This window comes from Mesorhizobium sp. LCM 4577, from assembly GCF_001854795.2.
Lineage (GTDB): Bacteria > Pseudomonadota > Alphaproteobacteria > Rhizobiales > Rhizobiaceae > Mesorhizobium > Mesorhizobium plurifarium.
The window spans coordinates 169,304-225,390 of the sequence record NZ_MDDU01000055.1 but is presented as its reverse complement, the minus strand read 5'-3'; the positions used below and the strand labels follow the sequence as shown (position 1 = coordinate 225,390).

Genomic DNA, 56,087 nt, shown 5'->3' with positions numbered 1-56,087 from the left:
CGGCCGGCATCGCGGTCCGGCGCCTCAGGACGAAGGCGGCGCGCTCCGCGTTCGGCCGGGCATCGCTGGCCGCTTACGAAGCTAACATCCCGGCATTGAAGACCGAAGTCGAAGCAGCATCCCTGGTATTGAACACGCCGGTCGGCCGGTTGATCGCGCGCGGCGCGGAGAAGGCGCTGCTGCTCGACGAGGTCGAGGCGCTGCTGAGTTCGGGCGCGCTCGTGATCGATGCATGCCGCAATGTCGTGCGCGAAGCCGATGCGGTCGTTTCGCTGGCGACAAGGCCGGTGCTGTTCGCGCTGGCGCGCGCGCTTGCCGAGGCATGGCCGACGGACGCCTCGCGCGAGGAGCTGCTGAAGCGCGCCTTCCGGGCCAGGCATGCCGATGAATCGCACCGCGCGCGGCTGAGGGTCGAGATGGGACGGCTGCGCGCCGAGCTCGCCGGACTGGCCGAGATCAACGCCACGGCCGCCGGGTTCGAGCTCGCGCCGCTGAAAGCCGCCGAGGTCGTCGTGCTGGCGCCGCCGGTCGAAGAGGAGCACGGCGCGGTGCTGGCTTTCCTGACCGATGGCGAGGCCTGGTCGAGCTCGGCGCTGGCGATCGCGCTTGGCGCCAGCGCGCGCACCGTGCAAAGGGCGCTGGAGGAGCTGTCGGCACGGAACAAGGTTCAGGCGGTCGGCCGGGGTCGGGCACGCCGCTGGATGATGCCGCCGGTGACCGGATTCCCGACTGTGTTGTTACTCCCGGGTCCGCTGCCGACCGACTAGTCTGCGGCCATTGTTCGAATGGAGATCGAAAATGAAACGAGCCGCTGCCGAGATCCTGCGTGAATACGGACCATTCCCCGGCGTCGAGCGCGTCAACGGCGTCACCTATGACGGTAAAAATGTCTGGTTCGCCAGTGGCGACAAGCTGAACGCGCTCGATCCCGAAAGCGGCATGATCGTGCGTACAATCGATGTCGCATCGCATGCCGGGACTGCCTTCGACGGTGAGTATCTCTACCAGATTGCCGAGGATCGCATCCACAAGGTCGACCCGAAGATCGGCAAAGTCGTCGCGACCATTCCTGCCCCCGGCAATGGGGGTGACTCAGGAATGGCCTGGGCCGAGGGTTCGCTCTGGGTCGGCGAATACCGGGCGCATAAGATCCATCAGATCGATCCCGAAACGGGCAAGGTGATCCGTACGATCGAATCGAAGCGCGTCGTCACCGGCGTCACCTGGGTCGATGGCGAGCTCTGGCATGCCACCTGGGAGGGCGAGGAGGGCGATCTGGTGCGCGTCGATCCCGACACAGGCGACGTGCTGCAGGAAGTGGCGATGCCCTCCGGCGTGTCGGGGCTGGAATCCGACGGTGGCGGCTGCTTCTTCTGCGGTGGCGGCAGCAGCGGCAAGATCAAGGCCGCGCGGCGTCCCGAACATAGCGGCGGCAAGTAGCGGATTGGTGGAAGGGGCGACCCGGTTAGACCGCCTCGCGCGCCGGCCGCGTCATGGGCTTGTTGGAAGCCTTGGCGGCGTTCGGCCCGTCGACATGTGCCCATGCCGGCCGCTTGAACAGGAAGGTGCCGAAGCCGATGCGCTTGACGATAAAATAGAGCACCACCGGGCTGATGACCGAGACGAGCAGCACCGCGAGGCTCAGCAGACCGGTGTCGGTCAGCAGGCCGCTTGCCAGCATGACACCGCGGAAGATCGACATCGGTATGGTGAAGGCGACATAGACGACCAGCGAATGCTCGCCGAGCCAGCGCAGCCATTCCATGGAAGTGAATTTCGACAGGAAACCGCCGGCAACGCAAAGCGCCACCGCGCCGGCGACGGCCAGCGCCAGATGCAGCGGTGGCCATGCCGCCAGGCCCATCTGCATGCCGACCGGCTGCACGACGTAGCCCGGCGAATAGACGAGCAGRCCGTTGACAAGCGCCCAGGCGAGCAGGCCGGCAACGGCGATTGCCGGACGAGCCTGCGTCCATTCGACCAGCCGGAAGATCAGCGGCGCCAGCAAGAAACCGAGATAGAAGAACACGAAATAAGCCGCGAACTGCTCGAGGGCGTAGCTGTCGGGCTTCGGCGCCCACATCTGCAGCGCGGCGGCAGCCAAGATGACGATCCAATGCGGCACTTTGAATTCGCGCAGCACGCGGATGACGACCCCGAAAACCGCCAGCATGTAGATGAACCACAACACGCCGTAGGGCTGGACGACGGCCATCGCGAGATCGTGCAGCATGCCGGCGGGGTCACGGCTGAAGATGCCGATCTTCAGCCCGATCGAGATGATAGCCCAAAGCACGTAGAAATAGAGATAGTGGACGACGCGCCGGTCGACATAGCGCCGCCACGGCCGGTCGATCACCTGCGACAGGAACAGGCCCGAGATCAGGAAGAATTCCGGCATGCGGAACGGCGTGGCGAAGCCGATGACATAATGCAGGAAGCCGACGCCGCCGGTGTATTCGCCGGTGTTGTAAGCCGAATACATCATCACCACCAGGATGATGGAAAGGCCCTTTGCCGTATCCACCCACGGCATGCGGTTCGGGTTGCTCATGCTCGATCTCGAGGAATTTCAACTGCCGCGATTGTAGCGGACCAGCGGATGCCTCGCAGCAACAAGCTTACGATATCGTAAACGGAAACCTTGTTAGGGGCCGGCGTTAACCATCGCCGGGCGCCGGAGGCAGGGCGGCGACACGCGCCTCGTGCATCGCCACCGCGACGACCGCGCCCGACAGGAAGGTCAGCGCCGCGATTGCCCCGATCGCCGCGGCGAAGCCGAAGAAATCGGCTATCAGGCCGGCGGACAGGGCGCCGATCGCATAGCCGAGATCGCGCCAGAAGCGGTAGACGCTGAGCGAGCGCGCCCGCCAGGAGGGGTGCGAGGCGTCCGATACCGCGGCGATCAGACTCGGATAGACCATTGCCGTGCCGAGGCCGAGCAAAAGGCTGGCCAGCAGCCACCAGCCGAAATCGCGCGTCATGGCGGTGGTAAGAAGTCCTGCCGCCTGCACCCACATGCCGGCGACGATCAGGCCCTTGCGGCCCCAGCGGTCGCTCAACGGCCCGGTCGCCACTTGGAAGATGCCCCATACCGCCGGATAGGCCGCCTTGAGGATGCCGATGCGTTCGACACCGAGCCCATTGGCGGCGAAGAAGAGGGGAAACAGGCCCCAACTCATGCCATCGTTCAGGTTGTTGACCAGGCCGGCCTGCGAGGCGGCGAACAGGTTGCGGTCCCCGAACGAGGTCAGCATGAAGATCTCGCGGAAGCCGAGCGGCGATGCTTGTTTTGGATGGTCCGCCAGCTCCAGCCGCACATGCTCGCGCGTGTCGCGCACGAGCAGGATCGACAGAGCGGCGCCGAGGACCGCGTAGCCGACGCCGAGATAGATCGGCACCGGGCGCAGACCGTATCGGCTGGCGAGGTAGCCGGTGAGGAATGCGGTGACGCCGACGGCGAGATAGCCGGCGAACTCGTTGAGGCCGACCGCGAGCCCGCGCGACTTCGGCCCGACCAGGTCGACCTTCATGATCACCGTCATCGACCAGGCGAACCCCTGGTTGATGCCGAGCAGCGCGTTGGCGGCGACGATCCAGCCCCAGCTCGGCGCCCAAATGATCATGAACGGCACCGGCAGGCCGAACAGCCAGCCGAGGATCAGCACGCGCTTGCGGCCCCATGTGTCGGCAAGCTGGCCGGACACGAGGTTGGCGCAAGCCTTGACCACGCCGAAGCTGACGATGAAGGAGACGACCAGCGTGGTCGAAGCGACGCCGAACTCCTCCGCGCCGATCAGAGGCACGACGGTCCGTTCGATGCCGACCATGCCGCCGACGAAGGCGTTGATCAGCACCAGAAGCGAAAACTGCTTCCAGTTGGCCTTGAGGCCGAGCGCGACGGCGGACGCCGCTGCGCTCAAGACTTTGCCCCGGCGTTCGCGGCCCGGTTCCGGGCGGCGTCCGGCGGCGGGGGAGGGATGTCGGCGGTCATAGCGGCGACGAACTCGCTCTCGTCCTCGATGCGGAACGCCTTGTTGAAGCGGCGCTCGAAGCCGATGGTCGATGTCGGCTTGCCGCTCAGCGATCGCCCGCAGACCGAGCCCGAATAGGCGCCCGGCAGCACCTCGATATGGCCGGGCAGTTCCTTCAGACGGCGCACGCTGGCGAATAGTGCGCGAGCCCCATCCTCGGCGCTCGAAGCAAGCTCGGTGCGGCCGAGGTCGCCGACCATCAGCGTGTGACCGGTGAGCACGAACCAGGGCTCCAGCGACCGCGTGCGGTCGGTGACCAGAAGACTCAAATGCTCCGGCGTATGGCCCGGCGTGTGCAGGACGGTCGCCGTGACATTGCCGAGCTCCAGCACCTCGCCGTCCTTCACGCGCCTGAACGGAAAGTTCGTTTCGGCGCCCTCGAACAGCACGTATTCGGCCCCGGTTGCCTCCGCGAGCTTCCGTCCGGCCGAGATGTGGTCGGCATGGATATGCGTGTCGACGACATAGAGGATGCGCATGCCGGTTGCGCGCGCCGTCTCGACATACGGCGCGATGTCGCCGACCGGATCGACGACCGCCGCTGAAGCCTTGCCGCCGCAGCCGAACAGATAGGAGGCTGCGACAGGATCGGTGTGCAGGAACTGCCTGAGAATCATCGCTTTTCCTCCGAACGGGCGGCTGCGCCCAGCGAGCCGCGCGGCTTGACAGCTAAGGCCTAAACCGTCATTCAATTACTCTATTGAATGACGGTGCTTTACTGGAAGAGCGATGTCAATCCGCAATCCGAAACAGGCGCTCTACGAGCAGTTCGCGATCGTCGCCAAGGCGCTCGGCCATCCGCTGCGCCTGGAGATGATCGAGCATCTGGCGCAGGGCGCGCGCAGCGTCGAGGCGCTCGCGGCGAAGCTCGGCCAGCCGGTCGCCAACGTCTCGCAGCACCTGCAGGCGCTGCGCCGCGCCGGCATCGTCTCGGCCGAGCGCGACGGCAAGTTCGTGCATTATTCGCTCGCCGATGCGAGCGTGCTGTCGGCCTTCGCCGCTGTGCGCGGCGTTGCTGAACGACGCCTTGCCGAGGTCGATCGCATCGTGCGCGGCTATTTCGACGCGCGCGACGACATGCGCCCGGTCACGCGCGATGAGCTGCAGGCGCTGATGCGCGATGGGTTGGTGACGCTGATCGACGTCCGCCCGACGGACGAGTTCGCGCTCGGCCATGTGCCCGGCGCGATCAATGTTCCGTTGAGCGAAATCAAGGCGTGGTCCAGCAGGGCCGGCGCGGGCAGGGAAGTCGTCGCCTATTGCCGCGGCCCCTGGTGCGTGATGTCCTTCGAGGCTGTCGCCGCGCTGCGCTCTCTGGGGCATCTCGCGCGCCGCCTTGAGGACGGCATGCCGGAATGGAGAGCCGCCGGCCTGCCGGTGGAAGTGGCTGCCTGACTACGGGATATGATGCCGAGCGCCAGCAGCGAACTGCTTCCAGTTGGCCTTGAGGCCGAGCGCGACGGCGGTGGCATTCACGCGGGAAAACCGGCTTTTCTGAAGCCTGACGTGAAAAGCTCGTGAGCGACCGGGTCGGCGAACGGCAGACCTGAGATCAGCCGAACAGTTACATCGTGTTTCCTCGTCAGCGCTGCCTCGACTTCAGCACGCGCCTTCTCCATCTCGCCCATATGCGCGTAAGTCGCCGCGAGGAAGGCATGAGTGAAGAAATGATCCCCGGCCTTCTGATACGAGCCGACGGCTTCCGAGTACCTTCCAAGCAGGAAGAGCGAGCTGCCCTTCACCTCCCAGAACCATATCGGAGGTAACGGGTCGCGCAGCAGCGCGCATTCCAGCACGTTGAGCGCCGTCTCGGCCCGTCCGCCATAATTGAGCCAGCTTGCGTAATCTCCTGCGATATTCACGTCCAGCGGGTTCAGCGAGCGTGCTCGCTCGAAATGCATTCCGGCATCGCTATGCTGACGCATATGCGTAAGCACCAGCCCCATGCTCTGGTGACAGACGCCGTCGCTCCTATCGAGAGCGAGCGCTGCTCGTGCCGAGTCCCAGGCCTTCTGCAGCGTGCGGGGATCGTTGTCGTACCAAAACCTGCCAACGAGGGCCTGTGCGAGGAAGGCATGGCCCTGAGCGAATGTCGAATCGAGCTCGACACACCGAACGAACAGGGGCTCGGACTTGTCCAGTTCATAGCGATGGAAATGCGCGCGCCCCTGCAGGTAAAAGTCATATGCATCCCAATCGGCGGGAGGCTTGCGCTTGGAGCGGCTTGCCGAGTCGGCCTCCGTTTGGCCTTCGACCATTGAGGCGATAAGCGCGGCAACTTCGTCTTGCAAGGCGAAGATGTCGTTGAGGGCCCGGTCGTACCGTTGGGCCCACAGGTGGGTGCCGGTGGCGGCGTCAATCAATTGTGTGGTGATGCGAATGCGATCGCCGAGCTTTCGTATGCTGCCTTCGACGAGGTAGCGGACTCCGAGCTTGCGATGAACTTCGGAGATATCCAATGCCGGATGGCGAAACTGAAAAGATGAGTTGCGCGCGATGACGAGCAGGGAGCGAAACCTGGCCAGCTCCGTGATTATGTCCTCGGTTATGCCGTCGCTGAGATATTGCTGGTCCTGATCGCCGCCCAGATTGGCAAAAGGCAGCACTGCGATCGATGGCTTGCCGGACGGTGGTACCGGTCTGGAGGGTGCGCTCGCCGCCGGCTCGACAGTCCCGGTGAAGCGGTAGCCGACGCGCGGCACGGTGGCGATCCACTCACCGCCGTTGTCAGCCGGACCGAGAGCCTTTCTTAGTGTCGCGATCTGGACGGTAAGGTTGCCTTCCTCAACGGCGATGCCCGGCCAGGCAGCGTCCATCAGCTCGGCCTTGGTCAGGATCTCGCCGGGCCGTGCCGTAAGCGCGGCAAGCAGCGTCAGTCCACGATGCCCGACAGCGATCGGGACCTCCTTGTTAAGGAGCGTCCCGGTATCGGGGTCGAGCACGAACGGACCAAAAGCGATGCGAGTCCCTTGCATGTACGCATAGTAGACGCTGGGAAAGTTTTCGGAAAAGGGGTTTGAGAACTGCAACGCCTCAGCCCAGGCTTTGTCCGGCGATGGCTGCGCTCGCTTGGCCATAGCGTGCGCCGTCTCGAGGACGGCAATGGAAAGCCGCCGGCCTGCCGGTGGAGATGGCCGATCGAGAGTGACGTCAGCGCTCCGGCAATCCTGCCAGCTTCAAGGCTTCGGCCACCTGGTCCGCCCATTCCGGTGTGCTTCGAAGAATAGGCAGAGATCGGTATCGTTCGATCGTGAAGCCCGGCTGGGCCGTAAGCAGTTTTTGCGCAGCCCAGCGGGCAGTCTCGATGTCGCCGATCATCGCCGACCATGCGGCGAGGTATCGATAGGACATGATGATGTCGGGATGGGCGGCAATGACCTCACGGGCAATCGCAACAGCTTGGGAAAGGGAACCTGTCTTGGCCATGGCGGTGGCCATTCCCAGTCTCATGTTGAATGCGAAGGGATCCATCGGGCTCAGCGCCATCGCCCGCTGGAACCGCTCCGGCGCGCGGGCAGCCTCGCCCGTGTAGGTCGCGATCCAGCCCTGGCGCGCCCAGGCCCATGCATTGTTCGGATCGAGCGCTAGCGCCCTTTCGATGAAGGTGGCGGCGCGCTCCTGGTCGCCGCACATGCTCAATGCCGAACCGGCGGCGGCCAAAGCGGTGGGATCGTCGCCGATCGAGCCCGCGGTCTCGACCGCCGCGCGCGCCTTTTCCAGCTCGCTTTCCGGCTGCTCGGCCCACAGATACGCTGCGTTCGAGGCGTGGCACCATGCCAAGAGCGCATGGGCACGGCCATAGGCAGGGTCGACCGCGGTCGCTTTCTTGAGCAACTCTATCGCCTGGTCGTTGGTGTCCTTGCGGCGGCCCCAAATGTTCGGATAGGCGCGCATGACGAGGTCGTAGGCTCGTAGGCTGGTCGGCGGCTTGCGCTTGGCCAACTCGATCTCGGCGCCTCGGATGGCCGGATGGATGGCGCCGGCCACTTGCGCCGCGATCCTGTCCTGAAACTCGAAAATGTCCTCGATCGCGCCCTCGTAGCGCTCGGACCATAACTGCGCCCGCGTCTCGGCATCGACCAGTTGTACTGAAATGCGAAGTCGGTCACCGCCTCGCCGTACCGTGCCTTCGACGACGTAGTTCACGCCGAGTTCCTTGCCGACCTGGCGCACGTCGACGAAACGTCCCTTGTAGGTGAAGGCGGATTGGCGCGCGATGACGAAGAAGTCGCGGACGCGCGAAAGCGCGGCCGTTGTCTCCTCGACGACGCCGTCGGCAAAATACTCATCGTCCGCCCCGCCAAGATTGTCGAAGGGCATCACCGCCACCGAGGGCTGGTCATGTGGCCTTGCCGGGACGGAGACAGGCTGCGGCGGCAGGACGGTGTCGTGGGCCGGCTTTACCTGGTGATGCCGTTCCCGCGACTGCAGCGAAGCCGCCAGCGCGTTCGTCTGGGCCTCCGGCTCGACGTCCAGAAGCTTCCTCAGCAGCGCGCGGCAGGATTCCAACTGGCGCAAGGCCGCATTTTCGTGGCCCCGGGCGACGTGGACCCGCATCAGCGCCCGATGCGCTGCCTCCGCGGTCGGGTCCGCGGCGAGCAGCCTTTCCGCGAGCCGTTCGCAGGCCGCTGCATCCGCGGTTCCGGCTTCGGGCAGCGCGAGGCTCAGGCGCTCCACCAGTTGCAGCGCCTTCTGCCGGTATCCCACCTGATACGGGCCGAACCACTCATCCAGGCCGTCGGGAATGGCTTCGCCCGCGAGCACGTCGCCACGGTAGAGCTCGGCGGCGAAGGCGAGGTCCGCCGTCCCGCTCTCGGCGAGCTTTCGCTCGAAGAGCCAGATATCCGCCTCGTCCGGGCCGGCGGTCAGCGCGACCGTTTCCTGGTCCCCCTCGAGGGAAATGGCCGCACTGCCGTCGGCGGGAAACCGCCGCCTGATGTCGGCCAGTGCCTGACGCAGGCTGTTGCGCGACTGCGCCTCGCCTCGTCCTGGCCAAAATCCTTCAGAAAGCCGCTCGCGACGGTGGCCGCGGGAACCCGCCAGGACCAGGGCGGCGAAAAGCAGCGCGGACTTGCGCATTGCGAAGCGAACGGGCTGGCCGTCTGCGGAAGACACTTCGAGACCGCCAAGCAACCGGATGCGCACGACGCCCCTCCGAATTTCGAACGCGCCGACAGAATAGCATCTTCGCCGGTCGATTTAACGCGGATTTCACGGCGGCCCCGCGGCATTTCCTCGGCGATTAACGCCTGCCTGAACACCAGCAAATCGCCCCCGTGGCAACCTTCGGCCCTCCAACCTGGAACGGGAGAGCAACAATGGCCCACACGGAAGCTCACGCGAAGATCCGCGCATCGAAACACCGGCTGCTTGGGGCAGTGGCAGCAGTGGTCCATGCCTTCACAGCCTGGCGAAAGGCCGTTGCAGGACGCAGGGCGCTGGCGGACCTTACGCCCTATGAGTTGAAGGACATCGGCTGTGCCGATGTTCCAAGGCCCACATTCTCCGTCAGGGTCGGCCTGATCACGGATTTGATGTCGATGAGATAAGGCGGCGGACCCAGAGACAAAAGAGTTGGGATCGGCTTTGCCAATCTTCGGAGGCGCGCAGGCGGCATCGAACTCGAACGTGCCACGGCACCGACAAGCTGATATATTCCTCGATGCCTTCATTAATCGGGCGGAGGGTCACGATGTCTGCGCGTTTTTATTCGCTCCTGCTGGCGTTTCTCCTGGCTGCACCCGGCGCCTTCTCCGAGACGCTGAAGCTTCCAGACAATCTGACCGGATTCAGTTCCCCATCCGGGGAGAGCTTTCTTGTCGAGAGCGCGGCGAAAGAGGCCTATTTCCCTCTCGCGAGCAACTTTCTCACGCAAAAGACGCAGGCCTATTGCGGCGTGGCAAGCATCGTCATGGTGCTGAACGCGCTCAATGTTCCTGCGCCTTCGGTGCCTGAATACGAACCCTACAAGACGTTCACGCAGGACAATGTTCTGAACGAGCGCACCGAAGCCATTCTTCCTCGCCAGGTTCTGGACAAGCAGGGAATGACGCTCGACCAGATCGGGGCCATTCTTTCCACGCAGCCGATCAAGGCCGAGGTCCGCCATGCGTCGGACGCCAGCCTTGAGCAGTTCCGGACCCAGGCCAGTTCGTTCCTCGCCAAACCCGGACATTTCGTCATCGTCAACTATCTGCGCAAGGCGATAGGCCAGGAGAAGGGCGGGCACATATCGCCGCTGGCGGCTTACGACGAGAAAGCGGACAGGTTCCTGATCCTCGATGTCGCCCGCTACAAATATCCGCCGGTCTGGGTGACAACGGCCGACCTGTTCGGAGCGATGAACACGGTCGACGGCGACAATGAGAACAAAACCCGCGGATATGTGCTGATATCGTCGCCCTTGGGAGAGTAGTTCGGCTGAACTTCAGGCGGAGAACGCCCATGAGGATACGCTTGCAGAAGTCGGCGGCACCTCGCGGCCCCTCGTCCGCAGCAGTCGCTGCGCCAGAACGCGACGGGTCTATTGCGAAACTACGCAAAGCGCATATCATTCGGCATAGTTGGGTGGACGGTATTCGGCGGTCGAACGGCAATAGGCCATAGACGCGCGGTATTGCGCTAAGCGGACTCGATCAGACTCTTATTGAGCCGCGCCCCAGGGATCAGGCGATGCAGCAGGGGGCTATGAGTGTTGCGGCCACAGTGCTGGGCCAACGTGAGCTGACCGACGGCGATATTGCCCGGGAGCAGACCGTCCTCTTCCGCCTCACCGACCGACTGTATCGAGCCAAGGCCATTGCGGAGGTCTACGACGCGGCCTTGGATGCTATTTGTGACGCGCTTGGTTCGTTACGGGCCTCGATCCTGAGATTTGACAGCCAGGGCGTCATGAGCTTCGTGGCGTGGCGCTCACTGTCTGAAGAATACCGCAAGGCGGTTAACGGCCATTCGCCGTGGACGCGCGGTGAGCACAATGCCGAGCCGATCTATGTCGAGGACATCCGTTGCAGCGGTGAATCTCCGCAACTCATCGAGACGGTCCTTGGCGAAGGCATCGAAGCGCTGGCTTTTATCCCGCTTGTCAGCTCCCGCGAGCTCGCCGGCAAGTTCATGGTCTACTATCCAGTACCCCATCACTTCACTGATCGTGAACGTGAACTGGCGTTGACCATCGCCCGCCAGCTCGGATTTGCGATCGAGCGGAACCGGGCGGAAACGACAGCAGCGCGCCTGAGCGCACTTGTCGAATCCTCGGATGATGCGATTAGCGCGACCGATCTGGAAGGGATCATCACAGACTGGAACAGCGGAGCCGAACGCCTTTACGGCTACAGCCGACGGGAGATTATCGGGCGCCCGGTGATCTCGCTGATCCCGCTCGACCGGCAACACGAGGAGCGGCAGATTCTGTCCCRCATTCGCAATGGTGAGCATGTTGAGCACTTCGAGACCGCACGCCTGCGCAAGGACGGCAGTTTGGTACCAATCTCTTTGACGGTTTCCCCTATCGCGGATGCATCGGGCAAAATTGTCGGCTCCTCCAGAATTGCCCGCGGAATATTCGAGCGGCTGCGCGCGCAAGAGCAGCGGGAGCTGCTGCTTCGCGAGATGGACCACCGCGTGAAGAACCTCTTCGCCATAGCAAGCACCATTGTCAATTTGAGCGCGTCAGCCGCCGAAACGCCGGCCGCGCTCGCCTCCATCGTTTCTGACCGCCTCGGCGCGCTGGCGCGGGCGCATGCGCTGACGATGCTTCCCTCTACTGGCCACCCCCTCCAGGTCGCGACGGGCCTGCATGCCTTGATCGCCGCAATCCTCGCGCCGTACCGCCATGGGGCTGACGGGCATCCCCGCGTCGTCATCAATGGCATCGATATGCCGGTGCCCTCGGCAACGATCACGCCGCTTTCGCTCCTGCTGAACGAATTCGCCACCAACGCTGCCAAATACGGTAGCCTCTCGGCGGCTGCTGGATCGGTGGAAATTGCTTGCTCCATTCGGGATGACGATGTCCTTATCCGGTGGCGAGAGATCGGCGGACCGCCGCCGGACGGAACCATAAATGAGGGTTTCGGCACCCGCTTGGTCCGCGCCGTGGCAAGTCAGCTCGGCCGCCTCGACCGAACGTGGGATTCCGCCGGCGTGGTCTCGAGTTGGCGATTGATGGTCAAAGATTTTCCGCCTGACTCGCCTGGCCGCACGTTGCCCGCAATAAAGTGCGACCGACTTCAAGAAAGGGCAGCACACCCTATCGTTCATCGCTAACAGTTCCAATTGCAAGCGGCTGAGCCCGTCATCGTCGCGAAGGGCCCGTAGGAACCCTCGTAGCCAACAAACGTTCTTCTACATGCCTAAAACGGCCGTAAGGAGGATGCGAAAATGAAATTCAAGCTACTTGCACTGAACGCGATAGCCTTCACAATGCTGACTGGGGCAGCGATGGCGGGCTCGACAACAGGTACCTCTGCGCTCGACGATCCGGCCAAGATGACGCCGTTTTTCACCGACGCCGGCATGAAAACTCTTAGAAGTGAGGCCGACTTTAAAACGGCGTGGATGGCGATGAAACCAGACGAGCGCACCGCGGTATTGAAAGACTGCGGCGATACGACTCTCAACAAATCGCATGCTGAATTTTGCGCCATGGCAAAGAAGATGGGCGGCTAATTAGCCCGCATCACATCGGGTGTGCGTCAATTGCCTGGCCAAGGATAGCGCAGACATTTGTTGCTCGGGAATTGGGCCTCGCACAGGAGCGAGGCCCGACAGGTTCCGATTGTCGACTTGCACGCTTGATCACGCGTGACGCCTGCCTTACCGGCTAAGCTCGCCTGCACCTCGGCAGTGCTGTGCTGTTTTAGATGGAGACCGCCTGTCCACAGGAGGTAGCAGCCGGGTTAGCGCAAGCCTTTAGCAGCGTCCTCGATCAGCTTGGCAAGCAAATTGCGAAACCTTTCGCCAGACCTGTCCCCTATATTTCCTACATTCTCAGCCACCATGCCAGGTGAAGAAACCGACACCTCGCCGCTAAGCTGGACGTTGACCGTGAACGTCCTTTTGGCGGGCTTTTCCAATTCCGGCCTTAGGAAGAGCCGAAACCGGACAGATGGCGCCAGCAGTTGGTCTTGGTCATGCGGTGCGGCGTCTATGTCGATATTCATCTCGCCTGCCACTTCTGCCTTGGCCGCTTCCAACGAAGTAACAACGACGTCGTCCAGCCAAGCCTTGGCCTGTTTGCCGAAATCCGCAATCGGGGCATCTGCATCCTCTTCTTGCTGGCGAGGAGCTTTCTTGCCGCGCTCAACGGCTTCTTTGAAATTCGCCACCTGATCGCCTCCGACCTATCACGCCATCAAGCTGGTCCTCACATCAGCCACAGCTCTGCCATCAATAAACGCCTGCGATCGCAGTGCGTTGCAATGCGATCGACAACGAGCGCTTAGCCGGGCGTTGATCGGGATCGTCGAGCCTACGCGAGCCTGCAGAGCAACGACCGTTCCTTGGGGGGATACTGCTCAAAGGCAGGTGTGCAGGCCCGCCATGTCGCAGGCGAGCCGTGGTAACCAGGCTGCCGTAAATCTCAGTCCTTGGCGCGCTCGACGTACGAACCGTCGGCGGTCATCACCACGATGCGCGTGCCGGCGGAGATGTGCGGCGGCACGGCGGTGCGCACGCCGTTGGAGAGCACGGCGGGCTTGTAGGAGGAAGATGCCGTCTGGCCCTTGGTGACCGGCTCGGTCTCGACCACCTCGAAGGTGGCGCGCTGCGGCAGCGTCAACGAGATCGGCACGCCGTTGAACTGCGCGAGCTGCACGGCCATGCCTTCCTGCAGATAGGGCGCCATGTCGCCGACCACGCTTTCGGAAGCCACGACCTGGTCGTAGCTTTCCGGGTTCATGAAGTGAAAACCTTCGCCGTCGGAATAAAGGAAGGTGTGCTCGCGCTCCTCGACATAGGCGCGCTCGACCATTTCGGTGGTGCGGTAGCGCTCCGACACCTTCACCCCGTCGCCGATGCGGCGCATGTCGAGCTGGGTCACCGGAGTGCCCTTGCCAGGGTGGATGTTTTCGGCAAAGAGGATGACATAAAGCTTGCCGTCCTTATCGACGACGTTGCCTTTGCGTAAGGAACTGGCGATGACCTTGACCACGATATTGGATCCCGTTCGAGTTTTTCGGCCTGCGAGCGTCGATTTCCGCGAAGCGGCGACGGCGGCCATCGCGTGCGCCGTAGCGCATCTTGCGCCGAACCGCCAGCCTTCCCAGCGATTTTCCTGCCCATGACCGCCGCTTCGCCCTGGTGGACGCCTGATATACATGCCGACCGCCGGCCCCGGCTGATGGCGCGCAACGCCACTGCCGCCGCGCTTCGCGGCTGGTTCGCTGAGCGCGATTTCGTCGAGGTGACGACCTCGGCGCTGCAGGTCTCGCCGGGCAACGAGGCGCATCTCGCCGCCTTTGCCACCGAGGCGATCGGACCCGACGCGTCGCGTCGGCCGCTCTATCTCCACACCTCGCCTGAATTCGCCTGCAAGAAGTTGCTTGCCGCCGGCGAGGAGCGCATCTTCAGCCTCGGCCCGGTCTGGCGCAACCGCGAGCGCGGGCCGCTGCATCACCCTGAGTTCACCATGCTCGAATGGTATCGCGTCGGCGAAACTTACGAGCGCTTGATGGACGACTGCGCCGAGTTTCTGGCGCTCGCCGCGGAAAAGGCCGGCGCCAAAAGCTTCCGTTTTCGCGGCCGCGAGGCCGATCCGTTTGCTGAGCCGGAGCGGCTGAGCGTGGCGGAGGCTTTTACGCGCCATGCCGGCATCGACCTGCTCGCGACCGTTTCAGTCGACGGCGGCACCGACCGCGACGCGCTTCACGCCGCGCTGGTCGCAGCCGGCCTGCGCACCGCGCCCGACGACAATTGGGCCGACCTGTTCAGCCGGGTGATGGTGGAAAAGGTCGAGCCGCAACTGGGGCAGGGCCGGGCCACCATCCTCTACGGCTATCCGATCTCCGAGGCGGCGCTCGCCCGCCCGAGCGCCGAGGACCCGCGCGTCGCCGAGCGTTTCGAGCTCTATTGCTGCGGCGTCGAGCTCGCCAATGCCTTCGGCGAGCTCACCGACGCCGCCGAGCAGCGCCGCCGCTTTGCCGCCGAGATGGACGAGAAAGAGCGCGTCTATGGCGAGCGCTATCCGCTGGACGAGGATTTTCTCGCGGCTTTGGCCCTCATGCCGCAGGCAAGCGGCTCGGCGCTGGGCTTCGATCGGCTGGTGATGCTGGCGACGGGGGCAACGAGGATCGATGACGTAATCTGGGCGCCGGTGGCCGAGTAGCGCTYCCTTCTTGCCGCTGCGGCAAAGCATCCGCCACGAACCACGGCGATTGCCTTGAGATTGCCGCATCCACCATTGCACAAGCGTCGGTGGAACAATAGATGGTGCCCGTGGCATCCATGATGGTGCGTCAGCATCCATACGCAGGGTTCGCTCTGATGGACTGCTTGAACAAACAGGAACAACCGCATGACCGATAAGCTCGACGCAGCGAAATTGACCGATCGCGTCGCGGCGCTCGTCGAGGCGGCCAAGCGCGCCGGCGCCGACGGGGCCGACGCGGTGGCGGTGCGCGGCCGCTCGGCCGGCGTGTCGGTGCGGTTGGGCAAGGTCGAAAGCACCGAATCGTCGGAGAGCCAGGACGTCTCGCTGCGCGTCTTCGTCGGCCAGCGTGTGGCGAGCGTCTCGGCGACCGCCGCTTCCGATCCGAAGGCGCTCGCCGAGCGCGCGGTGGCGATGGCCAAGGTCTCGCCCGAGGATCCGTTCCAGGGCCTTGCTGACCCCGCGCTGCTTGCCCGCAATTTGCGCGATCTCGACCTTTTCGACCCGACAGAGGTGTCTGCAGACCAGCTGAAGGAGGCGGCCCTTGCCGCCGAAGCGGCTGCATTGGCGGTCAAGGGCGTCACCAATTCCTCGGGCAGCAGCGCCGGCGCCGGCCTGGGCGGCCTGGTTCTCGCCACCTCGCACGGCTTTGTGGGCCAATATGTCGCCTCGCGCTTCTCGCGCTCGACCAGCGTCATCGCGGGTGAGGGAACCGCCATGGAGCGCGACTATGAATTCTCCTCGCGCCAGCATTTCGCCGATCTCGACACGCCGGAAGACATCGGCCGCAAGGCCGGCGAACGCGCGGTGCGTCGTCTCGGAGCCCGCAAGGCTGCGACCGGCCCGGTCGACGTGGTGTTCGATCCGCGCGTGGCGCGCGGCATAGCCGGCCATCTCGCCGGCGCCATAAACGGCGCGGCGGTCGCCCGTAGGACCAGCTTCCTGCGCGACATGATGGGCAGAGAGGTGGCTTCGGCCGCAATCACCGTCACCGACGAGCCTTTGCGGCGGCGCGGCCAGGCCTCGCGCCCCTTCGACGGCGAAGGCGTCGAGGGCGACAAGCTGCTGATGGTCGAGAAGGGCGTCTTGAACCACTGGTTCCTGTCGACCTCGGCCGCGCGCGAGCTCGGCCTCGTCACCAATGGACGCGGCTCGCGCAGCGGCTCGTCGGTCTCGCCGTCCTCGACCAACCTTGCCATCGAGCCCGGCGAGCGTTCGCCGGAAGACTTGATCGCCTCGTTGAAGCGCGGCTTCTATGTCACCGAGGTGTTCGGTCAGGGCGTCGACATGGTGACCGGCGAATACAGCCGCGGCGCCTCCGGCTTCTGGATCGAGAACGGCGCGCTGGCCTATCCGGTGGCCGAGGTGACGATCGCCTCGAACCTGAAGACCATGTTCCTCAACATGGTGYCGGCGAACGACCTCGACCGCAATTTCGGCACGGCGGCGCCGACGATCCTGATCGAGGGGATGACCCTTGCCGGTGCCTGACCAACTGACCTCGAGCGAGGCCCGCGACGACCTCGCTCTGCTGCGCGATGCCGCTCGCGAAGCCGGCCTCATCGCCATGCGCTATTTCGGCAACAACCCGCAGGTGTGGATGAAGGGCGGCACCTCGCCGGTCAGCGAGGCCGACCATGCCGCGGACGCCTATCTGCGCGAGACCTTGCTCAGGGCGCGTCCGGATTACGGCTGGTTGTCGGAAGAGACCGCCGATGACCATGCCAGGCTGTCGGCGCGCCGCACCTTCGTCGTCGACCCGATCGACGGCACGCGCGGTTTTCTCGATGGTTTGCATTCCTGGTGCGTCAGCGTCGCCGTGGTCGAGGAGGGGCGCTCGCTCGCCGGCGTCCTCGAATGCCCGGCCAAGGGCGAGACCTATTGGGCGCTGCCGGGCGAGGGCGCCTATCTCAACGACAAGCGCATCCATGTGCGCCCGCTGGGCGAAAGCGTCGATATCGGCGGACCCAAGCCGCTGGTCGATCTGATGCCGCAAGCCTGGCAGGACAGGCTGCGGCGGACCGCCTACATTCCTTCGCTCGCCTATCGGCTGGCGATGATCGCCGCCGGCAAGCTCGATGCGACCTTCGTCAAGCCGAACGCACATGACTGGGACATCGCCGCCGCCGATCTCATCCTCACCGAGGCTGGCGGCGCATTGCTCGACCGCGTCGGCAACCCGCCGCGCTACGCCGGCGAGGTGATCAATCACGGCGCGCTCGCCGCCGGCAGCGGTGAACTGCTCGGCGTGCTCGCCAGGGTCATCGCGGAGATTGACCAAGGGTGAGTCGACCCGCAGTTCCAAAATCGGCCGCTTTGGGCTAAACGTTTCACTAAATTCATCAATCTGCGAAGGATCGGCATGGCCGCGGAAGACGGAAAGAAACAGCTGTTGCACCTCGTGTTTGGCGGCGAGTTGAAAAAGCTGGGTGGAACCGAGTTTCGTGACCTGGACGCGCTCGACATCGTCGGAATCTACCCCGACTATCAATCGGCGCACGCCGCTTGGAAGGCGAAGGCGCAGGCCAGTGTCGACAATGCCCATATGCGTTATTTCGTTGTTCATCTGCACCGTTTGCTCGATCCAGAATCGAAGGCCGGCGGTTGACGTCGATGGAGCATGAAGCGGTGAAAGGGGCGACCAGGCGGCGCGCCGCCAGGCGCGGCGGAACGCGCACGCTATGGCGGCGCATCCGCGAGCCTTTGGCGCAGTCGACTTTCGTCAAGAACTTCATCGCCAGCCTTTTCGCCTGGTTCCTGCGGCTGATTCGGCTCACCAGCCCGCTGGTCGAGGGCTCGACCCAGGTTGCCGGCGGGGCCTATGCGCATCTCGAACCCGGCATCATCGCCCTCTGGCACGGTCAGCATCTTCTGACCCCTGCCTATTATCCCAAGGGCCGCAAGCTGGTCGCCATGGTCTCGCGCAGCGCCGATGCCGAGCTTCAGGCGCAGATGCTCGAGAAATTCGGCATCGAGGCGGTGCGCGGTTCCGGCGGCCGCAACAGTTCGAGGCATCTCGACAAAGGCGGCGCCAAGGCCTTGATCGCGCTCAAGAAGTCGCTCGTCGCGGGCAAGAACGTCGCCATGATCGCCGACATTCCGAACGGCACGCCGCGCGATGCCGGGCTTGGCATCGTTCTTCTGGCAAAGCTTTCCGGCCGGCCGATCCTGCCCTCGGCCATCGCCACCAGCCGCCGTAAGGTGCTGGAGAAGAGCTGGGACAAGACCACCATCAACCTGCCTTTCGGCCGCTCGGCGGTCATCGTAGGCTCGCCTGTCTTCGTGCCGGCCGATGCCGACGACGCCGAGATGGAGCGCAAGCGCCAGGAGGTAACCTCCTCGCTGAACGCTGCGACCGCCGAGGCCTATCGCCTCGTGGATGGCGGCAAATGAGCGAGCGTTGGGCGCGTGCGGCCCTGACCGCCTACCGCTACGCGGGGGCGGCCGCCTATCCGCTGATCGGACCCTATGTCGCCTGGCGCGCCTCGCGCGGCAAGGAGGATCGCGTCCGTCGGCGCGAGCGCTACGGCGTCGCCGGCCGACCGCGGCCGGAAGGGCCGGTGATCTGGATCCATGCTGCAAGCGTCGGCGAGACGATCGCAGTGGTGCCGCTGGTCGAAAGCATCCTCGACTATGGCGTCAACATCGTTCTGACCACCGGCACGGTGACTTCGGCCAAGGTCGCCGAAGAGCGCCTCGGCAGCCGCATCATCCACCAATATGTACCGCTCGACCTCAAGCCCGCGGTTAGCCGTTTCCTCGATCACTGGCGGCCGGAACTGGCAATCATCGCCGAATCGGAGATCTGGCCGATGACCATCCTGGAGCTTGGCGCCCGCAACGTGCCGCAGGTTCTGGTCAACGGCCGGCTGTCGGACCGCTCCTTCATGTCCTGGAAGAAGCGTTCTAGCGTCGCCGAGGCGCTGTTCGAAAACCTTGCCCATGTCATCGCCCAATCGGATGTCGACGGCGAGCGGTTCCGCGCGCTCGGCGCCCGGCCGGTCACCGTATCCGGCAACCTCAAGGTCGACACCAACCCGCCGCCGGCCGACGAGCGGGCCTTGGCCACCTTGCAGCGCCAGGTCGGCGAGCGCCCGACCTGGGCGGCGATCTCGACCCATGACGGAGAGGAGGTCGTGGCCGCCGAGGTCCATGCCAGCCTGCACAGGCGCCATCATGGGCTCCTGACCATCATCGTGCCGCGCCACCCCGACCGCGCCGATGCGCTTGCCGCGCAGATTTCCGGCATGGGCCTTTCGGTGGCAAGGCGTAGCAAGGGCGACCGCATCTCGGCCGATACCGATATCCTTCTGGGCGACACGATCGGCGAAATGGGCCTTTACCTGAGGTTGACCGAGATCGCTTTCGTCGGCCGCTCGCTGACCTCGGAAGGCGGCCAGAACCCGCTCGAGCCGGCGATGCTCGAAACCGCCGTGCTGGCCGGCCGCAACGTGCAGAACTTCCGCGAGGCCTATCAGCGCCTGCTCGACAGCGGCGGCGCCAAGCTGGTGCGCGACCGCGATATGCTGACCGGAGCCGTCAATTTCCTTTTGACCAACGAGGCGGCGCGCCACGAAATGATGGCGGCGGGTGCTGCCACCGTCGACGAGATGCGCGGCGCGCTCGCTCGCACGCTGAAATCGCTGGAGCCCTATATCCAGCCGCTGGTCGTCAAGGCGCGCCTGAAAGGCGCAAACGGGCGCTAGGTCATGATCCCAAAAGTCGGATCCGATTTTTGGAAAGGACCATGCGCGAAATCCAGTTGCGCGGTACCCACGCGATGACCAGCGAAGCGCCGCCCTTCTGGTGGGAAAGGCCGGACTGGCGCGTGCTTGCGCTGTCTCCGGCCTCGGCGGTCTATGGGCTGGTCGCCGGCCGCCGCATGCGCCATGCTCCGCGCGAGAAGGTCGCAGCACCCGTGCTGTGCGTCGGCAATTTCACCGTCGGCGGCAGCGGCAAGACGCCGGTCGCCATCGCTTTGGCCAAGCAGGCCAGGCGCATGCAGCTTACGCCAGGCTTCCTGTCGCGCGGCCATGGTGGTTCGTTCGCCAGGCCGCATGTTGTCGATGCGCATCACGACGCCGCCAAGCATGTCGGCGACGAGCCGCTGTTGCTCGCCGAACATGCGCCTGTCGCGGTGACGGCGAACCGCGCCGCCGGCGCGAAGCTGCTTATCGAGCAACATGGCTGCGATTTCCTGATCATGGATGACGGGTTCCAGTCGGCGCGCATCCATATCGACTATGCGCTGGTGGTGGTCGACGCCCGCTTCGGCATCGGCAACGGTCGTGTCATCCCGGGCGGGCCGCTCCGCGCCAAGGTCGTCGACCAACTGGTGTTCACCAGCGGCTTGCTGAAGATGGGCGAGGGGGCCGCTGCCGACGGCGTCGTGCGCCAGGCGGCGCGCGCCGGGCGGCCGATCTTCCTGGCGCATGTCGAGCCGGCTGACCCCTCGCGCTTTGCGGGCGGCCGCTTCCTTGCCTTCGCCGGCATCGGCCATCCAGAGAAATTCTTCGACACGGTGCGCGGCGCGGGCGGCGAAGTCGCGCTGTCGCGTGCCTTTCCGGATCATCATGTCTACGCCCAGGACGAGCTTGCCGACCTCTTGACGCTTGCCCGGCAGGAGGGGCTGCGCCTCGTCACCACGGCAAAGGACGCCGCGCGGCTGCGTCATGGCGACACGCCTGCCGGTTTCCTCGATCGACTGGACGTGCTCGACATCGAGGCCGTGTTCGAGCTCGATCATGTGCCCGAACGCATCGTCGACGAGACGCTCGACGCCTGGCGCCAGCGCAAGATGCGGGGCTGAGCTTCGGATACGCCTGCCAAAAAGTGTGAGGCGGTCCCGCTCCCCGAGGCGGTCGCGCCTATCCCGCGCGCCGCATCGCTTTCAGGATCGCCTCGTCGCGCTCGACATTGAGCTTGCTTTCGAAATCGAAATGCCAATCCCTGTCGCGCGGCGCGGACGTCGAGGCGTCGCCGCGCCGGATTTTCTGGTCGAGGTCGGCGAGCGATCGTGACCAATAGTGATTGATCCTCAATATATCGAGCTTGGGAGGCATGCCGGGGACGATGATCCGTCGATGGGTATCCATCGCTTCGCCGGACAGGAATTTCGACAGATGGACGCCCGGCTTGTAGACCATGCGCGGGTTGACGATTGTCTTGGCTGTCGTGATGTCGGGTCCAGCTCGCATCGTGTAAGCTTCGACCAGCGGACCGTCAGGCCTTTCGACATGGCCGGAGGAGCCGTAAAAGGCCTGCCAGACACAGACGCCCGGCAGGTCGCGATAAGCATCAAGGACGGAGCGCACGTCACGCCCATCGGGCGCGAACAGAAACTCGTCGATATCGAACAGCCCGATCCACAGTGCTTCACGCCAGTGCCTGCGGATACAGTCCTTATAGGCCGACAACTGCCCCACCGGCCGGGGCCAATCGACCAGCGTGACCAGCCCTTGCTGGATGAACGGCTCCAACACGGTCGTGAAGTCGTCGGTCGAGAAATTGTTGTAGAGATAGAAATGCTCAAATCCCACGCTCTGGTGGAATCTGATCCATTCGGCGAGGAAAGGCGCTTCCTCGCGGAAGATGGCGCAGGCCGTCAGGTTGAATCGTGGGGCTTTAGACACTGCCCGCTCGCGCCAACTCGCACGCATGGTTAGCGGCATGCGGACAAAGGCCTTGAGAGATTTCCTGAAGTTTTTCAATGCGGTACCCTAAGCGCTGACAAGCTTGATTGCCACGGCGCATGGGCTCGCATGGCCTATCCCCGCTTGCGCAATTCCGGGTGCATCTCGATCTCGCGGGCAAGCGAGACCGCCGCGTTCACATAGGGCTCCTGCCGGGCGACGCTCCAATATTTGAGCTCGTCGAGGGGAATGTTCTCGCCCGTTACCGCGCAGCGCACGAATGAGCCGGGACTGGTGACCTGGAAGTCGCCGTCGAGATAGCGGATCCGGGCTTCCCTGCCGCCCGGGCCTTCGAAACGGTTCATCATGAAAGGACGCTTGCGTTCATCGGGGTTTCAATCGCCACAAATCGCAAGCAACGTCAAGCTTGACGCAATGCTCATCCGGTATGGCTGAGCTGCGAAATGGTTTCCGGAAGCCGGTATGGACATCACCTCGACCCGCTTGAACGCCCTGATCGGTGAAGCGCTCACCCCGCAGCCGGTGCCGTCGCCCAAGGCCGATCCGGCGGTGGCGGCCTTGATCAAGACGCTGGTCCAGCCGCAGGCGCCCTCGACGGGGCAGGCGGCGCAAATCGCGGCCCAGTCGCTGCAAAGCGCGCAGCCGCGCCCTGCCGCCCTGGCATCGCAACGCCTGTCGTCCTCCGAGGCCGAGGATGCTTACCGGGCTATCATGGAGCCCGATGCCGCCGCCGACGATGCGCCGGCTAGACCCCCGACGGGCAGGGCGGCGACGGATACCGATCAGGCTCGGCGCGGCTTTGCCTCACAACAGGCAGCGGTCGTCGACAATACGCCAAGGCCTGCGGTTGCGCCGRCATTGTCCACATTTTCGCCGGCCGTCGCTTCCGCCGCGATGCTGGTCGCGGCCAACGCCAATGCGCCGCAGCCGCGCGGTGCCGCTGTCCGTCCGGCCGGCCATGCGCCGCGCTCCGATTCCGTCGCGGTATCGCTCTGGACGATATCGGTCGTCACGGCCATCGTCTCGGCCGTGACCGCGACGATCATGGTTCTGTTGCTCCGCTGATCGCGTTTAGACGTCGTCCTGAAGGAAAGCTTCGAGCTTTTCCGGAGCAAGCCCAGCCTGTTCGGCAATGCGCCTGGCAAGGTCCGCCGCGGCCGCGCGCGGCCGGCCGACCGGGCGGTCCATCCAATAGGACACCGGATTGAGCGCAACGCGCTCATCGACGCCGACGATACGCCCGGATTGAAGCTGGTCTGCGGTCAGCGGCGGGCGCGCCAGCGCGACACCCAACCCGTGCGCCGCCGCGTCCAACACCAGATTATAGTCCTCGAAACGCCTGTCCTGCGGACGAGGACGGTAATCGACGTCTTGCGCGGCGAACCACGCGCGCCATGCGGACGCGTCGGAATCGTTGATCAGCGGGAACTTCAGCAGCCGGGCAGGATCGCCACGCCCGATCTCCTTGGCGAGCTCCGGCGAGGCGATGGGAAAAACCTGCTCCTCAAAAAGCTGCACCGAGACCCGGCCGGGGATGCGGCCGCGTCCGCAGCGCACCGAAAGATCGATGCCTTCGTCGGCGAGATCGGCCTGGCGGTTGTCGACGTCGAGCACGATGCGCAGCTTGGTCGGGCTGTTCTCGAGCGTTGCCATGCGCGGCATCAGCCAAAGCCCGCTGACCGACGGGATCGAGGCCAGCCGCACCACGGCGGTGCCGCGCGGCTCGACCCAGCGGTCGGAGTTGAACGAGATCAGCGCGAAGGCCTCGGCGGTCCGCAAATGCAGGCGGTTGCCCTCGATCGTCAGCGTGACGCCGCGCGCGTTGCGCTCGAACACTTTCAAGCCAAGCCAGTCCTCCAGCTTGGCGATCTGGCGGCTCACCGCGCCATGCGTGAGGTTGAGTTTTTCGGCCGCCGCCGAAAAGCTCCCCGTCCGCGCCGCCGCGTCGAAGGCGCGCAGGGTCTCGAGCGGCAGTATCTGGTCCGAGCTGTGATCCATGCTCACAGCTGACCCTCGAATTGGTCGTTTGTCAATCGGCCGGCAATAGCGTTTTCTGCCTCCATGACACGGAAAGACGAGGCTACGGCAATGAGCGCTTACACCGGCACATTGAATGGGACACAGCGCATGGACACCACCGCTGCGATCGCGGTGACGTTGACGGTGATCGGCTGGGCCTCGGCTTTCCCGGCGATCCGCGCCGGCCTTGCCGCCTTCCAGCCGCTGGAACTCGGCGCGCTGCGCTTTGCCATCGCGGCGGTCCCGGCCGCCATATTTCTCGCCGTGAAGCGTCCGGCGCTGCCCAGGATCGACGAGCTGTGGCGCTTTGCCTTCGGCGGCGCCATCTTCGTCGCGCTCTACACCGCCATGCTCAACTTCGGCGAGCTCACCGTCTCGGCGGGCGCGGCCGGCTTCATCATCAACGTCAGCCCGATCTTCACGGCCATCATGGCGATGGCCCTGCTCGGCGAGCGCTTTTCAGGTGTAGCCTGGCTGGGCACCGTCATTTCCTTCACCGGCATCGRCATCATCGCGGTGGCCGACGGGCACGGCCTRCATTTCAATGCCGGTGCGCTGCTGGTGCTGGGCTCGGCACTTTGTTCCGCCGTCAACACCATCGTGCAGAAGCCGCTCTTTGCCCGCCATCATCCGCTGACGATATCCGCTTCCAACATGGTGCTCGGCGCGCTCTGCCTGTCGCCCTTCCTGCCGGAAGCGTTTTCCCAGGCGGCGGTCGCCGACACCGCCGGTCTCGGTGCAGTCATCTATCTCGGCATCGTGCCTTCGTTGATCGCCTATGCCGCCTGGGCGACCGCGCTGTCGCGCCTGCCCGCCGCGCGCGCCTCGAACTTCCTCTACCTCGTCTCGCCGACCTCCGCACTGATCGGCTTCTTCTGGCTGGGCGAAGTGCCGTCGCTGCTCGGCATCCTCGGCGGCGCGCTGGCGCTGGGTGGCGTGATCGTGGTGAATTTGAAGCGGTAGATCAGGGGGTTGGGGCCAGGTCCTGGCTCAAGAAAAGAGCCGCTTCGAGCGGCTCTTTTCTTGCCCCCACCCCGCTGCTTCGCAGCGACCCTCCCCACAAGGGGGAGGGTTAAGGCGCGGCGCTCTACCTCCCCCTTGTGGGGAGGTCGGACCGAAGGTCCGGGTGGGGGGCTGCGCCCTATGTGGTTTCTCACCTTCGCCCGAACAACCTCTCAATATCGGCCAGCTTGAGCTCGATATAGGTCGGCCGGCCGTGGTTGCAGGTGCCGGACCCGGGCGTCGCTTCCATCTGGCGCAGCAGCGCGTTCATCTCCTCGGCCTTGAGCAGCCGGCCCGAGCGCACCGAGCCGTGGCAGGCCATGGTCGCCGCGATCTTGTCCAGCCGTTCTTTAAGTGTCTCGACCGTGTCGTTGTCGGCGATCTCGTCGGCAAGGTCGCGCACCAGCTGCTGCACATTGGTTTCGCCGAGCATCGAGGGCGTCTCGCGCACCGCCACCGCGCCAGGGCCGAAGCGTTCGAGGCCGAGGCCGAATTTGGCGAGCGTCTGCGAATGCATCGCCAGCCGCTCGGCATCTTCTTCCGGCAGGTCGACGATCTCGGGCAGCAAGAGCATCTGCGACGGCACCGCGCGCGAATGCAGCGCATTCTTCAGTGCTTCGTAGACCAGCCGCTCATGCGCGGCATGCTGGTCGACGATGACGAGCGAATCCCGCGTCTGCGCGACGATGTAATTCTCATGCACCTGCGCGCGCGCCGCGCCCAGCACCATGCCGAGAAGCGCCTCGGCCGGCTCGGCCATGCCGGCCCGCGCGTCGGCGCTGGCGAGCGGCCCGGTATCGAAGGCAGCCTGCTCGTTTTCGGCAAAACCATTGATTCGAGGTCTTGCCTCCCCGTAACCCATGTCGAGCGGTCGCTGCGCCGAGCGCAACGCATCGAAGCCGCCGGAGCCGGAAGCGTGATAGGCGGCCTCGTAGCTGCGGTGGCCGCCGGCCGGCCCCGGATGCGAATACGGCGCCGCCCCCGGCCGGAACGCCGCCATCATGCCGGCGGCGCCCGTCGTCGCCGCGCGGATACCCGCTCCGGCCAGCGCCTCGCGGATGGCGCCGACGATCAGCCCGCGCACCAGGCCCGGATCGCGGAAGCGCACATCGGCCTTGGCGGGATGGACGTTGACGTCGACAGTCGAGGGATCGAGCGACAGGAAGAGCACCGTCACCGCATGGCGGTCGCGCGGCAAAACGTCGGCGAAGGCGCCGCGGATCGCGCCGGCGATCAGCTTGTCGCGCACCGGCCGTCCATTGACATAGGCATATTGCTGCAGCGCGTTGGCGCGCGTGTAGGACGGGATCGAGACGTGGCCGGCAAGATGCACGCCGTCGCGCATGGCGTCGATGGCGATGGCATTGTCCGGGARATCCTTGCCCATCACCTGCGCGACGCGGGCGAGCCGGCCTTCCGGCGTGTCGCTGGTTGCCGGCAGCTCCAGTGTCGAGCGGTCGGCGCCGGCAAGCGTGAACCGTACAGCGGGAAAAGCGATTGCGATGCGCTTCACCACGTCGCTGGTGGCCGAGCTTTCGGCGCGCTCGCCCTTCATGAATTTGAGCCTCGCCGGCGTGGCGAAGAAAAGGTCGCGCACCTCGACCGTGGTGYCGCGGTTCGCCGCCGCCGGCTTCACCGGTAAGACGCGGCCGCCATCGATGCCGATCTCGGCCGCGCTGTCGCCGCTTGCGGTGCGCGAGCGGATCGACAGCCGCGCGACGGAACCGATCGAGGGCAGCGCCTCGCCGCGGAAGCCCAGCGAGCGGATATCGTGGATGTCGTCGGAGAGCTTGGACGTGCAGTGCCGCGCGACCGCCAGCGCCAGTTCCTGTTCGGGGATGCCCGACCCGTCATCGGTGACGCGGATGAGATTCAGCCCGCCACCGGCCGTGACGACCTCCACGCGCGAGGCGCCGGCATCAAGCGCATTCTCGACCAACTCCTTCACCACGCTCGCCGGACGCTCGATGACCTCGCCGGCGGCGATCTGGTTGATCATCGTTTCGGAAAGCTGGCGGATGGGCATAGGTGATTATAGGCGGATTCGAACGGCGTGGGGGAGGGGGAGGATGAGGCTGGCAACAGTTAATGCCGCGATCCTTCGCGCCCCCTCTGTCCTGCCGGACATCTCCCCCACGAGGGGGGAGATTGGCAGCTTCGCCGGTGGCGCTTCCCTTGCAACGTTGGAGATTGGCGAAGGCCAGCGCGAAATCCGATCTCCCCCCTCGTGGGGGAGATGGCCGGCAGGCCAGAGGGGGCGCTGTCCCGCCAGCGCTGCCTGCATCGCAGAGCCAGCGAAACCTAAGCCTGCGCCACCAGCCAGTCCCTCACCCTGCGCGCGTTGTCGCTGAGGTCGCGGTTCTTCGGCCAGATGACATGAAACCCGATGCCGGTCCTCATCACATGGTCGGTCACCGGCACCAGCAGGCCTGATGCCACCAGGCGCTCGACCAGATGCCGCCATCCGAGCGAGATGCCTTGTCCCTCCATCACCGCCTGTATCACCAGCGCATAGTCGTTGATGCGCAGGCCGCGCTCGGCATTGCGCAGGCTGGTCCCGGCGGACGCGAACCATTCGTCCCAGTTCGGCGCCTCGCGATAGGGCTCCTCGAGATGGATCAGCCGGTGCGTCGCCAGTTCCTCGACCGTCTTCGGCATGCCGAATTTGGCGAGATAGCTCGGCCCCGCGACCGGGAAGATCTCTTCCTCGGAGAGCGACAGCGAGTGGTAGTCCGGCCAGTCGCGCGGCACGCCGCCGCGCACGCCGAGCGGAATCCCCTCGGCGATGATGTCGAGGTCGCGGTCGGCGGTCTGGATGCGTAGATCGATGCCCGGCAGTTCGTCCCGGAACTGCTGCAGGCGCGGCATCATCCAGAACGATCCAAAGGCGGTTGAGGCTGCCAAGGTCACATGCCCGCCGGTCGCCTGCAGGCGAAGGTCCTCCGCCGATTTGCGGATGTGGGACAGGCCGAGCGAGACGTCGGCATGGAAACGCTCGCCGGCTTCGGTCAGAAGCACCTGGCGGTGGCGTCGCTGGAACAGCTTGGCGCCGAGCTGCTCCTCCAGCCCGCGCACGGCATAGGAAACGGCGGCCTGCGTCATGCCAAGCTCGCGACCGGCGGCGGTGAAGCTCGACAGACGGCCCGCGGCCTCGAAGACGATGAGGCTGCCGGCCGAGGGCAGGAGGTGGCGCAGGCTTCGCATAAGGTGAGCTTATACAGAAGATCAGGATTTTCCAGCGTCACAGCCATATTTTCCCTCGCTAACGTGAGTGGCGGGAAGAAGGAGCCTCCATGAACGCACCGGCCGTTGAATTGACTGAACAGACCCACCGCCGCGGCGGCGGCCGCCTCGGGCGCAAGGCGCTGCGCAGTGCCCCGATCGCTTCCTTTCCGACGCTGGTGCGCAAGATCCCGGTCTACGAGATCGTGCCCGACGAGGCGGTGGAGCTGATCCACGAGGAATCGCTCAAGATCCTCGAGGAGGTGGGGTGCGAATTCCGCGATGACGGGGCGATCGCGCTATGGAAAGCGGCGGGCGCCGACGTCCGGGAAACGCGCGTCCGCATCGACCGCGCGTTGCTGATGGAACTCGTCTCGAAGGTTCCGCCCGAATTCACGCTGAACGCCCGTAATCCCGAGCGCACCGTGCGCGTCGGCGGCAAGAACTCGATCTTCGTGCCGATGTATGGCGCGCCCTACGTCCGCGATCTCGACAACAAGCGGCGCTACGGCACGCTGGCCGACCTGAACAATTTCCATAAGCTCGCCTACATGGCGCCGGCGCTGCATTCCTCGAGCTCGGTCATCTGCGAGCCGATGGAAATCGCCGTGCCGAAGCGGCATCTGCACATCATCCACTCGGCGCTGAAACATTCCGACAAGCCGTTCATGGGCATCGTGACGTCGAAGGAGCGTGCCGAGGACACGATGGCGATGGCCGGTATCGTCTTCGGCGAGGAGTTCGTGCGCGACAATCCGGTGCTGGTGGCGATCACCAACTGCAATTCGCCGCTGGTGTGGGACGCCACCATGATCGACGCCATGCGGGTCTATGCGAGCCATAATCAGCCGCTGATCCTGGCGCCTTTCGCGCTCTGCGGCGCCTCGACGTCGGCTTCCGCCGTCGGCGCGGTGGCGCAGGTCAACGCCGAGGCGCTTGCGGGCGTGGCTTTGACCCAGCTCATCCGGCCCGGCTCGCCGCAGCTCTACGGCCAGTTCATGGTCACCGTCGACATGAAGACCGGCGCGCCGATGGGCGGCACGCCGGAAGCGGCCCAGATGATGTATCTGATGGGCGCGCTGGCGAGGAAATATAAGCTGCCGTGGCGCACCTCCGGCTTCCATGTCGGCTCCAAGCTCAACGACGCGCAGGCCGGCTACGAGGCGAACATGCTGATGCATGCCGCGATCCTTTCCGGCGCCAACTACATCTGGCATGTCGCCGGCTGGCTCGAAGCGGGGCTGACCTGCGGCTATTCGAAATTCGCGACCGACTGCGAGCAGCTGGTCGGCTGGTACAAATATGCCGGCGGCGTGTCCTTCGACGATTTCAAGGACGCGATGGCGGCGATCCGCGAGGTCGGTCCGCAAGGGCATTTCCTCGGCACGCAGCATACGCTCGAGCATTTCGAGAGCGCCTTCTTCATGCCCAACATCATGGACTTCAATTCCTTCGAACAGTGGAGCGCCGAGGGCGCGAAGGACCACGACACGCGCGGCCTCGAGAAGGCGCGCAATATGCTCGCCGACTACCAGGAGCCGAAGCTCGACGAGGGCATTGCCGAAGGTCTCAGGGATTTGATCGCGCGGCGTGAGGAAAAGCTGCCGGACAGCGTTAGTTGATGGATAGCAGCGTCGGAGCATGATCCCGAAAAGTGGGAACCGGTTTTCGGGATCATGCTCCGACAAAGAGTTAGACCAACCGGGCGAAGACCTGAAGAAACCAATGGGAGAAAGAGAATGACACTGTTCAGAAGCAATGGCGACCGGGTCCCGGCCGCGATCGAAGCGATGGCCGAGGAGGCGCGCGCGGGCCGGGTAGACCGGCGCGAATTCCTGGCGCTGGCGAGCGCCTTCGGCGCATCGACGGCTTTCGCCTATGGCATGCTCGGCCTTGCCGCGCCGACCAAGGCGCTGGCCGACGAGCCGAAGAAGGGCGGCACGCTGCATGTCGCGATGTCGGTCAAGGCGCAGAAGGACCCGCGCACCTATGACTGGACGGAGATGGCGAATGTCACCCGCACATGGTTGGAGCCGCTGGTGCGCTACACGCACCAGTTCACCTTCGAGCCGGTGCTGCTCGAAAGCTGGGACGTCAATGACGACGCCACCGAATACACGCTGCATCTGCGCAAGGGCGTCACCTGGAACAATGGCGATGCCTTCAACGCCGATGACGTGGTCGCCAACCTCAACCGCTGGTGCGAGAAGGGGGCTTCCGGCAACTCGATGGCCGCCCGCGTCGGCGCGCTGATCGACACCAAGACCGGCAAGGCCAAGGACGGGGCGATCACCAAGGTCGACGACCATACGGTCAAGCTGAAGCTCAACGAACCCGACATCGCCATCATCCCCGGCTTCACCGACTATCCGGCGCTGGTCGTGCATCGCGACTTCGACAAGGACGGCGCCGATCCGATCAAGAAGCCGATCGGCACCGGTGCATTCGAGCTGGTGTCCTATGCGGTCGGGTCGAAAGCGGTCGTCAAACGTCGCGAGAATGGCAAATGGTGGGGCGGCGAAGCGCCGCTCGACGGGGTGGAGTTCATCGACTACGGCACGGACTTCAACGCCACGTTGAATGCCTTCGATTCCGGCGAGATCGATCTCGATTTCGAAACACCGGCCGATTTCATCGACCCGCTCGACAAGATGGATCTGGTGAAATCCGAGGTCGCGACGGCGACCACGCTCGTTGCCCGCACCAACGTCACCCACAAGCCCTATGACGACAAGCGGGTGCGCAACGCGCTGCAGATGGCGGTCGACAACAACCAGGTGATGCAGCTCGGCTATAACGGCCGCGGCACGGTCGGCGAGAACCACCACGTCGCCCCGATCCATCCCGAATACTACCCGCTGCCCAAGAAGGAGCGCGATGCCGCCGGCGCCAAGAAGCTGATGGCGGAAGCAGGCCAGGCCGACTTCGAGCATGAGCTGATCACGGTCGAGGACGAGTGGCAGAAGAATACCGGCGACGCCATCGCCGGCCAGTTGCGCGACGCCGGCATCAAGGTGAAGCGCACGGTGCTACCAGGCTCGACCTTCTGGAACGACTGGACGAAATATCCCTATTCCATGACCATCTGGTACATGCGCCCGCTGGGCGTGCAGGTGCTGGCGCTCGGCTACCGCACCGGCGAGGCCTGGAACGAGACGGCCTACTCCAATCCGGAGTTCGACGCCAAGCTCAAGGAGGCGCTGTCGCAGATCGACGTCGCCAAGCGCAAGGAGGTGATGAAGGATGTCGAGGCGATCCTGCAGGACTCCGGCGTCATCATTCAGCCTTTCTGGCAGAAGCTCTATTGCCACATGAACAAGAAGGTGAAGAACTACTCGATGCACCAGACCTATGAAATGGACTTCCAGAACGTCTGGCTGGATGCCTGAGCGCGCCCGGGCTTCATGAGCCGCAAAGACTTCATGAGCCGCAAAAAAGGCGATATGCAGGATGCGTGGTGGCGAGCTTGCCGCCACGCACCGAACCCCGGAGATCCTGCATGAAGCCGATAGTGCTTGCCGCTGTCTTCTCGATTGCCTTGCCCGGCGCCGCGTTTGCCGGGCCGGCGTCCAACGCCGTGAAGTTCTTCTATGTGCCGGCAGTGAAGTTCGAGGCGGACGCCAAATACCGTGACCGTTTCACCGAGCCGGTCACGAAGCTGTTCGAGGCCAACGACAAGGCGCAGAAGGAGAAGCCCGACGAGGTGTCCTGCATCGACTTCGACCCGGGCCTCGATGCCCAGGATTTCGACCAGAAGACCCTGTCGAAGACGCTGAAGCTCACCGAGACCGTCAATGGCGACATCGCCGAGGTGACGGCAAGCTTCAATCTTTTCCCGGAAGGCGATGACTCCAAACGCGAAATGGTGTGGTCGCTGAAGAAAGTGGACGGCAAGTGGAAGATCGCCGACATCAGCTCCAAGACCAACGACTGGAAACTCAGCGCGCTGGAATGCGGCGCCTCGACGGAGTGATGCCGTGCTTCGCCGCTTTCTCCTCGCGCTGGCGAGCTTGTCGATGCTGGCCGCGGGGCTGAACGGCGGCGCCTCTGCGCAGGGGCTCTTCGGCGCGCCGCCGCCAAAAGCCTCATCCGGCGACAATACCTCGCCGCCCGCGGTCGACACGGCGCCGCCCGCAGCCACCGCGCCGGAAAGCAAGCCGGACGAACCGGCGCCTGTCGCCCCTGTTCTGCCCGGGTCGCCTACGGCGGTGGTGAAGCCCTTCTACGAGCATCTCGGGCTGGAGCTCGATCCCGCTCAGCGCAAGAACTTCGTCGATCCGGCGAAGACGGTTCTCGACAAGAGTGATGCGCTGCGCGCCTCGGGGCAGGGCGAATGCCTCGATCCCAATATGGCGCTCGACAATGCCGACTATGACAAGCTCGCCATCGACCGCAGTCTGCGCACCATCGAGGCCGTCAATGGCGACCAGGCCAAGGTGGTCGTGGCCTTCGTCGTCGAGGGCCACCAGCACCGCCTGGAATGGAAGCTGAGGAAGGTCGGCGGCGGCTGGAAGGTCTCCGACCTTCTGTCGGTCACCGGCGAATGGGCGCTCAGCCAGTACCAATGCGAATGATGGTGGTTAACTCAGCCTCTTCCGCGATAGGGCGCAACGCCGGTGTCGGGCAGCCAGGCGTCCTTGGGCGGCGCGCCGGTCTGCCAGAAGACGTCGATCGGAATGCCGCCGCGCGGGAACCAGTAGCCGCCGACGCGCAGCCAGAGCGGTTTCGTAGCCTCGACAATACGGCGGCCGATCATCACGGTGCACTCCTCGTGGAAGGCGCCGTGGTTGCGGAACGAGGTCATGAACAGTTTCAGCGACTTCGATTCCACCAGCGTCTTGTCCGGCGCATAGTCGATGACGATGTGGGCGAAGTCGGGCTGGCCGGTGACCGGGCACAGCGAGGTGAATTCGGGACAGGTGAAGCGCACGATCGCCGGCGGGCCGTCGCCGCGCTGGAACGGCACGGTCTCCAGGACCGCCTGTTCGGGGCTCTGTGGCGTCTCGACGTGCTTGCCGAGCTGGGTGAGGTTCTTGGCGTCAGTCATAAGCGGCTCCTTGCCGCAACCCAATTTGGGGCGGCTTCGTTGGGCGCTCCTTAACATGAATGAAATGGCAGGAAGAAGATGACCAGCAACGACCCGCTTCTCCAACCTTACCAGCTCAAGCACCTGACGCTGAAGAACCGGGTGATGTCGACCAGTCATGAGCCAGCCTATTCCGAGGACGGCATGCCGAAGGAGCGCTACCGGCTCTACCATGCCGAGAAGGCCAAGGGCGGCATGGCGCTGACCATGACGGCGGGTTCGGCCATCGTCTCGCGCGACAGCCCGGCCGCCTTCGGCAATCTGCATGTCTATGACGACCGCATCGTGCCGTGGCTCGCCGAGCTGGCGGATGCCTGCCACGAGCATGACTGCAAGGTGATGATCCAGATCACCCATCTCGGCCGCCGCACCGGCTGGAACAAGGCCGACTGGCTGCCGGTGCTGTCGGCCTCGCCGGTGCGCGAGCCGGCGCACCGCGCCTTCCCGAAGACCATCGAGGAGTGGGACATCGAGCGCATCGTCGCCGATTATGCTTCGGCCGCGCAGCGCTGCCAGGCGGCCGGCCTYGACGGCATCGAGTTCGAATCCTACGGGCACCTGATGGACGGCTTCTGGTCGCCTTTGACCAACCATCGCGACGACGAGTTCGGCGGCTCGCTCGACAATAGGCTGCGCTTCACCGACATGGTGCTCGACGCCGTGCGCGCCGCCGTCGGCGACAAATTCGTCGTCGGTATCCGCATGGTCGCCGACGAGGATTTCGAAAAAGGTCTGTCGAAGGAGGAGGGCGTCGAGATCGCCCGGCGCCTCGCCAATTCCGGCAAGGTCGATTTCCTCAACATCATCCGCGGCACGATCGAGACCGATGCGTCGTTGACCAAGGTCATCCCGGTGACCGGCATGCGGTCCTCGCCGCATCTCGATTTCGCCGGCGAGGTGAGGGCGGCGACCAAGTTCCCGACCTTCCACGCGGCGCGCATTTCCGACGTCGCCACCGCCCGCCACGCCATCGCCACCGGCAAGCTCGACATGGTCGGCATGACGCGCGCCCACATCGCCGACCCGCACATCATCCGCAAAGTGATGGAAGGCCGCGAGCACGAGATCCGGCCTTGCGTCGGCGCCACCTATTGCCTCGACCGTATTTATGAAGGCGGCGAGGCGCTGTGCGTCCACAACGCCGCGACCGGGCGCGAAGCGACGGTTCCGCACATCATCGCGAAGAGCGAAGGACCGAAGAAGAAAGTCGTGGTGGTGGGCGCCGGCGCCGGCGGCCTGGAAGCCGCACGCGTCGCCGCCGAGCGCGRCCATCAGGTGACGGTGCTCGAAGCCTCCAGCCAAGCCGGCGGCCAGGTTCGGCTCGCCACCCAGAATCCGCGCCGCAAGGAGCTGATCGGCATCGTCGACTGGCGGCTGGCCGAGCTCGACCGCCTTGGCGTCGAGATCCGCTACGACACCTGGGCCGAGAAGGACGACGTGCTGGCGTTGGCGCCGGATGTGGTGATCGTGGCGACCGGCGGCATGCCGCAGAACCCGCCGCTGACGGAAGGCGACAATCTCGTCACCTCGAGCTGGGACATCATGGCCGGCAGCGTCAAGCCGGCCGAGAACGTCCTGCTCTACGACGACAATGGCGGCCATCAGGGCATGGGCGCCGCCGAACTCATCGCCAACAGCGGCTCGAAGCTGGAACTGGTCTCGCCGGAGCGCTTCTTCGCGCCGGAAATAGGCGGCATGAATCACGTGCCCTATATGCGCGCCTTCCACGAAAAGGGCGTCACTGTAACCATCAACACCCGCCTGCGTTCAGTGCGGCGCGAGGGCAACCAGCTCGTCGCCGAGCTCGCTTCGGATTTTGCCGACGGTTGGCGCGGCGAGCGGCGCGTCGACCAGGTGGTGGTCGAGCATGGCACCGCGCCGCTCGACGACCTCTACCTTGCGCTGAAGCCACTGTCGAAGAATGGCGGCGCGGTCGACTATGAGCGGCTGGTGAACGGCGGCGACATCTTCCCGGCGCGCAATGCCGAAGGCGGTTTCGTGCTGTTTCGCATCGGCGACGCGGTCGCTTCGCGCAACATCCACGCCGCTATCTATGACGGCATCCGGTTCGGCATCAGGATATGACCGGGCAAGGCGCGATCGGAAGAGATCATGCCCGAACAAAAAGACGCGCAACGGACCTTTGCAAGGAGAGCCACCTGCCGCTCTGGTCCGTTGCGCGCCGCGCCCGGTCGGATTCGCCGGCCGTGCGATGTCAAAATAGCTTGGCGGTCGCCATACAGAACACGGTGATGACCAGCAGCCCGCCGGCGATGCGTTCGCCTCTGGTCATTTTTGCCCGCAGCTCAGTCTGCGTCGCTTGATCGGCGCCGGCCAGCTGCCTGCTGGCGGAGGCCACAAGCGCGCCCTGCACCCCGGCGGCGATCAGCGCCGTCAAAATGCCCAGCGCCAGCACCTTCTCCATCGGGCCGAACGCGCCTTCATGGAAGAAATACCAGAGCAGTATGCCGGTCAGGAAAACCAGGCCGGAGGCGCCAAGCTGCGGCCGGATGAAGCGTTCCGCCTTGATCTCCGGGTCGCGGGCGACAGCGATGGTCGTGCCGGCCCAGAACACGCCGGCCATGACGTGCAGGCCGATGGTGACGATGTAGACATATTGCATGACCGCATTCCTCTCTGCCACCCGCCGCGCCGCAGCCATACCGCGACGCCATCAATAAGACAAAGTTAGATATCTAACGATTAGATGTCAATGCACGGAGCCGAGTTCCACCTTGCCATTGCATGCTCTACTGTCACGTCATGACACCGTTTGACCGCCCGCCCGTCGGCATGAATCTCGCCCGCACCTCGAAAGTGGTGGCCCAGGCTTTCGATGCCGCCATGGCCGAAGCCGGCGGCACGCTGCCGGTCTGGCTGACCTTGCTGTCGGTCAAGTCGAAGGAACTCGCGAACCAGCGGGAGCTTGCCGGCATGATCGGCATCCAGGGCGCGACGCTCACCCATCACCTCAACGCCATGGAGGCGCAGGGGTTGCTGACGCGCCGCCGCGATCCGGAAAACCGCAGGGTCCATCAGGTGGCGCTGACCGAGGCCGGCGAAGTGTTGTTCGAGAAGCTGCGCCTCGCGGCGGTCGCCTTCGACAAGCGGCTGCGGGCCGGTATTCCCGATGACAGGCTGGCCGAATTCGCCGAGATGCTGGCGATGCTGAGGGCGAATGCCGAGGGGCCTCAGTCGTAACCTGCTATCGCTCCGAAGGCGTAGTGGCGAAGCCTGAGCGCCGCGATCAGCGCCGTCAATTTCGCCTTGCCGTCGAAGGTGTCCTGGAACATCTCGTCATGCATGAGCAGGATCAGCTTGTTCGGCCTGGCGAAATGGCTGTAGGCGAACAGATGGTCGATCTCGCTGACCAGATGGTCGACGCTCTGCACCGGCTTGCCGCTGTCCTCATGGACCCATTCGTGGTCCCAGCCATAAAGCCAGAAGCCCGAGGCCGCGACGAATTCGTAATCCGGATCCTCGCGACCGGCCTCGGCCAGCCCCAGCGAATTGTCGTCCTTTGAGTAATTGGGCAGCCGGAACACGTCGCGCCCCGGCAGCCGCGCATGCACGGCCGGCTTGAGGCCCAGCACGGCATTGGCCCTCAGCATGTCGGCGACCACGCCCTCGGTATTGCCGTAGAAATGCCGGTAGTGATTGTAGGCATGGCTGTAGCTGTGGTTGCCGATCGTCACCAGCGGCATGGATTTCGCCCGCTGCAGCAGCACCCGGTTGGCGGCATTCGCCTCGGCATGCATGCCGACCATGAACAAAGTCGCCGGCACCTGCTCGGCCTGCAGCACRTCGAGGATGTTGCTGGTGCCGTTCAGCGGACCGTCGTCGAACGTGAGGTAGATGGTGCGATCGGCGGCCAAAGCCGGCGACACAACCAACAATAGCAGCGGCAGCGCAAGACGAAGCGGTATCCGCAAAAACTGCTTGCGATCATGGCAAGACACTATTGCAGCGTGGGTCTTATCGAGCATGACTGGATGCCGAGATGCGTTGAGATTCAGGTCAGGCCGAGTCGAAAATGGTGGTTTCCGAGAACCGGAGCGGAGCGTACTTAAAGTACGTGAGCGCCGGAAGCGCAGGAAGCCGCCATTTGCAGGCCGGCCTCACCTGAATATCGGCGCATCTCAGGCCAGGCTGCCTTGCAGCACTTTCAGCTTCGCCTTCTTCGGGCTGCGCGCGGTCAGCCATTCGCGGGCCTTGTCCTGCGGCATCGGGAAGGCGATCGAATAGCCCTGCACCTGGTCGCAGCCGATCGCCATCAGCGAGTCGAGCTCCGCCTCGGTCTCGGCGCCCTCGGCGACGATCGAAATGCCCAAGCCCCGGGCTAGTTCGGTGATGGCGCGCACGATCTTGGAGTTGTCGCCATTCTCGTTGATGTTCTGGACGAAGCGGCGGTCGATCTTCAGCCGGTCGATCTCGTTCGGGTTCACGTGGCTGAGCGAGGCGTAGCCGGTGCCGAAATCGTCGAGCTCGAGATGCACGCCGGCGGCGCGGATGTGGCGGAGCTTTGCGGCGATGCCGGTCTTCTCGTCGTCGAGGATGACGGATTCGACGATCTCCAGCGCCAGCTTTTGCGGTGGCAGTCCCGCGCGCTCCAGCGTGCCGAACAGGAAGGTGTCGAAATCCGCCTCGCGCAACTCGGTGCCCGAAACATTGACGGCGATGCGCCCGAAATCGATGCCGGCGCGGTTCCATTCAGCGGCTTCCTCGATCGCCTTGCTGATGACGATGCGGCCGATATCCGGCATGAAGCCGCATTTCTCGGCGACGGGAATGAACTCGCCGGGCGAGATCATGCCGCGCGTCTCGTGCCTCCAGCGCACCAACGCCTCGATGCCGCTGATCTTGCCGCTGGTCAGCGACACCTGCGGCTGGAAATAGACCTCGAAGCTCCTGTTGGCGATCGCCGTGCGGATGTCCTGTTCGAGCTGCTTGCGATAGTCGAGCTCGCGGCGCAGCTCCTCGGAGAAGAAGGAGAAGTTGCCGCCGCCGAGCTTCTTGGCGGAATAGAGCGCCAGGTCGGCATGGACGAGCAGGTCCTGCGCGTTGTCGGCGTCGACCGGATAGACCGCGATGCCGGCGCTGGCGCCCGGCATGATGGTCGTGCCCTGGAAAGTGATCGGCTCGTTGATCTCGCCGAGGATGCGCTTGGCGAGCGCATGGATGTCCTCGGTGGTGCCGGCGCCGTTGAGGATCATGACGAACTCGTCGCCGCCGAGCCGGGCGCAGAGGTCCGACGCCCGGCAGGAATCGCGCATGCGTTGCGCCGTCACCACCAGCACATAGTCACCGGCGGCATGGCCAAGCGTATCGTTGATCTGCTTGAAACGATCGAGGTCGAATTGGATCACCGCCAGACGCTCGCGGCGGCGGTGCGCGCCCTTGATCAACGTGTCGAAATGGTCGGTGAGGAAGGTGCGGTTGTGAAGCCCCGTCAGCCCGTCATGCACGGCGATGAAAGCCATCGAGTTGCGCGCGTCGACCAACTCACGCGTCTTGCGCAGGATGGCGTTGGACATCGGCCGGAAGATGAACAGCGCCACCAGCACGATGACGCCGAGGGTGGCGAAAAACAACGTGCGGTGCAGGTCGAGGATGTTGCTGGATTTTTGGTCGGCGAAGGCGCTGATGCGCTGGCCGAGAGCGGCATAGCCGGACATGGTCGCGTTGGCGACGGAAGCGTCGAGGCCGACGCGGTCGCCGTCGCCCTTGTAGCCGTCGCTCTGCATGCCGAGTTGCGACGCGAAGGACGACACCAGCCTGTCGCCATTGGCGACGAGGCCGACCGAGAAGTAGTCTAGGTGGAACGGCTTGCTGAACAGCACATATTCGATCGACTTCGGATCGTTGCGTGCCGGCGAGAGCGGATCGGCGCCGGTCTCCTTGAGCAGCCGATCGTAATTGGTCTCGAACTCGCCGGTCGCCTGCTTGAGCGCGGTGACCAGCGCCGGCTGCTTGTCGCGCGAGGCGGCACCCGTGGCGCTGGCCAGGAAGACGATGCGCTGCGAGAGCGCCTTCTGCATCGAGACGATGTCGAGCAGCGCATGATTGTGCTGCTGCTGCGCCATCAATTGCTGCAGAAGGACGAAGGAGGCGATCACCATGGCGGCGATGATAGTCAGCGCCAGCCAGTAGCCGGTCTTGATGAGCAGGATCAGCTTGCGCGAAAGGCTCTGCACTGGCTGCTGCGACATAACTTAAGTGACCCCTCCGGTCGACGGATTCCTGCCCTGGATACGGCGGGAAAACGCTTGCCTGGAAAGAGTTAACGGGTCGGCAAGGGATGCCTGCGGCCGTCATGGCGGCTTGGCAAAGCTCGCAAGATGGTTATCACGTCCTTTCCCGCTTACCCCATTTTTGATCCTATTGCCGCAGCGCCATGGCAAAAGGATTGCGATCGGGCTTTCGCGACGCCACCGAAGCGGTCGCTTTTGCGATGGATTTTTTGCAGCCGTGGCGCGACAGTCCGGCCTCGAAGCGAACAGGGCCGGACCATGAGCAAAGCATTCCTTTCCCATATCGACAGCGAGCTCCAAGGCCTGAAATCGGCCGGGCTCTACAAATCCGAGCGGGTGATTTCCTCCGTGCAGTCCGCCGAGATCGAGGTGGGCGGGCAGAAGGTGCTGAACTTTTGCGCCAACAACTATCTCGGCCTCGCCGACAGCCCGGACCTGCGCGACGCGGCAAAGCAAGCGCTCGACCGCTACGGCTACGGCATGGCCTCGGTGCGCTTCATCTGCGGCACGCAGGAGGAGCACAAGGAGCTCGAGGCGACGATCTCGTCCTTCCTCGGCATGGAGGACACCATCCTGTACTCTTCCTGCTTCGACGCCAATGGCGGCTTGTTCGAGACGCTGCTCGGCGAAGAGGACGCAATCATCTCCGACGCGCTGAACCATGCTTCGATCATCGACGGCGTGCGGCTCTCCAAGGCCAAGCGTTTCCGCTACGCCAACAACGACATGGCTGATCTCGAAGCTCGCCTGAAGGAGGCGAAGGATTGCCGCTTCCGGCTGATCGCCACCGACGGCGTCTTCTCGATGGACGGCATCATTGCCAACCTCAAGGGTCTCTGCGACCTTGCCGAAAAATACGATGCCATGGTCATGGTCGACGACAGCCACGCGGTCGGGTTCGTCGGCAGGAACGGCCGCGGCTCGGCCGAGCATTGCGGCGTCGAGGGCAGGGTGGATATCATCACCGGCACGCTCGGCAAGGCGCTGGGCGGCGCCTCGGGCGGCTACACCTCGGGCAAAAGCCAGGTGGTCGACTGGCTGCGCCAGCGCTCGCGGCCCTATCTCTTCTCCAACACGCTGATGCCGGCGATCGCCGGCGCCTCGATCAAGGTGTTCGACCTGATCCGCCATGGCGATGCGCTGCGCCAGCGCCTATATGCCAATGCGGACCGGTTCCGGTCTCAAATGGGCAAGCTGGGCTTCACGCTCGCCGGCGCCGATCATCCGATCATCCCGGTGATGCTGGGCGATGCCGCCCTGGCGCAGGAGATGGCGCAGCGCATGCTGAAGCGCGGCATCTACGTCATCGGTTTCTCCTTCCCCGTGGTCCCGAAGGGCCAGGCGCGCATCCGCACGCAGATGTCGGCCGCCCATTCCAGCGCCGACATCGACCGCGCGGTCGAGGCGTTCGGCGCGGTCGGGCGTGAACTTGGTATAGTTGGATGAATTTGCAGATGTCTTCGCTCTACGGCGCCCCCCTCTGTCCTGCCGGACATCTCCCCCACAAGGTGGGAGATCAGCAGCTTCGGTGCCGGCGCCTTCCTTCGATGTTGGAAATTGGCGAAGGCCGTCGTGACGGCCAATCCCCCCCAAGTGGGGGAGATGTCCGGCAGGACAGAGGGGGGCGCGAAGGAACGCAAGCCTCCAACCCATTGGGAGATCCTGATGTCGAACATGATGAAGGCGCTGGTGAAGGCCAAGGCCGAGCCGGGCATCTGGATGGAAGAGGTGCCGGTGCCGGAGATCGGCCCTAACGACGTGCTGATCAAGGTCAGGAAGACCGCGATCTGCGGCACCGACGTCCATATCTACAATTGGGATCAGTGGGCRCAGAAGACCGTGCCGGTGYCGATGGTGACCGGCCACGAATTCGTCGGCACGGTTGCCGATTAYGGCGCGGCGGTCACCGAATACAAGGTCGGCCAGCGCGTTTCCGGCGAGGGCCATATCGTCTGCGGCCATTGCCGCAACTGCCGCGCCGGGCGAGGGCATCTCTGCCGCAACACGCTCGGCGTCGGCGTCAACCGCCCCGGCGCCTTCGGCGAGTACATGGCGATCCCGCAGCACAATGTCGTGCCGATCCCCGACGACGTGCCGGACGAGATCGCCGCCATCTTCGATCCATTGGGCAATGCCGTGCATACGGCATTGTCCTTCGACCTGGTCGGCGAGGACGTGCTGGTCACCGGCGCCGGCCCGATCGGCATCATGGGCGCGCTGGTGGCGCAATGCGTCGGCGCGCGCAAGGTCGTCATTACCGACATCAACCCGGTCCRCTTGGATCTGGCGCGGAAACTCGGCGTCCAGCATGTCGTCGACGCTTCGAAGGAAAAGCTGCGTGACGTCATGCCGTCGATCGGCATGAACGAAGGGTTCGACGTCGGGCTGGAAATGTCGGGCGCCGCGCCAGCCTTCCGCGACATGATCGACACCATGAACAATGGCGGCAAGATCGCCATTTTGGGCATCGCCCCGACCGGCTTCGAGATCGACTGGAACAAGGTCATCTTCAAGATGCTGCATCTCAAAGGCATCTACGGCCGCGAGATGTTCGAGACCTGGTACAAGATGATCGCGCTGGTGCAGGGGCCGTTGGATGTATCGGGGCTGATCACGCACCGCATTGGGATCGACGATTTTCAGGTTGGCTTCGACGCGATGCGGAGCGGCAGTTCGGGCAAGGTGGTGATGGATTGGTAGGTGCTTCGACGCAGACGCCGAGTTCCTTCGCCCCCTCTCTGTCCTGCCGGACATCTCCCCCTCAAGGGGGGAGATCAGCCGTTACGACCGCCTTCGCTAATAGCAGACGTTGCAAGACGAGCGCCGTCCCCGCAGCTGCCAATCTCCCCCCAAGAGGGGGAGATGTCCGGCAGGACAGAGAGGGGGGCTCGCGCCAGCCTATCAGCTTTTTTCTTCCAGAGCTTTCTCCAGCGCAGCCACGCCTTCCACGATCGCCATCCGCTCATCCGCGCTCAGCTTCCCCAGCAGCTCCCTTTCAAACGCCTTAGCGAGCGGCACCATCTCGCGATAGGTGGCGAGCCCCGCTTTAGTCAGCGCCAGGTGTTCGACACGCCGATCATTCTCGTCCGGCGTGYGCACCAGCCAGCGCCGTCGCTCCAGTTCGGCCACAGCCCTCGACACCTTGGTCTTGTGCATAGCCGACTGCTCGCCGAGTTCCGTCGCCGTCATCATGCCGTGCTGGCCGAGGCCTGACAGCGTTCGCCATTCCGGGCGCGTCAGGCCGTGGCGGTCCTTGTAGATGCGCGAAAACTCGCGGCTGACGGTGTCGGCCAACCGGTAGAGCCGGTAGGGCAGGAAGCTTTCCAGCTCGAGGATATCTGGTTCCATGAAGCGCTCCCGGGATGCAGCGCGGCCGTTGATAGTTACATTTTCGATGGTTACAAATGAAACCAGTTTGGTCAACATCGCCGGCAGGCCGCGTCTCGGGACGCTTGCAAGCCGAGATCAGGGAGGATCGGATGGGTTTTTCCTACATGCCGGGCTTCGGCAACGATTTCGAGACAGAGACGCTACCCGGCTCGCTGCCGCAGGGTCGCAACTCGCCGCAGCGGCCGGCCTATGGGCTCTATGCCGAGCAGCTTTCGGGCTCGCCCTTCACCGCGCCGCGCGGCACCAACGAGCGTTCCTGGCTCTACCGTATCCGCCCGAGCGTAAAGCACACCGGCCGCTTCAAGGGCACGAGCTACCCCTTGTGGAAGACAGGCCCCAACATCGGCGACCACGAGCTGGCGCTCGGCCAATACCGCTGGAACCCGACGCCGATGCCCACGGAGCCGACCGACTTCATTTCCGGCATGCGTACCTTCACCACCGCCGGTGACGCGGTCGGCCAGTCCGGCATGGCCGCGCATGTCTATGTGGCCAATCGCTCGATGGTGGATGACCACTTCTTCAACGCCGACGGCGAGTTGCTGGTCGTGCCGCAGGTTGGCGCGCTGCGCTTCGTCACCGAGATGGGCGTCATCGAGCTTCGCCCCGGCGAGATCGCCGTGCTGCCGCGCGGCCTCGTCTTCAAGGTCGAGCTCGCCGACAAGGAAGCGCGCGGCTATGTCTGCGAGAATTACGGCGCGAAATTCACCATGCCGGACCGCGGACCGATCGGCGCCAACTGCCTGGCCAATCCGCGCGACTTCAAGACGCCCTGCGCCTGGTTCGAGGAGAAGGAGACGCCGTGCCGGTTGATCGTAAAATGGTGCGGCACCTTCCATGTCACCGAGCTCGGCCATTCACCGCTCGACGTCGTCGCGTGGCACGGCAACTATGCGCCCTACAAATATGATCTCGCGACGTTTTCTCCGGTCGGCGCCATCCTGTTCGACCATCCCGACCCGTCTATTTTCACCGTGCTGACGGCGCCGAGCGGCGAGGAGGGCACGGCCAATGTCGATTTCGTCATCTTCCCGCCGCGCTGGCTGGTGGCGGAAAACACCTTTCGGCCGCCTTGGTACCACCGCAACATCATGAGCGAGTTCATGGGCCTGATCCACGGCCAGTACGACGCCAAGGAGGAAGGTTTCGTCCCCGGCGGCATCAGCCTGCACAACCAGATGCTGGCGCATGGACCGGACGCTTCCGGCTTCGAGAAGGCGACACGGGCCGAGCTGAAGYCGGTCAAGCTCGACAACACCATGGCCTTCATGTTCGAGACGYGCTTTCCCCAGATGCTGACCCGCTATGCCGCCGAACTCGGCACCTTGCAGGAGAACTACATCGACTGCTGGGCCGACCTGAAGAAGCGTTTCAACGGCACCCCGGAAGGCGATTGGTCTTGAGCGCCGAAGCAGCGGACCGACTCGTCCTGCTCGGCTCCAAGGGTGGTCCGGCGTTGCGGCCGGGTGGTCCATGGCCGAGCTCGTCGCTGCTGGAACTCGGTGGGCGGAACATCGTCGTCGATTGCGGGCTCGGCGTCACGCGCGGCCTGGTCGATGCCGGCATCAGCCTCAAGGCGCTCGACCTGGTCTTTATAACGCATCTCCATTCGGACCACGTTCTGGAACTCGGGCCGCTGATCCACACGGCCTGGACAGCGGGGCTGGCAACGCCGGTGACCGTTTTCGGTCCGCCCGGCACCGGCCGTTACTGGCAACAGTTCTGCCAGGCGATGGCGTTCGACATCGAGATCCGCATCGTCGACGAAGGCAGGCCGGACATTCGCGACCTGATCAAGGTCGAGGAATTCGCCGAGGGGGCGGTTCTGAACGAGCGGGGTCTGACGGTGACGACGTTGCGTGTCGACCATCCGCCGGTGACCGACTGCTTTGCGCTGCGTTTCGAGCATGGCGGCAGGAGCGTGGTGTTCTCCGCCGACACGGCCTTTTTCCCGCCGCTGGCCGGGTTTGCGCGGGGCGCCGACATCCTCGTCCATGAAGCCATGCTCGCGGAAGGCGTGGAAAGGCTGGTCGCCAGGACTGGCAATGGGGCGCGGCTGCGTGAGCACCTCTTCGCCAGCCATAGTCTGGCCGAAGAGGCGGGCCGTATCGCCAGCGATGCCGACATGCGGCGGTTGGTCCTCAACCATCTCATTCCGGCCGACGATCCCGCCATCGGTGAAGCCGACTGGACCGATGCTGTGAGGAAAACATGGTCCGGTGACTTGACGATCGCCCGCGACGGCCTTGTTGTACAGCTAAGCGGCGGCGAGGCCGCGTCTGGAGAGGAAACCGCATGAAGCTTGCCACCTTGAAGAACGGGACCCGCGACGGGAAGCTGGTCGTGGTCTCGCGCGATCTGACGCGGTTCACGGACGCTTCCTTTCTGGTGCCGACGCTGCAGGCAGCGCTCGACGATTGGCGCCGCATCGCGCCGCACCTGGCGGCCATGGCGGAATCGCTCGAGACCAACGCAGTGCCTTCGGCGCGCTTCCATGAGCACGACGCCCATTCGCCGCTGCCGCGCGCCTATCAATGGGCGGATGGTTCGGCTTACGTGAACCATGTTGAACTGGTGCGAAAGGCGCGCGGCGCCGAGATGCCTGCAAGCTTCTGGACCGACCCGCTGATCTACCAGGGCGGCTCGGACTCCTTCATTGCGCCGCGCGATCCGATCCGCATGGCGGATGAGAGCTTCGGCATCGACATGGAGGCGGAAGTCGCCGTCATCGTCGACGACGTGCCTATGGGCGCCTGGCTGGAGGAGGCGAGGGAGGCGATCCGCCTCGTCATGCTGGTCAACGACGTCACGCTGCGCGCCATCACCGGGCCGGAGCTTGCCAAAGGCTTCGGTTTCTTCCAGTCGAAACCGTCTTCGGCTTTCTCGCCGGTCGCGGTCACGCCCGACGAGCTGGGCGATGCCTGGGATGGCGGCAAGGTCAATCTCGCGCTGCTCGTCGACCTCAACGGCAAGCCCTTCGGCCGCGCCAATGCCGGCGTCGACATGACCTTCGACTTCCCGGCGCTGATCACGCATGCCGCGAAGACGCGGCCGCTCGCCGCCGGCACCATCATCGGCTCCGGAACCGTCTCCAACAAGCTCGATGGCGGCCCGGGCAAGCCGGTCTCGGCGGGCGGCGCCGGCTATTCCTGCATCGCCGAGCTGCGCATGATCGAGACCATCGAGAGCGGCGAGCCGAAGACGCCCTTCCTGCGTTTCGGTGACACTGTGCGCATCGAGATGAAGGACAAGGCCGGCCATTCGATCTTCGGCGCCATCGAGCAGAAGGTCGAGAAATACGAGGGGGAGGAAGGAAGCTGAAGAGTGACCCTGCTCGACCATCTGCGCCGCATGGCGCGCAACAATCTGTGGTCGAACGACCGGCTCTACCGTGCCGTGCTGGCGATGCAGCCCGGCGAGTTCGATGCCAAGCGCACCAGCTTCTTCCCGTCGATCAAGGAGACGTTCAACCACATCCTCGCGGTCGACCGTCTCTATCTCGATTTCCTGACCGATGGCGGCCTAGGCGCCGCAGCCTATGACGACTACGTGCCGTTCGACCATGCGGCGAGCCTTGCCGAGGCGCAGGCGGATTTCGACCGCAAGCTGATCGCCTTCTGCGACGGCCTGTCGGAGGCCGATCTCGACCGGCGCGTCATCACCGACCGGCGCGAGGACGGCAAGATCCCCGAACGCATCGGCGATATCCTCGCGCATGTCTTCCTGCACGACATCCATCATCGCGGCCAGGTGCACGCGATGCTCTCCGGCACTTCCGTCGCGCCGCCGCAGCTCGACGAATTCCTACTCGACTACGACCAGAAGCTCAGAAAGGATGAAGTCGAGCGACTGGGTTTGTGAACAAGACGACCGGCTTGAAAAATTATTGTAGTTACGAAAATTATTGACTTAATTATTGTAGGTACATAAATTCAATGAAGATCGTTTGGGATGAGCCGAAGCGGCTGGCCAACATTGAGAAGCACGGGTTGGATTTTGCGGCGTTGGATGAGGAGTTCTTCCTTGCGTCGACGATCCGAGCGGCCAAAGCTGGTCGGTTCATGGCGATTGGTCGGATGGTCGGCGGCGTGGTTGCAGTGGTCTTTGCCCGGCTTGGCTCCGAAGGCATCTCGATTATTTCGATGCGACCGGCCAACCAGACGGAAAGGAGATTGTTCGATGGCGAAAGCTAAGCTGAACATCAGGAAGCCTGACAAGGAGTTCAAGGCAGGCAAGGGCTTTACGAAAGAGGATTGGGACGCCGTTTCGGACAATCCGGAGTGGACCGACGAGGACTTTCGAAACGCTCGCCCCTTTAACGAGGTCTTCCCCGACCTTGCCGAGAGCATTCGCCGCTCGCGCGGCCGGCCGGCGCTCGACAATCCGAAGAAACAGGTGACGCTGCGGCTGGACAGCGACGTGATTGCCCGCTTCCGCGACGGCGGACCCGGCTGGCAGAGCCGGATCAACGATATCCTGCGCAAAGCCGTCGGCCTTCAAAAGTAGCTCCAAGCATCACTGGATCGACGCCAAATGGGCGCGGCGCGCCGCCTATATTGGCCGGGTGAGATTAAGCGGCTGGCGCTCGATGATCAGACCAAGGCAACGTCGTAGGCCGAGAAATGCCGACCCGCGGTGACCAGAGTCAGGCCTTCAATCTGAGCCTGCGCGATAAGCAGGCGGTCAAAAGGATCGCGATGATGGAACGGCAAGTGTTCAAGCCTTGCCGCATGCAGTTCATTCACCCCGAGGATTGGAATTCCATTCGATTGCAGAATGTCGACGATGTTGCCGGTGAGGGTGATTTTGCCGAGCGACCTCTTGATGGCAATCTCGGCCACTGAGATGGCGCTGACGGTCACATCCTTGCCCGCCAGAAAAATGTCGCGATGGTGATCCGAAAGACGTGAGTCCGCGTTGAGCACCCAAAGCAGAATATGCGTATCGACCAGGTATCTGGGGCTCATTTAGTATACTCGTCCCATTCGGGACCGAGTTCATCAAAATCGTCCGCTATCCAGATTTGGCCCTTCAGCGCTCCAAACAGGCCTTTGCTTCCGCCAGGCCGGACGGGAGCGCTCAAGGTTGCGACAACCTCTCCATGCTTTGTCAGATGGATCTTTTCGCCGGCCTGCGCACGTTTCACCAACTCGGAAAGCTGCGCCTTCGCCTTCGCCATAGGAATATTCATAGTCGGCCTCTTATGACCAGAATTTAGGTCATAAGAGGTCGAACCGCAACCCCGCTCTAAGCCGCCTTGCCGTCCAGCTTGATCACCCCGCGCTTGATCTGGTCCTGCTCGATCGACTCGAACAGCGCGCGGAAATTGCCTTCGCCAAAACCTTCGTCGCCCTTCCTCTGGATGAACTCGAAGAAGATCGGCCCGATGACGGTCTTGGAGAAGATCTGCAGCAGGATCTTGGTCATGCCGCCGTCGACCACGCCTTCGCCGTCGATGAGGATGYCGTGCTTCTTCATGCGTTCGATCGGCTCGTCATGGCCGTGCACGCGCTCATGCGACATCTCGTAATAGGTGTCGGGCGGACCGGGCATGAACTTCAGCCCGTTGGYGGCGAGCTTGTCCGTGGCCTCGTAGATGGCGTCGGTGCCGACCGCGATGTGCTGGATGCCCTCGCCATTGTACTTCTTCAGATACTCGGCGATCTGGCTGGTCTCGTCCTTGGATTCGTTCAGTGGAATGCGGATCTTGCCGCAGGGTGAGGTGATGGCGCGGCTGACAAGGCCGGTGATCTTGCCGTCGATGTCGAAGAAATGGATCTGCTTGAAGCCGAACAGGTCGCGGTAGAAGTCCCACCATTTGTCCATGTTGCCGCGATAGACATTGTGGGTGAGGTGGTCGAGGAAGTAGAAGCCGACGCCTTCGGGCTTCGGATTGCGCCCATCCAGCCATTCGAACTCGGAATCATAGGCCGAGCCCTTCTCGCCATAGGTCTCGATGAAATAGATGAGCGAGCCGCCGATGCCGACAATCGCCGGCACGCCGAGCGCCTTGTCGGTGCCCTCGTAGGGCGTCGCACCCTTCGACACGGCATGGTCGAAGGCGTGCTTGGCATCGACCACGCGCCATGCCATCGAGGCGGCGCAGGGGCCGTGCTTCTCGACGAACTTCATTGCATGCGAGCCTGGCTCGGCATTGACGACATAGTTGATGTCGCCCTGGCGCCAGACGGTGATGTCCTTCGAGCGATGCTTGGCCACCGCGACATAGCCCATGCGGGTGAACAGCTCGGCGAGCTTTGCCGGCTCCGGATGCGCGAACTCGACGAATTCGAAGCCGTCGGTGCCGGCGGGGTTCTGCTTGCTGATCTTGGCGGGTGGGGCGTCGTGCGGGAAGGGGCCCATGGCAGTCCTCCGAAAGCTGTTTTGGCCGGGCTTGACCATCTTCACCATGATAGCCCGACACCTCCGCACGGTGCTTGCATTCAACCGCTTGAAATGCGCATCATGCGCGCAAACCGTGCATAAATGGAGAAAAATTCATGGATGATGCGCGCCTCGATCAATTCGACCGCAAGATAATGGCGCTTTTGCAGGACGATGCGCGATTCACCAACAACGATTTGGCGGAGCGCGTGAACCTGTCGCCCTCGCAATGCTCGCGCCGCCGTCTGCGGCTGGAGGAGGACGGCTATATCAAGGGCTATCGCGCGGTGCTCGACCGCGACCGTCTGGGCTTTTCGCTGGTCAACGTCATCTCGGTGACCTTGGCCACCCACAACCGGGACAATGCCCGCCGCTTCGGCGAACTGGTGGCTCGCCTGCCCGAGGTGCAGGAGGCGCACGCCTTAACGGGAGAGATGGATTACATCCTGAAGGTCGTGACGCCCGACCTCAAATCACTGTCGGAGTTCGTCAACGGCGTGCTCCTGCCGCATGAATCCGTGCAGCACGTGAAGACGGCGATCGTGCTGGAAACACTCAAGGAAACCGGTGCGCTGCCTATTTAGCCGCGCTGCTGCTGGATCAGCCCGTAAAGGTTGGTGCAGCGCGCGCCTGAACGGCAATAAGCGAACACCGGCCCTTCGAGCTCGTCCAGCGCGGCAGCCTGGTCCTCGACATTGTCCATGGTGATCTGGCCGCTGATCACGGGGATGTAGCGGAAGGCAAGCCCGGCCGCCTCGGCTGCGGCCTGAATGCTTCCGGCCGAAGGCTGGCCGGGCTGCTCCTCGTCCGGCCGGTTGCAGATCACGCTTTTGAAGCCGGCGTCCTTGATGGCGGCGATATCCTCGGGCTGGATCTGGCCGGAGACCGAATAGTCGTCGCTGATCTGGCGGTATTCCATGGTGTCGTCCTCGCGATCTCTTTGGCGGCAGTCTTGCCACTCCGGGAGAAGGGCGGCAATCCGCATTAAAGGAATTCCCTGCCAAATAGCGACGACCGATCGAAAAATCCAACCGGGCCGTTTTTCGACCCGGTTGGCTGCCGCGTCGCTCAGCTTCCCAGGATCGCGCCTTTGATCTGCGTGATGTTGTTGTGCATCATGTCGATATAGGTCGAGGCCGGGCCGTCCGATCCCGACAGCGCGTCCGAATAGAGCGTGCCGCCGACCTTGATGCCGGTCTCGCCGGCGATCTGCTCGATCAGCCGCGGATTGGTGATGTTCTCGATGAAGATCGCCGCCGCCTTGTCCTGCTTGATCTGCTCCACGAGCTTGGCGACGTCCGCGGCCGACGGCTCGGAATCGGTCGAGATGCCCTGCGGCGCCAGGAAGGTCAGCCCGTATTCATGCTCGAAATAGCCGAAGGCGTCATGCGAGGTGATGACGACGCGCTTGGCTTGTGGGATCGACTGGATTGCCGCGTTCACTTCGCCTTCCAGCGCATCGAGCTTGGTAGTGTAGGCGGCGGCGTTGGCCTTGTAGCTGTCGCAGCCCTCGGCGTCGGCCGCGCAGAACGCCTCGGCGATATTCTTCACATAGATCTTGGCATTGGCGATCGATTGGAAGGCGTGCGGGTCGGTGACGGTCTTGCCGCCGCTGGTGTCGGCCCCTTCGGCCGCGTCCGCGTCGGCGAATTCCGGCTTGAAGTCGATCGGCGTCACGCCCTTGGTCAGCGTCACGATCGCGGCCTTGGTGGCGCTGGCGTCAACCAGGCGCTGCAGGAAGCCTTCGAAATGCAAGCCGTTGACCAGCACGACGTCGGCGCCTGCCATCGCTACCGCGTCGGCCGGGCTCGGCTCATAGACATGCGCGTCGCCGTCCGGCCCGACGATGGTGGTGATGTTGACCCGGTTGCCGCCGACATTTTTCGCAAAGTCCGCAATCACGGTGAAGCTTGCCACCACTTTCAGCGGTGCCGCGAAAGCGGAGGATGTTGCGAATGCGCTTAATGTTATAACGCTCAACGCCAGCGCGGCACGGAAGGATTTCAGCATTGGGTGGTCTCCTTGCTTGGGGATGGGGTCAGGCGGTGCGGTGTCGGTGATGCACGATGCGGGCGCGCAGCACGCCGCGCGTGCCGAACAGGATCGAGCAGAAATAAACGACGCCGGACGAAAGGATGATCGCGGGGCCGGAGGGCAGCGACGCATGGTAGGACAAAAGCAGCCCGGCGATGCAGGAGGCAAAGCCGATCAGCACGGCCAGCGCGCACATCGGCTCGACGCGCACCGTCCAGAAGCGGGCGGCGGCTGCCGGCAGCATCATCAGCCCGACCGAGAGCAGCGTGCCCAGCGCCTGGAAGCCGCCGACGAGGTTGAGCACGACCAGGCCCAGGAAGATGAAATGCACCGGGCTGCCCATGCGGCTCACCGAGCGCAGGAACAGCGGATCGAGGCATTCGGCGACCAGCGCGCGCCAGAAGATAGCGAGACAGGCGAGCGTCACCGCCACGATGCCGCCGATCAAGATCAGCGCCTCATTGTTGAGCGCGAGCACCGTGCCGAACAGCACATGCATGAGGTCGACGCTTGAGCCGCGGATCGACACCATCAGCACGCCGACGGCCAGCGAAATCAGATAGAAGGCCGCCATCGAGGCGTCCTCGCGCTGGATGGTGAAGCGCGAGACGGCGCCCGCGCCGAGCGCCACGATGATGCCGGCGATCAGCCCGCCGACCGTCATCGGCAGGATCTCGAGCCCATAGAGCAGGAAGCCGGCGGCCGCGCCCGGCAGGATGGCATGCGCCATCGCGTCGCCCGACAGGCTCATGCGCCTGAGCATCAGGAAGACGCCGACCGGGCAGGCGCCGAGCGACAGCATCAGCGAGCCGAACAGTGCCCGCTGCATGAAGGCGAAATCGGCAAAGGGCGCGATGAAGAGGCCGTAGACGAAATCCATCACGCCGCCCTCGGTCCGGAGCCGTGCTGGTGGTCGTGATGGTGATCATGCGCATGATCGTGATGCGCGTGATCATGGCTATGATCATGATCCTCGGGCTCGCACCAGGGCGCGTTCTCTTCCCACGCCTCGTGGAAGCGCCGTGCCTTGAGCAGGTTTTCGGGCCGCAGCGTTTCCTTTGTGTCGCCCCAGGCGACCGGCTGGCGGGCAAGCAGCAGCGTTTCGGGGAAATTCTGCCGCACCAGATCGAGGTCGTGGACGACGACCATGATGGTGCGCTCCTCCCCATGCCAGCGTTTGATCAATTGGATGAGGTCGCCGACCGTCTTGGCGTCGACCGCGTTGAACGGCTCATCGAGCAGGATGAGGTCGGCGTCCTGCAAAAGCACGCGGGCAAACAGCGTGCGCTGCAATTGGCCGCCCGACAGCGTATCGATCGGCCGTTTCTCGAAGCCGCCGAGTCCGACCGCCATCAGCGCCCTGCTGACCGACTCGCGATCCTCTTTCGTATAGCGGCCAAGCATGCCGCGCTTCGGCCATAGGCCGAGCGAGACCAGATCGACGACGCGCGCCGGAAAGGAGCGGTCGAGCTCCGATTGCTGCGGCAGATAGGCGGTGCGCACGCCCGGCATGCGGACCACCGCGCCTTCCATCGGCTTCAGCACGCCGACAATGCCCTTCATCAGCGTCGACTTGCCCGAACCATTGGCGCCGACCACGGCGGTCAGCGAGCCTTTGCGCACGATGCCATTGAGATGATGGATCGCCGGATGGCTGTTATAGCCAAGCGTCAGGTCGCGGAAGGTCAGGCAGGCATTGGTCATCAAACGTCGGTCCGCGAATTCGAGTACGCCGTCGATATGTGATGTTATTACATTAGTCAACATGGCGGTCCGGCGGAATTGTGACACGTCCGGTCAACTCGCCGTGTAGGCGGGCCGTTCGGAACCGGACAATTGGCTCAATTGGTTTCGCGCCCGCCGGCCTTGCCCCGCGCCGGCCGGGACTCTAAAGAGCAGCGACTCCCACAACGAAGGAACCTCCAATGAGCATTCGTCGCATCGATGTCGGCCCGCGCATGAGCCAGATCGTCATTCATGGCAACACCGTCTATCTGGCCGGCCAGGTCGGTCAGCCCGGCGGCAACGTCGCATCCCAGACGCGCGACATCCTGAAGACCATCGACGAATTGCTGGCCAAGGCCGGCACCGACAAGACCAAGATCGTGCAGGCGATCATCTGGCTGGACGACATGAAGACCTTTGCCGAGATGAACTCGGAATGGGACAAGTGGGTGCCGCAGGGCCACACCCCGGCGCGCGCCACCGGCGAAGCCAAGCTTGCCGGCCCGGAATATCTGGTCGAGATCATCATCACCGCGGCAATCTGAGCCGACTTCTCCTTCTCCCCTGTGGGAGAAGATGGCCGCGAAGCGGCCGGATGAGGGGTGTTGGAGGATCGCGGCGTGGAAGAAGTGGGCGCTTGAAGCACTCTTTTCTTCAGCACCTCGTTTCTTCCAGCACCCTCATCCGTCTCGGCGCTGCGCGCCGATCCACCTTCTCTCGCAAGGGGAGAAGGGAGCGCTGGCGCTATCCCTGCGACGGGGTAAACCTCGCCACCAGCGTATGGCTCTCCGCCGGATAGATGAAGCGCACATGCGTCACCGGATGCTCGGCGCTCCAGGTGCGGCGCTCGACCACCAGGCATGGGGCGCCGGGATCGATGTCGAGCGCATCGGCGATTGCCTCGTCCGCCGCCATAGCGCGGATGCGGTGCTCGGCCTCGCTCCACGGCACGCGGCCGATCAGCCAGGGGCCCGGCGCGATATCGAGAAACTCCTCTTCGGCTGCCTCGGCCACCGCGGAAAGGTTGATCAGCCGCTGCTCCAGCGCGAATGGCCGTTCGCCGGCAAAATGCAGACCCTCCAGCGCAAGCACCGCACCTGATGCTGAAAGCCCGAGCAACGCGCGGTCCTCGGCGCCGCTGCGCCGCTTGACCCGCTCCAGCCGCTCATAGCGATAGGGAAGGCCAAGGGCTTCGACCTCGATCCTGATGTCGTGTAGCTCCAGCACCGCCGCCTGCGACTGCGGCTGGCGGACGAAACTGCCGGAACGGCGGCGACGCTCGATCAGCCCCGCCTTGGCCAGCTGCGATAGCGCCTTGTTCACCGTCATGCGCGAGCAATTGTACTGAGCCGTCAGCTCGTGCTCGAAGGGGATGCGATGTCCAGGCGCCCAAGCGCCCGACAGGATCTTTTCACGGATGTCGGACAAGATGCGCTGGTGCAGCGAGAGGATCTCGCCGCCCTCGACATCGTCTGTCTCGACCAGGCTCATCGGATGGATCCTGCTTCAGCCTTGCGACAATGCGGTCATCACTTCGCGGAACCGCGCGGCGACAGCTTCGCGCTTCGCATGCCGGCCGCCGCTGACCTGTTTCCTGCCATGCACCCACACGCAATCGACCGTGCCGCCATTGGCGAAGATCCAGGCATCGAGGATCGCATCGCCTGCCTTGCCGGCCAGCGATGGATGGTTTTGGTCGAGCGAGACGAGATCGGCAGGGCAGCCGGCGGCAATCTGTGAAGGACCTGCCCCAAGCGCCCGACTGCCGCCGTTAAGCGCCGCATCGAACAGAGCCCGCCCGGTCGAGCCGCCGGCCCGCGCCAGCACGTTGCGGGCGCGGTGGACAAGGCGTTGCGAATATTCAAGCTGCCGAAGCTCGTCCGGCAGGCCGATCAGCACATTGGAATCGGAACCGACGCCGAAGCGGCCGCCTTGCTCGATGAAGAGCGGGGCCGCGAAAGTGCCGTCGCCGAGATTGGCCTCGGTGATCGGACAGAGCCCGGCGATCGCACCGGTCCGGGCCATCGCAACCGTTTCGGCCTCGGTCATATGCGTGGCGTGGATCAGGCACCAGCGTTGGTCCACCTTTGCATTGGCGAGCAGGAATTCGACCGGGCGCTTGCCCGACCAGGCGATGCAGTCCTCGACCTCCTTCACCTGTTCGGCGACATGGATATGGATGGGCCCGTTCGGCGCCATCGCAGCGACGGCATTGAGCTCGTCCGGCGTTGCGGCGCGCAAACTATGCGGCGCGACGCCGACGACGGCCTGTTCTAATGAGCGAACGCCCTCGCGGCTTTTCTCAAGCAAGCACCMGAAACGCTCGACATCATTGATGAATCGCCGCTGGCCATCGCCGGGAGCGGCGCCCCCGAAGGCGGAATGGGCATAGAAGACCGGCAGCAGCGTCAGCCCGATACCGGTATCTGCCGCGGCAGCGGCGATCCGCTCGGCCATCTCGGCGATATTGGCGTAAGGCTGCCCGTCGCGGTCGTGATGCAGATAGTGGAATTCGCCGACGCGCGAAAAGYCGGCCTCCAACATCTCGACATAGAGTTGCGCCGCCACCGCCTCGACCTGGTCCGGCGTCATCGACAGCGCGAAGCGGTACATCACCTCGCGCCAGCTCCAGAAACTGTCGGTCGAAGGGCCGCGTAGCTCGGCCAAACCCGCCATGCCGCGCTGGAAGGCGTGGCTGTGCAGATTGGGCATGCCCGGCAGGACGATGGCGTGGCGCTCGTCGCCCGCCTGAGGGGAAGCGCCGACTTCGACTGAAGAGATGCGGCCATCTTCAAAAGCGATCCTGACATTGTCCTGCCAACCGCCGGGCAGCAGCGCCTGTTCCGCAAAGATCGCCGTCACGTTCCTCTCCGAATCTGAATGCCCAGGCGACATTATCACTTGCGTCGCGTTCCAATA

The 56,087-nt window shown here is 64.2% G+C and carries 58 protein-coding genes (1 of these 58 cut by a window edge); 32 read left to right on the top strand and 26 right to left on the bottom strand.

The window, feature by feature from the left end:
- Together LCM4577_RS32940 and LCM4577_RS32935 are read left to right on the top strand one after the other, a co-directional pair.
- On the top strand, nt 1-767 hold the 3' portion of the coding sequence (locus LCM4577_RS32940) for a DNA-binding protein (RefSeq protein ID WP_071074827.1). 454 nt of this gene lie to the left of the window's left edge; 767 of the gene's 1,221 nt are visible here — the last part of the coding sequence; its start codon lies off the left edge, out of view; its stop codon occupies nt 765-767.
- Between the two features lie 31 nt (nt 768-798).
- Entirely contained in the window at nt 799-1,440 is a 642-nt protein-coding gene (locus tag LCM4577_RS32935; protein ID WP_071034531.1) for a DUF6923 family protein, read from the top strand.
- A 25-nt stretch (nt 1,441-1,465) separates the two neighbouring features.
- Here LCM4577_RS32935 and LCM4577_RS32930 read toward each other — a convergent pair whose 3' ends face one another.
- The 3 genes from LCM4577_RS32930 to LCM4577_RS32920 form a co-directional block, all read right to left on the bottom strand.
- Entirely contained in the window at nt 1,466-2,554 is a 1,089-nt protein-coding gene (locus LCM4577_RS32930; protein ID WP_071074826.1) for an acyltransferase family protein, read from the bottom strand.
- A gap of 106 nt (nt 2,555-2,660) precedes the next feature.
- A complete protein-coding gene (locus LCM4577_RS32925) occupies nt 2,661-3,923 on the bottom strand; it encodes an MFS transporter (RefSeq protein ID WP_071074825.1) in 1,263 nt (420 codons plus the stop codon).
- Nucleotides 3,920-4,651: an MBL fold metallo-hydrolase gene (locus LCM4577_RS32920; RefSeq protein WP_071034614.1), complete on the bottom strand. Its 732-nt coding sequence runs from the start codon at nt 4,649-4,651 to the stop codon at nt 3,920-3,922. The genes LCM4577_RS32925 and LCM4577_RS32920 overlap by 4 nt, the downstream gene beginning before the upstream one ends.
- Nucleotides 4,652-4,763: 112 nt before the next feature.
- On the opposite strand from LCM4577_RS32920, the gene LCM4577_RS32915 reads away from it, so the two are divergent.
- Nucleotides 4,764-5,429 (top strand): metalloregulator ArsR/SmtB family transcription factor, encoded by a 666-nt coding sequence (locus LCM4577_RS32915; protein ID WP_071034537.1) that lies wholly within the window; start codon nt 4,764-4,766, stop codon nt 5,427-5,429.
- A gap of 77 nt (nt 5,430-5,506) precedes the next feature.
- Here LCM4577_RS32915 and LCM4577_RS32910 read toward each other — a convergent pair whose 3' ends face one another.
- Nucleotides 5,507-7,111 carry a winged helix-turn-helix domain-containing protein gene (locus tag LCM4577_RS32910; protein ID WP_244508495.1) on the bottom strand — a complete coding sequence of 535 codons (1,605 nt, stop codon included), beginning with the start codon at nt 7,109-7,111 and terminating at the stop codon, nt 5,507-5,509.
- A 73-nt stretch (nt 7,112-7,184) separates the two neighbouring features.
- On the bottom strand, nt 7,185-9,179 hold the full coding sequence (locus LCM4577_RS32905; RefSeq protein ID WP_071074824.1) for a BTAD domain-containing putative transcriptional regulator: 1,995 nt from the start codon (nt 9,177-9,179) through the stop codon (nt 7,185-7,187).
- Between the two features lie 173 nt (nt 9,180-9,352).
- Here LCM4577_RS32905 and LCM4577_RS32900 point away from each other — a divergent pair, with 173 nt between their 5' ends.
- The 4 genes from LCM4577_RS32900 to LCM4577_RS32885 all read left to right on the top strand — a co-directional run bounded on the left by LCM4577_RS32900 (nt 9,353) and on the right by LCM4577_RS32885 (nt 12,704).
- Nucleotides 9,353-9,583 (top strand): DUF1127 domain-containing protein, encoded by a 231-nt coding sequence (locus LCM4577_RS32900; RefSeq protein WP_071034539.1) that lies wholly within the window; start codon nt 9,353-9,355, stop codon nt 9,581-9,583.
- Between the two features lie 143 nt (nt 9,584-9,726).
- Nucleotides 9,727-10,449: a phytochelatin synthase family protein gene (locus LCM4577_RS32895; RefSeq protein ID WP_071034540.1), complete on the top strand. Its 723-nt coding sequence runs from the start codon at nt 9,727-9,729 to the stop codon at nt 10,447-10,449.
- A 272-nt stretch (nt 10,450-10,721) separates the two neighbouring features.
- Nucleotides 10,722-12,302: a PAS domain S-box protein gene (locus LCM4577_RS32890; RefSeq protein ID WP_157900525.1), complete on the top strand. Its 1,581-nt coding sequence runs from the start codon at nt 10,722-10,724 to the stop codon at nt 12,300-12,302.
- A 114-nt stretch (nt 12,303-12,416) separates the two neighbouring features.
- A complete protein-coding gene (locus tag LCM4577_RS32885; RefSeq protein ID WP_040986622.1) occupies nt 12,417-12,704 on the top strand; it encodes a hypothetical protein in 288 nt (95 codons plus the stop codon).
- Nucleotides 12,705-12,934: 230 nt separating this feature from the next.
- Here LCM4577_RS32885 and LCM4577_RS32880 read toward each other — a convergent pair whose 3' ends face one another.
- Together LCM4577_RS32880 and efp are read right to left on the bottom strand one after the other, a co-directional pair.
- Entirely contained in the window at nt 12,935-13,363 is a 429-nt protein-coding gene (locus LCM4577_RS32880) for a hypothetical protein (RefSeq protein ID WP_071034543.1), read from the bottom strand.
- A 254-nt stretch (nt 13,364-13,617) separates the two neighbouring features.
- Nucleotides 13,618-14,187, bottom strand: coding sequence for an elongation factor P (efp, locus tag LCM4577_RS32875; RefSeq protein WP_071074851.1), 570 nt, complete (start codon nt 14,185-14,187; stop codon nt 13,618-13,620).
- 129 nt (nt 14,188-14,316) lie between these two features.
- Between efp and epmA the strand changes: the two genes are divergently transcribed.
- From epmA to lpxK, 7 genes are all read left to right on the top strand, one after another.
- Nucleotides 14,317-15,360, top strand: coding sequence for an EF-P lysine aminoacylase EpmA (epmA, locus tag LCM4577_RS32870; RefSeq protein WP_071034545.1), 1,044 nt, complete (start codon nt 14,317-14,319; stop codon nt 15,358-15,360).
- 189 nt (nt 15,361-15,549) lie between these two features.
- On the top strand, nt 15,550-16,893 hold the full coding sequence (locus tag LCM4577_RS32865; RefSeq protein WP_071074822.1) for a TldD/PmbA family protein: 1,344 nt from the start codon (nt 15,550-15,552) through the stop codon (nt 16,891-16,893).
- Nucleotides 16,880-17,689, top strand: coding sequence for a 3'(2'),5'-bisphosphate nucleotidase CysQ (locus LCM4577_RS32860; RefSeq protein ID WP_071074821.1), 810 nt, complete (start codon nt 16,880-16,882; stop codon nt 17,687-17,689). The genes LCM4577_RS32865 and LCM4577_RS32860 overlap by 14 nt, the downstream gene beginning before the upstream one ends.
- Before the next feature lie 75 nt (nt 17,690-17,764).
- Nucleotides 17,765-18,010, top strand: coding sequence for a DUF4170 domain-containing protein (locus LCM4577_RS32855; RefSeq protein ID WP_071034551.1), 246 nt, complete (start codon nt 17,765-17,767; stop codon nt 18,008-18,010).
- A 5-nt stretch (nt 18,011-18,015) separates the two neighbouring features.
- Entirely contained in the window at nt 18,016-18,795 is a 780-nt protein-coding gene (locus LCM4577_RS32850; RefSeq protein ID WP_071074820.1) for a lysophospholipid acyltransferase family protein, read from the top strand.
- Nucleotides 18,792-20,108, top strand: coding sequence for a lipid IV(A) 3-deoxy-D-manno-octulosonic acid transferase (waaA, locus tag LCM4577_RS32845; protein WP_040986610.1), 1,317 nt, complete (start codon nt 18,792-18,794; stop codon nt 20,106-20,108). Before LCM4577_RS32850 ends, waaA begins: the two co-directional genes overlap by 4 nt.
- A 74-nt stretch (nt 20,109-20,182) precedes the next feature.
- A complete protein-coding gene (gene lpxK / locus LCM4577_RS32840; protein WP_041009869.1) occupies nt 20,183-21,211 on the top strand; it encodes a tetraacyldisaccharide 4'-kinase in 1,029 nt (342 codons plus the stop codon).
- A gap of 58 nt (nt 21,212-21,269) precedes the next feature.
- On the opposite strand, the gene LCM4577_RS32835 is transcribed toward lpxK, so the two are convergent.
- Both LCM4577_RS32835 and LCM4577_RS32830 read right to left on the bottom strand, forming a co-directional pair.
- Nucleotides 21,270-22,034, bottom strand: a complete 765-nt coding sequence (locus tag LCM4577_RS32835) for a glycosyltransferase family 92 protein (RefSeq protein ID WP_157900524.1) — start codon at nt 22,032-22,034, stop codon at nt 21,270-21,272.
- A gap of 134 nt (nt 22,035-22,168) precedes the next feature.
- Nucleotides 22,169-22,402: a DUF2093 domain-containing protein gene (locus tag LCM4577_RS32830; RefSeq protein ID WP_040986608.1), complete on the bottom strand. Its 234-nt coding sequence runs from the start codon at nt 22,400-22,402 to the stop codon at nt 22,169-22,171.
- Between the two features lie 115 nt (nt 22,403-22,517).
- Here LCM4577_RS32830 and LCM4577_RS32825 point away from each other — a divergent pair, with 115 nt between their 5' ends.
- Complete coding sequence (locus LCM4577_RS32825) at nt 22,518-23,120, top strand: hypothetical protein (RefSeq protein ID WP_071074819.1); 603 nt, start codon at nt 22,518-22,520, stop codon at nt 23,118-23,120.
- Between the two features lie 6 nt (nt 23,121-23,126).
- Here LCM4577_RS32825 and LCM4577_RS32820 read toward each other — a convergent pair whose 3' ends face one another.
- Complete coding sequence (locus tag LCM4577_RS32820) at nt 23,127-24,053, bottom strand: LysR family transcriptional regulator (protein ID WP_071074818.1); 927 nt, start codon at nt 24,051-24,053, stop codon at nt 23,127-23,129.
- 90 nt (nt 24,054-24,143) lie between these two features.
- Between LCM4577_RS32820 and LCM4577_RS32815 the strand changes: the two genes are divergently transcribed.
- The gene (locus LCM4577_RS32815; RefSeq protein WP_071074817.1) at nt 24,144-25,037 is read left to right on the top strand and encodes a DMT family transporter; all 894 of its coding nucleotides are present in this window, start codon (nt 24,144-24,146) and stop codon (nt 25,035-25,037) included.
- A 190-nt stretch (nt 25,038-25,227) separates the two neighbouring features.
- Here the strand turns inward: LCM4577_RS32815 and mutL are convergent, their stop codons facing one another.
- Both mutL and LCM4577_RS32805 read right to left on the bottom strand, forming a co-directional pair.
- On the bottom strand, nt 25,228-27,102 hold the full coding sequence (mutL, locus tag LCM4577_RS32810) for a DNA mismatch repair endonuclease MutL (RefSeq protein WP_071074816.1): 1,875 nt from the start codon (nt 27,100-27,102) through the stop codon (nt 25,228-25,230).
- A 275-nt stretch (nt 27,103-27,377) separates the two neighbouring features.
- A complete protein-coding gene (locus LCM4577_RS32805; RefSeq protein ID WP_040986600.1) occupies nt 27,378-28,280 on the bottom strand; it encodes a LysR substrate-binding domain-containing protein in 903 nt (300 codons plus the stop codon).
- A gap of 89 nt (nt 28,281-28,369) precedes the next feature.
- Between LCM4577_RS32805 and LCM4577_RS32800 the strand changes: the two genes are divergently transcribed.
- The 4 genes from LCM4577_RS32800 (at nt 28,370) to LCM4577_RS32785 (ending at nt 32,872) form a co-directional block, all read left to right on the top strand.
- Nucleotides 28,370-29,920 carry a trimethylamine methyltransferase family protein gene (locus tag LCM4577_RS32800; protein ID WP_071074815.1) on the top strand — a complete coding sequence of 517 codons (1,551 nt, stop codon included), beginning with the start codon at nt 28,370-28,372 and terminating at the stop codon, nt 29,918-29,920.
- Nucleotides 29,921-30,037: 117 nt separating this feature from the next.
- Complete coding sequence (locus LCM4577_RS32795; protein ID WP_071074814.1) at nt 30,038-31,687, top strand: ABC transporter substrate-binding protein; 1,650 nt, start codon at nt 30,038-30,040, stop codon at nt 31,685-31,687.
- A gap of 110 nt (nt 31,688-31,797) precedes the next feature.
- Complete coding sequence (locus LCM4577_RS32790) at nt 31,798-32,271, top strand: DUF3828 domain-containing protein (protein WP_041010426.1); 474 nt, start codon at nt 31,798-31,800, stop codon at nt 32,269-32,271.
- Between the two features lie 4 nt (nt 32,272-32,275).
- On the top strand, nt 32,276-32,872 hold the full coding sequence (locus LCM4577_RS32785) for a hypothetical protein (RefSeq protein WP_071034572.1): 597 nt from the start codon (nt 32,276-32,278) through the stop codon (nt 32,870-32,872).
- A gap of 11 nt (nt 32,873-32,883) precedes the next feature.
- On the opposite strand, the gene queF is transcribed toward LCM4577_RS32785, so the two are convergent.
- On the bottom strand, nt 32,884-33,345 hold the full coding sequence (gene queF, locus LCM4577_RS32780) for a preQ(1) synthase (protein WP_040986590.1): 462 nt from the start codon (nt 33,343-33,345) through the stop codon (nt 32,884-32,886).
- Nucleotides 33,346-33,423: 78 nt separating this feature from the next.
- Here queF and LCM4577_RS32775 point away from each other — a divergent pair, with 78 nt between their 5' ends.
- Entirely contained in the window at nt 33,424-35,469 is a 2,046-nt protein-coding gene (locus tag LCM4577_RS32775; RefSeq protein WP_071074813.1) for an FAD-dependent oxidoreductase, read from the top strand.
- Between the two features lie 130 nt (nt 35,470-35,599).
- Here LCM4577_RS32775 and LCM4577_RS32770 read toward each other — a convergent pair whose 3' ends face one another.
- Entirely contained in the window at nt 35,600-36,007 is a 408-nt protein-coding gene (locus LCM4577_RS32770; protein ID WP_041010450.1) for a hypothetical protein, read from the bottom strand.
- Nucleotides 36,008-36,147: 140 nt separating this feature from the next.
- Here LCM4577_RS32770 and LCM4577_RS32765 point away from each other — a divergent pair, with 140 nt between their 5' ends.
- On the top strand, nt 36,148-36,585 hold the full coding sequence (locus LCM4577_RS32765) for a MarR family winged helix-turn-helix transcriptional regulator (protein WP_071074850.1): 438 nt from the start codon (nt 36,148-36,150) through the stop codon (nt 36,583-36,585).
- On the opposite strand, the gene LCM4577_RS32760 is transcribed toward LCM4577_RS32765, so the two are convergent.
- Both LCM4577_RS32760 and LCM4577_RS32755 read right to left on the bottom strand, forming a co-directional pair.
- Nucleotides 36,576-37,316 (bottom strand): polysaccharide deacetylase family protein, encoded by a 741-nt coding sequence (locus tag LCM4577_RS32760; RefSeq protein WP_071074812.1) that lies wholly within the window; start codon nt 37,314-37,316, stop codon nt 36,576-36,578. The two genes, LCM4577_RS32765 and LCM4577_RS32760, sit on opposite strands and share 10 nt — an antisense overlap.
- 207 nt (nt 37,317-37,523) lie before the next feature.
- Complete coding sequence (locus tag LCM4577_RS32755; RefSeq protein WP_071034581.1) at nt 37,524-39,593, bottom strand: bifunctional diguanylate cyclase/phosphodiesterase; 2,070 nt, start codon at nt 39,591-39,593, stop codon at nt 37,524-37,526.
- Nucleotides 39,594-39,893: 300 nt separating this feature from the next.
- On the opposite strand from LCM4577_RS32755, the gene LCM4577_RS32750 reads away from it, so the two are divergent.
- Complete coding sequence (locus tag LCM4577_RS32750; protein WP_071074811.1) at nt 39,894-41,081, top strand: glycine C-acetyltransferase; 1,188 nt, start codon at nt 39,894-39,896, stop codon at nt 41,079-41,081.
- 219 nt (nt 41,082-41,300) lie between these two features.
- Nucleotides 41,301-42,335 (top strand): L-threonine 3-dehydrogenase, encoded by a 1,035-nt coding sequence (tdh, locus tag LCM4577_RS32745; protein ID WP_071074810.1) that lies wholly within the window; start codon nt 41,301-41,303, stop codon nt 42,333-42,335.
- Nucleotides 42,336-42,536: 201 nt separating this feature from the next.
- On the opposite strand, the gene LCM4577_RS32740 is transcribed toward tdh, so the two are convergent.
- Nucleotides 42,537-42,983 carry a MarR family winged helix-turn-helix transcriptional regulator gene (locus tag LCM4577_RS32740; RefSeq protein ID WP_071074809.1) on the bottom strand — a complete coding sequence of 149 codons (447 nt, stop codon included), beginning with the start codon at nt 42,981-42,983 and terminating at the stop codon, nt 42,537-42,539.
- 131 nt (nt 42,984-43,114) lie between these two features.
- Here LCM4577_RS32740 and hmgA point away from each other — a divergent pair, with 131 nt between their 5' ends.
- From hmgA to LCM4577_RS32710, 6 genes are all read left to right on the top strand, one after another.
- Complete coding sequence (gene hmgA / locus LCM4577_RS32735) at nt 43,115-44,428, top strand: homogentisate 1,2-dioxygenase (RefSeq protein WP_071074808.1); 1,314 nt, start codon at nt 43,115-43,117, stop codon at nt 44,426-44,428.
- Nucleotides 44,425-45,324 carry an MBL fold metallo-hydrolase gene (locus tag LCM4577_RS32730; protein ID WP_071074807.1) on the top strand — a complete coding sequence of 300 codons (900 nt, stop codon included), beginning with the start codon at nt 44,425-44,427 and terminating at the stop codon, nt 45,322-45,324. Before hmgA ends, LCM4577_RS32730 begins: the two co-directional genes overlap by 4 nt.
- The gene (locus LCM4577_RS32725; protein WP_071074806.1) at nt 45,321-46,346 is read left to right on the top strand and encodes a fumarylacetoacetate hydrolase family protein; all 1,026 of its coding nucleotides are present in this window, start codon (nt 45,321-45,323) and stop codon (nt 46,344-46,346) included. Before LCM4577_RS32730 ends, LCM4577_RS32725 begins: the two co-directional genes overlap by 4 nt.
- Nucleotides 46,347-46,349: 3 nt before the next feature.
- Entirely contained in the window at nt 46,350-46,886 is a 537-nt protein-coding gene (locus LCM4577_RS32720; protein WP_071074805.1) for a DinB family protein, read from the top strand.
- 74 nt (nt 46,887-46,960) lie between these two features.
- Nucleotides 46,961-47,218: a BrnT family toxin gene (locus tag LCM4577_RS32715; RefSeq protein WP_040986570.1), complete on the top strand. Its 258-nt coding sequence runs from the start codon at nt 46,961-46,963 to the stop codon at nt 47,216-47,218.
- A complete protein-coding gene (locus tag LCM4577_RS32710) occupies nt 47,205-47,531 on the top strand; it encodes a BrnA antitoxin family protein (protein ID WP_071034595.1) in 327 nt (108 codons plus the stop codon). Before LCM4577_RS32715 ends, LCM4577_RS32710 begins: the two co-directional genes overlap by 14 nt.
- An 86-nt stretch (nt 47,532-47,617) precedes the next feature.
- On the opposite strand, the gene LCM4577_RS32705 is transcribed toward LCM4577_RS32710, so the two are convergent.
- From LCM4577_RS32705 to hppD, 3 genes are read right to left on the bottom strand one after another with little or no spacing between them, the layout of a single operon-like run.
- Complete coding sequence (locus tag LCM4577_RS32705) at nt 47,618-47,992, bottom strand: type II toxin-antitoxin system VapC family toxin (protein ID WP_071034597.1); 375 nt, start codon at nt 47,990-47,992, stop codon at nt 47,618-47,620.
- The gene (locus LCM4577_RS32700) at nt 47,989-48,216 is read right to left on the bottom strand and encodes a type II toxin-antitoxin system Phd/YefM family antitoxin (protein ID WP_040986564.1); all 228 of its coding nucleotides are present in this window, start codon (nt 48,214-48,216) and stop codon (nt 47,989-47,991) included. Before LCM4577_RS32700 ends, LCM4577_RS32705 begins: the two co-directional genes overlap by 4 nt.
- A gap of 56 nt (nt 48,217-48,272) precedes the next feature.
- The gene (gene hppD / locus LCM4577_RS32695; RefSeq protein ID WP_071074804.1) at nt 48,273-49,388 is read right to left on the bottom strand and encodes a 4-hydroxyphenylpyruvate dioxygenase; all 1,116 of its coding nucleotides are present in this window, start codon (nt 49,386-49,388) and stop codon (nt 48,273-48,275) included.
- 137 nt (nt 49,389-49,525) lie between these two features.
- Between hppD and LCM4577_RS32690 the strand changes: the two genes are divergently transcribed.
- The gene (locus tag LCM4577_RS32690; protein WP_040986687.1) at nt 49,526-49,993 is read left to right on the top strand and encodes an Lrp/AsnC family transcriptional regulator; all 468 of its coding nucleotides are present in this window, start codon (nt 49,526-49,528) and stop codon (nt 49,991-49,993) included.
- Here the strand turns inward: LCM4577_RS32690 and LCM4577_RS32685 are convergent.
- From LCM4577_RS32685 to aztA, 4 genes are all read right to left on the bottom strand, one after another.
- Nucleotides 49,990-50,328: a TIGR01244 family sulfur transferase gene (locus LCM4577_RS32685; RefSeq protein ID WP_040986559.1), complete on the bottom strand. Its 339-nt coding sequence runs from the start codon at nt 50,326-50,328 to the stop codon at nt 49,990-49,992. The two genes, LCM4577_RS32690 and LCM4577_RS32685, sit on opposite strands and share 4 nt — an antisense overlap.
- Before the next feature lie 149 nt (nt 50,329-50,477).
- Nucleotides 50,478-51,419 (bottom strand): zinc ABC transporter substrate-binding protein AztC, encoded by a 942-nt coding sequence (aztC, locus tag LCM4577_RS32680; protein WP_071034599.1) that lies wholly within the window; start codon nt 51,417-51,419, stop codon nt 50,478-50,480.
- Between the two features lie 28 nt (nt 51,420-51,447).
- On the bottom strand, nt 51,448-52,323 hold the full coding sequence (gene aztB / locus LCM4577_RS32675) for a zinc ABC transporter permease AztB (RefSeq protein ID WP_071033297.1): 876 nt from the start codon (nt 52,321-52,323) through the stop codon (nt 51,448-51,450).
- On the bottom strand, nt 52,323-53,147 hold the full coding sequence (aztA, locus tag LCM4577_RS32670) for a zinc ABC transporter ATP-binding protein AztA (protein ID WP_071074803.1): 825 nt from the start codon (nt 53,145-53,147) through the stop codon (nt 52,323-52,325). Before aztA ends, aztB begins: the two co-directional genes overlap by 1 nt.
- Nucleotides 53,148-53,368: 221 nt before the next feature.
- Between aztA and LCM4577_RS32665 the strand changes: the two genes are divergently transcribed.
- A complete protein-coding gene (locus LCM4577_RS32665; RefSeq protein WP_040986553.1) occupies nt 53,369-53,713 on the top strand; it encodes a RidA family protein in 345 nt (114 codons plus the stop codon).
- 199 nt (nt 53,714-53,912) lie between these two features.
- On the opposite strand, the gene hutC is transcribed toward LCM4577_RS32665, so the two are convergent.
- Nucleotides 53,913-54,659, bottom strand: coding sequence for a histidine utilization repressor (gene hutC / locus LCM4577_RS32660; protein ID WP_040986551.1), 747 nt, complete (start codon nt 54,657-54,659; stop codon nt 53,913-53,915).
- 15 nt (nt 54,660-54,674) lie between these two features.
- Nucleotides 54,675-56,030 carry a formimidoylglutamate deiminase gene (locus LCM4577_RS32655; RefSeq protein WP_071074802.1) on the bottom strand — a complete coding sequence of 452 codons (1,356 nt, stop codon included), beginning with the start codon at nt 56,028-56,030 and terminating at the stop codon, nt 54,675-54,677.
- Between the last annotated feature and the right edge of the window lie 57 nt (nt 56,031-56,087).

Coding starts and splice junctions, on each gene's coding strand:
- LCM4577_RS32715 (WP_040986570.1), top strand. CDS start 46,961: ATGAAGATCGTTTGGGATGAGCCGAAGCGGCTGGCCAACATTGAGAAG.
- LCM4577_RS32850 (WP_071074820.1), top strand. CDS start 18,016: ATGGAGCATGAAGCGGTGAAAGGGGCGACCAGGCGGCGCGCCGCCAGG.
- LCM4577_RS32920 (WP_071034614.1), bottom strand. CDS start 4,651: ATGATTCTCAGGCAGTTCCTGCACACCGATCCTGTCGCAGCCTCCTAT.
- lpxK (WP_041009869.1), top strand. CDS start 20,183: ATGACCAGCGAAGCGCCGCCCTTCTGGTGGGAAAGGCCGGACTGGCGC.
- LCM4577_RS32755 (WP_071034581.1), bottom strand. CDS start 39,593: ATGTCGCAGCAGCCAGTGCAGAGCCTTTCGCGCAAGCTGATCCTGCTC.
- LCM4577_RS32800 (WP_071074815.1), top strand. CDS start 28,370: ATGAACGCACCGGCCGTTGAATTGACTGAACAGACCCACCGCCGCGGC.
- hutC (WP_040986551.1), bottom strand. CDS start 54,659: ATGAGCCTGGTCGAGACAGACGATGTCGAGGGCGGCGAGATCCTCTCG.
- LCM4577_RS32790 (WP_041010426.1), top strand. CDS start 31,798: ATGAAGCCGATAGTGCTTGCCGCTGTCTTCTCGATTGCCTTGCCCGGC.
- LCM4577_RS32725 (WP_071074806.1), top strand. CDS start 45,321: ATGAAGCTTGCCACCTTGAAGAACGGGACCCGCGACGGGAAGCTGGTC.
- LCM4577_RS32895 (WP_071034540.1), top strand. CDS start 9,727: ATGTCTGCGCGTTTTTATTCGCTCCTGCTGGCGTTTCTCCTGGCTGCA.
- LCM4577_RS32700 (WP_040986564.1), bottom strand. CDS start 48,216: ATGAATATTCCTATGGCGAAGGCGAAGGCGCAGCTTTCCGAGTTGGTG.
- LCM4577_RS32885 (WP_040986622.1), top strand. CDS start 12,417: ATGAAATTCAAGCTACTTGCACTGAACGCGATAGCCTTCACAATGCTG.
- epmA (WP_071034545.1), top strand. CDS start 14,317: ATGACCGCCGCTTCGCCCTGGTGGACGCCTGATATACATGCCGACCGC.
- aztB (WP_071033297.1), bottom strand. CDS start 52,323: ATGGATTTCGTCTACGGCCTCTTCATCGCGCCCTTTGCCGATTTCGCC.
- LCM4577_RS32910 (WP_244508495.1), bottom strand. CDS start 7,111: ATGGCCAAGCGAGCGCAGCCATCGCCGGACAAAGCCTGGGCTGAGGCG.
- LCM4577_RS32855 (WP_071034551.1), top strand. CDS start 17,765: ATGGCCGCGGAAGACGGAAAGAAACAGCTGTTGCACCTCGTGTTTGGC.
- aztC (WP_071034599.1), bottom strand. CDS start 51,419: ATGCTGAAATCCTTCCGTGCCGCGCTGGCGTTGAGCGTTATAACATTA.
- queF (WP_040986590.1), bottom strand. CDS start 33,345: ATGACTGACGCCAAGAACCTCACCCAGCTCGGCAAGCACGTCGAGACG.
- LCM4577_RS32915 (WP_071034537.1), top strand. CDS start 4,764: ATGTCAATCCGCAATCCGAAACAGGCGCTCTACGAGCAGTTCGCGATC.
- LCM4577_RS32685 (WP_040986559.1), bottom strand. CDS start 50,328: ATGGAATACCGCCAGATCAGCGACGACTATTCGGTCTCCGGCCAGATC.
- LCM4577_RS32900 (WP_071034539.1), top strand. CDS start 9,353: ATGGCCCACACGGAAGCTCACGCGAAGATCCGCGCATCGAAACACCGG.
- LCM4577_RS32770 (WP_041010450.1), bottom strand. CDS start 36,007: ATGCAATATGTCTACATCGTCACCATCGGCCTGCACGTCATGGCCGGC.
- LCM4577_RS32665 (WP_040986553.1), top strand. CDS start 53,369: ATGAGCATTCGTCGCATCGATGTCGGCCCGCGCATGAGCCAGATCGTC.
- LCM4577_RS32765 (WP_071074850.1), top strand. CDS start 36,148: ATGACACCGTTTGACCGCCCGCCCGTCGGCATGAATCTCGCCCGCACC.
- LCM4577_RS32935 (WP_071034531.1), top strand. CDS start 799: ATGAAACGAGCCGCTGCCGAGATCCTGCGTGAATACGGACCATTCCCC.
- aztA (WP_071074803.1), bottom strand. CDS start 53,147: ATGACCAATGCCTGCCTGACCTTCCGCGACCTGACGCTTGGCTATAAC.
- LCM4577_RS32690 (WP_040986687.1), top strand. CDS start 49,526: ATGGATGATGCGCGCCTCGATCAATTCGACCGCAAGATAATGGCGCTT.
- waaA (WP_040986610.1), top strand. CDS start 18,792: ATGAGCGAGCGTTGGGCGCGTGCGGCCCTGACCGCCTACCGCTACGCG.
- LCM4577_RS32705 (WP_071034597.1), bottom strand. CDS start 47,992: ATGAGCCCCAGATACCTGGTCGATACGCATATTCTGCTTTGGGTGCTC.
- LCM4577_RS32830 (WP_040986608.1), bottom strand. CDS start 22,402: ATGATGAACCGTTTCGAAGGCCCGGGCGGCAGGGAAGCCCGGATCCGC.
- LCM4577_RS32820 (WP_071074818.1), bottom strand. CDS start 24,053: ATGGATCACAGCTCGGACCAGATACTGCCGCTCGAGACCCTGCGCGCC.
- LCM4577_RS32795 (WP_071074814.1), top strand. CDS start 30,038: ATGACACTGTTCAGAAGCAATGGCGACCGGGTCCCGGCCGCGATCGAA.
- LCM4577_RS32805 (WP_040986600.1), bottom strand. CDS start 28,280: ATGCGAAGCCTGCGCCACCTCCTGCCCTCGGCCGGCAGCCTCATCGTC.
- LCM4577_RS32750 (WP_071074811.1), top strand. CDS start 39,894: ATGAGCAAAGCATTCCTTTCCCATATCGACAGCGAGCTCCAAGGCCTG.
- LCM4577_RS32710 (WP_071034595.1), top strand. CDS start 47,205: ATGGCGAAAGCTAAGCTGAACATCAGGAAGCCTGACAAGGAGTTCAAG.